Raw genomic sequence first — 56,854 nt, 5'->3', positions numbered from 1 at the left:
GATCGAGAGCACCCGGCCGTTGTAGTCACCGCGCTGCTGCTGGATGGCGCGGGCGTACCGGGCCACGTAGGCCAGCTCCTCCGACGCCTCGTCGTAGAGCCGCTCCAGATCCAGCACGATCTTGCTGGTCGGCTCGTGCCGTACGCCACTGCCGTCGGGCAGCAGCTCGGAGACGGGTACGCGGTAGAAGTCGGCCAGCTCCGCCAGGCGGGAAACGGTGACGGCCCGGTCGCCGCGCTCGTACGACCCGACCACGACGGCCTTCCACCGGCCGTTGGACTTCTCCTCCACGCCCTGCAGGGACAGGCCCTGCTGCTGGCGGATGGAGCGCAGGCGGGCGCCCAGCGACTTGGCGTATTCAGAGGGCATTCGGACACTCCCAGTGCTGCTCGGGGTTCTCCCAGCTATCGCTACGGAGCGTGACGGTACGGGGATTGCGACACGTGGTCAAGTGCTCGTGACACACCTGTTGGGAACGCCGGGTCGATCTATCCGCATTTCGGGACTGATTTGCGAATCAGCAGCCGCCCGACCGGGGCGGCGGTGACCACTGGTAACGTGGCTCGAAGCCCCCGGTCGGAGCCGTTCACGGCCGGTCCGGGGGAGTCAGACGTCCTTTAACGACCCGTCCCGTGAGGCGGGGAAGGAGGTCCGCCGTGGCCTACCCGTCGGCTGCCCGATCCCCGGTGCCGAGGCAACCCTCGGTAAAGGTGATCCTCGCCAGCGCTGACGTGCAGCGTGTGGTCGACCGCATCGCCCACCAGATCCTGGAGAAGACCCAGGGCGCCGCCGACACCGTCCTGCTCGGCATCCCGACCCGGGGCGCCCCGCTGGCCCGCCGGCTCGCCGCCCGGATCAGCGCCTTCGAGGACATCGCCGTACCGGTCGGCGTGCTCGACATCACGCTCTACCGCGACGACCTGCGCCGGCACGCCGTCCGGGCGGTCGGCCCGACCGAGGTGCCGCCCGGCGGGATCGACGGCAAGCGGGTCGTCCTCGTCGACGACGTGCTCTTCTCCGGGCGCACCGTCCGGGCCGCCCTGGACGCGCTCAACGACGTCGGCCGGCCCTCCTCGGTGCAGCTCGCCGTCCTGGTCGACCGGGGACACCGGGAACTGCCCATCCGGGCCGACTACGTCGGCAAGAACATCCCGACCGCGCTCGCCGAGAGCGTCAAGGTCACCCTCGCCGAGGTGGACGGCGTCGACGAGGTCAAGCTCTACGGGGGTGCTCCCGCATGATCCGTCACCTGCTCTCCGGGGCCGACCTGGACGCGGCCACCGCGACCCTGGTCCTGGACACCGCCGCCCAGATGGCCACCGTCGCCGGGCGGGAGGTCAAGAAGCTGCCGGCGCTACGCGGCCGGACCGTGGTCAACCTCTTCTACGAGGACTCCACCCGCACCCGGATCTCCTTCGAGGCGGCGGCGAAGCGACTCAGCGCCGACGTGATCAACTTCTCGGCGAAGGGCTCCAGCGTCGCCAAGGGCGAGAGCCTGAAGGACACCGCGCTCACCCTCCAGGCGATGGGGGCCGACGCGGTGGTGGTCCGCCACCCGGCCTCCGGCGCCCCGCACCGGCTGGCGAACTGGGTCGACGGCAGCGTGGTCAACGCCGGGGACGGCACCCACGAGCACCCGACCCAGGCGCTGCTGGACGCGTACACGATGCGCTCCCGGCTCGGCCGGATCGCCGGCCTGCACGTCGCCGTGGTCGGTGACGTGCTGCACAGCCGGGTGGCCCGCTCCAACGTGCTGCTGCTGTCCACCCTCGGGGCGAAGGTCACCCTGGTCGGGCCGCCCACCCTCATCCCGGTGGACATCGCGGCGGCCCTCGCGCCCGGCACCGACGTGTCCTACGACCTCGACGCCGTGCTGCCCGAGGCGGACGTGGTGATGATGCTGCGGGTGCAGCGGGAGCGGATGAGCGACTCCTACTTCCCCTCCGCCCGCGAGTACGCCCGCCGCTACGGCCTGGACGGCCCCCGGATGGGCCGCCTGCCGGAACACGCGATCGTCATGCACCCCGGCCCGATGAACCGGGGGATGGAGATCACGCCCGAGGTGGCCGACTCGCCCCGCTCCACCATCGTCGAACAGGTCACCAACGGAGTCTCCGTCCGGATGGCCGTCCTCTACCTGCTGCTCGGGGGGAACAACCAGTGACCGCGTACCTGATCAAGGGGGTCAGCGTCGTCGGCGGCGACCCCACCGACCTGCTCGTCCGCGACGGCGTCGTGGCGGAGAGCGGTCCGGGCCTGTCCGCGCCCGGCGCCACCGTGCTCGACGCCGACGGCCTGGTCGCCCTGCCCGGCCTGGTCGACCTGCACACCCACCTGCGCGAGCCGGGCCGGGAGGACGCCGAGACCGTCGAGACCGGTTCCCGGGCTGCCGCCCTCGGCGGCTACACGGCGGTCTGCGCGATGGCGAACACCTCCCCGGTCGCCGACACCGCCGGGGTGGTCGAACAGGTCTGGCGGCTCGGCCGGGAGGCCGGACTGGTCGACGTCCAGCCGATCGGCGCGGTCACCGTCGGACTGGCCGGCGAGCGGCTCGCCGAGCTGGGCGCGATGGCCGACTCGGCGGCCCGGGTGCGCATCTTCTCCGACGACGGGCACTGCGTCGCCGATCCGAAGCTGATGCGCCGGGCGCTGGAGTACGTCAAGGCGTTCGACGGGATCATCGCCCAGCACGCCGAGGAGCCCCGGTTGACCGAGGGCGCGCAGATGCACGAGGGCGAGGTCTCCACCCGGCTCGGGTTGACCGGCTGGCCAGCGGTCGCCGAGGAGGCGATCATCGCCCGGGACGTGCTGCTCGCCGAGCACGTCGGCAGCCGGCTGCACGTCTGCCACGTCTCCACCGCCGGCAGCGTCGAGGTGCTCCGGCAGGCCAAGGCGCGTGGGATCCGGGTCACCGCCGAGGTCACCCCGCACCACCTGCTGCTCACCGACGAGCGTGCCGAGACGTACGACCCGGTCTACAAGGTCAACCCGCCGCTGCGCACGGCCACCGACATCGCCGCCCTGCGGGCCGCGCTGGTCGAAGGCGTGATCGACATCGTGGCCACCGACCACGCTCCGCACGCGGTGGAGGACAAGGAGTGCGAGTGGGCGTACGCCCGGCCGGGCATGCTCGGGCTGGAGACGGCGCTGTCGATCGCCCTCGACGTGCTCGGCCCGGAGTGGGACCTCATCGCCGAGCGGATGTCGCGTGCCCCGGCCCGGATCGCCGGCCTGGACACCCACGGCCGGAACCCGGCCCCCGGCGTCCCGGCGAACCTCACCCTGGTCGACCCGTCCGCCCGACGCGTGATCGAGCCGGCGGACCTGGCCAGCCGTAGTCGCAACACCCCGTACGCCCGCATGACGCTGCCGGGTCGCATCGTGGCGACCTTCCTGCGCGGCGAGCCGACGGTCCTGGACGGAAAGGCTGTCAAGTGATCCGAGCGAGGAGTGCAGCGGAGCGGAGCCCCGCAGTCCGGATCGAAGGAGACGCAGCATGACCAAGCGCAGGCGAACGGCAATCCTGGTCCTGGAGGACGGGCGCACGTTCCACGGCGAGGCGTACGGCAGCGTCGGCGAGACCTTCGGCGAGGCGGTCTTCAACACCGGCATGACCGGCTACCAGGAGACCCTGACCGACCCCTCGTACCACCGGCAGGTGGTGGTGCAGACCGCCCCGCATATCGGCAACACCGGGGTCAACGGCGAGGACGACGAGTCGGGCCGGATCTGGGTGGCCGGGTACGTCGTCCGCGACCCGGCCCGGACCGCCTCGAACTGGCGGTCCACCGGCGGGCTGGAGGAGCGCCTGGAAGCCGAGGGCGTGGTCGGCATCAGCGGGGTGGACACCCGGGCGCTCACCCGGCACCTGCGGGAACGCGGCGCGATGCGGGTCGGTGTGTCCAGCGTCGAGTCCGACCCGCGTGCCCTGCTGGCCCGGGTCCGGCAGTCGCCGCCGATGGTCGGCGCGGACCTCTCCGCCGAGGTGACCACCCCCGAGCCGTACGTGGTCGCCGCCGAGGGCGAACACCGGTTCACCGTCGCCGCGCTCGACCTGGGCATCAAGCGCAACGTGCCGCGCCGGCTCGCCACGCGCGGGGTCACCACGCACGTGCTGCCCGCCTCCTCGACCATCGACGAGGTGCTGGCCACCGGGGCGGACGCGGTCTTCCTCTCGCCCGGTCCCGGCGACCCGGCCACCGCCGACGTACCGGTCGCCCTGGCCCGCGAGGTGCTGCGCCGCCGGGTGCCGCTGTTCGGCATCTGCTTCGGCAGCCAGCTGCTCGGTCGGGCCCTCGGGTTCGGCACCTACAAACTCGGGTACGGCCACCGGGGCATCAACCAGCCGGTGCTGGACCGGACCACCGGCAAGGTCGAGGTGACCAGCCACAACCACGGCTTCGCCGTCCAGTTCCCGGGGGCCGAGCCGGGGGCCGTGGTGCCCGACCGGATCGTCGACACCGAGTTCGGCGGGGTCGAGGTCAGTCATGTCTGCCTGAACGACAACGTGGTCGAGGGCCTGCGGGCGAAGGACGTGCCCGCGTTCACCGTCCAGTACCACCCCGAGGCGGCGGCCGGCCCGCACGACGCGGACTACCTCTTCGACCGCTTCGCCGAGCTGATCGAGGGTCGCGGCCTCGACCGGAACCACAGTGAAGGCGGAAAGAATGCCTAAGCGGACCGATCTCAAGCACATCCTGGTGATCGGCTCCGGGCCGATCGTCATCGGCCAGGCCTGCGAGTTCGACTACTCCGGCACGCAGGCCTGCCGGGTGCTGCGCAGCGAGGGGATCCGGGTCAGCCTGGTCAACTCCAACCCGGCGACGATCATGACCGACCCGGAGTTCGCCGACGCCACCTACGTCGAGCCGATCACGCCGGAGTTCGTCGAGCTGGTGATCGCCAAGGAGCGCCCCGACGCCCTGCTGCCCACCCTCGGTGGGCAGACCGCGCTGAACACCGCGGTGGCCCTGCACGAGGCCGGCGTGCTGGACAAGTACGGCGTCGAGCTGATCGGCGCGAACATCGACGCGATCCGGCGCGGTGAGGACCGGCAGCTGTTCAAGGACATCGTCGCCAAGGCCGGCGTCCGGCTGGGCTTCGACGACCCGGCCGCCCTGGTGCCCCGCTCCCGGGTCTGCCACTCGATGGACGAGGTCCGCGACACGGCCGCCGAGCTGGGCCTGCCGGTGGTGATCCGGCCGTCGTTCACCATGGGCGGCCTCGGCTCCGGCATGGCGCACACGCCGGAGGACCTGGAGCGCATCGCCGGGGCCGGACTGGCCGCCAGCCCGGTGCACGAGGTGCTCATCGAGGAGAGCGTGCTCGGCTGGAAGGAGTACGAGCTCGAGCTGATGCGGGACCGCAACGACAACGTCGTGGTGGTCTGCTCGATCGAGAACGTCGACCCGATGGGCGTGCACACCGGCGACAGCGTCACCGTCGCCCCCGCGATGACCCTGACCGACCGGGAGTACCAGCGTCTGCGCGACCTGGGCATCGCGGTGCTGCGCGAGGTGGGCGTGGACACCGGTGGCTGCAACATCCAGTTCGCGGTGAACCCGGCCGACGGCCGGATCGTGGTCATCGAGATGAACCCCCGGGTGTCCCGGTCGTCGGCGCTGGCCTCGAAGGCCACCGGCTTCCCGATCGCGAAGATCGCCGCGAAGCTCGCCATCGGTTACACCCTGGACGAGATCCCCAACGACATCACGCTGAAGACCCCGGCGGCGTTCGAGCCGACCCTCGACTACGTCGTGGTCAAGATCCCCCGCTTCGCGTTCGAGAAGTTCCCCGGCGCGGACCGGGAGCTGACCACCACGATGAAGTCGGTCGGCGAGGCGATGAGCCTGGGCCGGAACTTCACCGAGGCGCTGAACAAGGCGATGCGCTCGATGGAGACCAAGGGCGCCGGCTTCTGGACCGTTCCGGACGCGGCCGTCGCCGCCGCGACCGGCCTGGACCCGACCGACGTGACGAAGGAGACGACCCTCGCGGCGCTGCGCGTGCCGCACGACGGCCGGCTCTACACCGTCGAGCGGGCGCTGCGGCTCGGCGCGTCGGTCGGCGAGGTCGTGGCGGCCTCCGGGGGGATCGACCCCTGGTTCCTGGACCAGATCGCCGCCCTGGTCGAGCTGCGCGCCGAGATCGTCGCCGCTCCGGTGCTGGAGGGGGACCTGCTGCGCCGGGCCAAGCGGGCCGGGCTCTCCGACCGGCAGCTCGCCGCGCTCCGGCCGGAGCTGGCCGCCGAGGACGGCGTGCGTACCCTGCGGCACCGCCTCGGCGTCCGGCCGGTCTACAAGACGGTGGACACCTGCGCGGCCGAGTTCGCCGCCACCACGCCGTACCACTACTCGTCCTACGACTCCGAGACCGAGGTGGTCGGCTCGGACCGGCCGAAGGTGCTGATCCTGGGCTCCGGGCCGAACCGGATCGGCCAGGGCATCGAGTTCGACTACTCCTGCGTGCACGCGGTCATGGCGCTGCGGGCGGCCGGCTACGAGACGGTCATGGTCAACTGCAACCCGGAGACCGTCTCCACCGACTACGACACCGCCGACCGGCTCTACTTCGAGCCGCTCACCTTCGAGGACGTGCTGGAGGCGTGGCACGCCGAGGACACCTCCGGGAAGGCGGCCGGCGGGCCGGGCGTGGTCGGGGTGATCGTCCAGCTCGGTGGCCAGACCCCGCTCGGGCTGGCCCAGCGGCTCAAGGACGCCGGGGTGCCGGTGGTCGGCACCTCCCCGGAGTCGATCCACCTCGCCGAGGAGCGGGGCGCGTTCGGCGCGGTGCTGGCCCGCGCCGGCCTGCGCGCGCCCGCGCACGGCACCGCCACCTCGTACGAGGAGGCGAAGGCGATCGCCGACGAGATCGGCTACCCGGTGCTGGTCCGTCCGTCGTACGTGCTCGGCGGGCGGGGCATGGAGATCGTCTACGACGACCCGACGCTGCGCGACTACATCGGCCGGGCCACCGACATCTCCCCGAACCACCCGGTCCTGGTGGACCACTTCCTCGACGACGCGATCGAGATCGACGTGGACGCGCTCTGCGACGCCGACGGCGAGGTCTACCTCGGTGGCGTGATGGAGCACATCGAGGAGGCCGGCATCCACTCCGGTGACTCGTCCTGCGCGCTGCCGCCGATCACCCTGGCCGGCTCGCACGTGGCGCAGGTGCGCCGGTACACCGAGGCGATCGCCCGGGGCGTCGGGGTGCGGGGGCTGCTCAACGTGCAGTACGCCCTCAAGGACGACGTGCTCTACGTCCTGGAGGCGAACCCGCGCGCCTCGCGGACCGTGCCGTTCGTCTCCAAGGCCACGGCGGTGCCGCTGGCCAAGGCGGCGGCCCGGATCGCGCTCGGCGCGACCATCGCGGAGCTGCGCGCCGAGGGCCTGCTGCCGGCCTCCGGTGACGGGGGCACGCCGCCGCCGGACGCCCCGATCGCGGTGAAGGAGGCGGTGCTGCCGTTCAAGCGGTTCCGCACGCCCGCCGGCCAGGGCGTGGACTCGCTGCTCGGCCCGGAGATGAAGTCCACCGGTGAGGTGATGGGCATCGACACCTCGTTCGGGCACGCCTTCGCCAAGAGCCAGTCCGCGGCGTACGGCTCGCTGCCCATCTCCGGTCGGATCTTCGTCTCGGTGGCGAACCGGGACAAGCGCGCCATGATCTTCCCGGTGAAGCGCCTGGCCGACCTGGGCTTCGAGATCCTGGCGACCACCGGCACGGCCGAGGTGCTGCGCCGGTACGGCATCGCGTGCGAGCAGATCCGCAAGCACTACGAGGCCGGCGCGGGGGAGGACGCGGTGTCGCTGATCCTCGGTGGCGAGGTGGCGTTGGTGATCAACACGCCGCAGGGCTCCGGGGCGAGCGCCCGCTCCGACGGGTACGAGATCCGCAGCGCGGCGGTGACCGCCGACATCCCCTGCATCACCACCGTTCCCGGCGCGGCGGCGGCGGTCATGGGCATCGAGGCGCGGATCCGGGGCGACATGCAGGTCCGTCCGCTCCAGGAACTCCACGCCGCCCTGCGGGCCACCGCCGAATGACCGCGTACCGGTGGGAGGCGTGATGTTCGAGCGGCTGGTGCGGCCGGGGCTGTTCCGGATCGGGGGCGGCGACGCCGAGGCGGCGCACGAGTGGACGCTGCGACGGCTCGCCGCCCTCTCCGGACGGCCGGCGCTGCTCGCCGGGATGCGGGCGCGGTACGCGGTGTCCGCGCCGCGCACCGTCTTCGGCGTGCGGTTCCCGAACCCGGTCGGGCTGGCCGCCGGCATGGACAAGAACGGGGTGGCGTTGCCGGCCTGGCCGGCGCTGGGCTTCGGCTTCGTCGAGGTCGGCACGGTGACCGCCCGCCCGCAGCCGGGCAACCCCCGGCCCCGGTTGTTCCGGCTGCGTGACAGCGAGGCCGTGGTCAACCGGATGGGCTTCAACAACGCCGGAGCCGAGGCGCTCGCCGCCCGGCTGGCCGCGCTGCGCCGTCCGCTCGGTGTACCGCTGGGCATCTCGCTCGGCAAGTCCAAGGTGACCCCGCTGGAGGAGGCGGTGGAGGACTACCTCGCCTCCTACCGGGCGTTGCGGGACCACGGCGACTACTTCGCGGTCAACGTCTCCTCGCCGAACACCCCGGGCCTGCGGGCGCTACAGGACCGGGAGCACCTCGACGCGCTGCTCGCCGCGCTGGTGGGGGAGAAGCCCGTGCTGGTGAAGATCGCCCCGGACCTGACCGAGCCGGCCGTCGCCGAACTGCTGGAGGTCTGTCTGGACCGGGGCGCGGCCGGGGTGATCGCCACCAACACCACCCTGGCCCGCGACGGGCTCGCCCCGGGCGACCGGGCGCGGGGCGCGGAGACCGGGGGACTCTCCGGTCGTCCGCTCGCCGCCCGGGCCCGGGAGGTGGTCGCCTTCGTGCACCGGGAGACCGGCGGTCGGCTGCCGGTGATCGGGGTGGGCGGCATCGTCGACCCGGACGACGCGGCCCGGATGGTCGACGCGGGGGCGAGCCTGGTGCAGCTCTACACGGGTTTCATCTACCGGGGCCCGGCCCTGGTGCGGGCCGCGGTCCGGGCCGTCGCCCGCGCGGACCGCGCCACCGCCCCGGCGGTCTAGGTCGCGCGGGCGACCGCACGCCCGCCACGAGGAACCGGAGAGGCGGAGAGGTCCGTGACGCCGGAGGAGATCCTGGCCGGAGACCGGGAACACGTGTGGCACCCGTACGCGCCGCTGCCGCCGGCCGTGCCGCCGTACGTGGTCGAGAGCGCGCGGGGGGTACGGCTGCGCCTGGCCGACGGGCGCGAACTGGTCGACGGGATGTCGTCCTGGTGGGCGGCGATCCACGGCTACCGGCACCCGGTGCTCGACGCGGCGGTGGTCGACCAGCTCGGCCGGATGAGCCACGTGATGTTCGGCGGGCTGACCCACGAGCCGGCGGTCCGGCTGGCGGGCACCCTGGTCGAGCTGGCTCCGCCCGGCCTGGAGCGGGTGTTCCTCTGCGACTCCGGGTCGGTCGCCGTCGAGGTCGCGGTGAAGATGTGCCTGCAGTACCAGCGCGCCACCGGACGCCCGGAACGGCACCGGCTCGGCACGTGGCGGGGCGGCTACCACGGGGACACGTTCCACCCGATGAGCGTCTGCGATCCGGAGGGGGGCATGCACCACCTCTGGAGCGGGGTGCTGCCCCGCCAGGTCTTCGCCCCCGCCCCGCCGGGCGACTTCGACAGCCCGGTCGACCCGGCGTACGAGGCGGCGCTGGTCGACACGGTCGAACGGCACGCGCACGAACTGGCGGCGGTGATCGTCGAGCCGGTGGTGCAGGGGGCCGGCGGGATGCGGTTCCACAACCCGCACTACCTGCGGGTGCTGCGCGAGGTGACCCGTGCCCACGGGATCCTGCTCGTCTTCGACGAGATCGCCACCGGGTTCGGCCGGACCGGGACGATGTTCGCCGCCGAGCACGCCGGGGTCAGCCCGGATGTGCTCTGCGTCGGCAAGGCGCTCACCGGCGGCTACCTGACCCTGGCCGCCACGCTCTGCACCGCCGAGATCGCCCGGGGCGTCTCCGCCGACGGCGTGCTGGCGCACGGCCCGACGTTCATGGGCAACCCGCTCGCCTGTGCGGTCGCGAACGCCTCCATCGGGCTGCTGCGGGCCGGAGACTGGGCCGGCGAGGTGTCCAGGGTGGAGCGGGCGTTACGGACCGGACTGGCGCCGTTGCGGGGCGCTGCCGGGGTGCGTGACGTCCGGGTGCTCGGCGCGATCGGGGTGGTGCAACTCGACCACGAGGTGGACCTGCCGGCGGCGACCGCCGCCGCGGTCGCCGAGGGGGTCTGGCTGCGTCCGTTCCGCGACCTGGTCTACACCATGCCGCCGTACCTGACCGACGACGCGGACCTGGGCCGGATCACCGCGGGCATCGCCGCCGCGGTGGCGGCGGGCCGAACCCACCGTCCGTAGTGGACGCCAGGGGCCCTGACCGCCACGTGGACGGCCGAAGGTGGCACGGGGTGGGTGTACGGCTGCGTGACGCCGTCGCGGCGACGGTGGACCGACAGGCCGCCCGCAAAGGGCGGGACAGGAGAGGGAGAGGGACAGATGGAGAGCTTCGGAGCCCGGCTGCACCGGGCGATGCGGGAACGTGGGCCGCTCTGCGTGGGGATCGACCCGCACCCCGGACTGCTGGCCCGCTGGGGTCTGCCGGACGACGTATCCGGTCTCGACCGGTTCACCCGGACCGTCACGGAAGCCCTCGGTGACCGGGTTGCGGTGGTCAAGCCACAGTCGGCCTTCTTCGAGCGATACGGCTCCCGGGGAGTGGCCGTGCTTGAGTCAACTATCCGACAGTTGCGGGAAGCTGGCGCGCTCGTTCTTCTCGACGTCAAGCGGGGCGACATCGGGTCGACCGTCGCCGCGTACGCCGACGCGTACCTCGATCCATCCAGCCCGCTGTATGTCGACGCGGTCACGGCGAGCCCCTACCTGGGAGTAGGTTCACTGGCCCCGATGTTCGACACGGCGGCCCGGCACGGCGGCGGCGTCTTCGTGTTGGCGCTGACCTCCAACCCCGAGGGCGGTGCGGTGCAACGCGCGCGGAGCGCGGACGGGCGCACCGTCGCACAGACGGTCATCGACGAGATTGCGCAGCTCAATGCCGGTGCGGAGCCGCTCGGCAGCGTCGGGCTGGTGGTCGGGGCGACGATCGGCGACACCGGTCACGACCTCTCCCGGGTCCACGGTCCGCTGCTCGCTCCGGGGCTCGGCGCGCAGGGCGGCACGGCGGCGGATCTGCGTACCGTCTTCGGCTCCGCACTCTCTGCGGTGCTGCCGTCGTACTCCCGTCAGGTGCTCTCCGCCGGCCCCGATCCGGCCGCGCTGCGGGTGGCGGCCGAGCAGGTCCTGACCGACTGCCGGCGGGCCCTGGGCGCGGAAAAACTGACTGACGGGTCGGTCACCACGCGGTGACGAGCGCGCGTCCACGTTGCCGAAAGCTCCGCTGACCGCTAGTTTTCCCCGCGCTGGGAACCACGGACCCCTTTGGTTCCCAGCGACACCACGTTTCACAGAAGCGGCGGTGCGTCCCGCCCGCCGCGATAGGGACCTGAGGAGAACTGGTGCCGCTCCCGTCACTTACCCCTGAGCAGCGCGCGGCCGCGCTGGAGAAGGCCGCGGAGATCCGCAAGGCCCGTGCTGAGCTGAAGGAGCAGCTCAAGCAGGGCAAGACCACCCTCGCCTCCGTCCTTGAGCGGGCTGAGGCCGACGACGTCGTGGGCAAGCTGAAGGTCTCGGCCGTCCTCCAGGCCATGCCGGGCATCGGCAAGATCCGGGCGACCCAGATCATGGAGAAGCTCAAGATCGCCGACAGCCGCCGGCTGCGTGGCCTCGGTGACCAGCAGCGCAAGGCTCTGCTTGGAGAGTTCGCCGGGAACTGACCCGTGACAGCGGGTACAAACAAGCGGTGAGCACGGCTGACGAGACGCGCCCGGCGGCTCGGCTGACTGTCCTCGCCGGCCCCTCCGGGGCTGGCCGGGCCAGTGTGGTCGAGGCGGTCCGGGCGCGTTTCCCGGCGACGTGGACGCCCGTGCCGGCCACCACCCGGCCGCGACGCGGGCACGAGGTGCACGGGGTGGACCGGATCTTCCTCGACCCGGCCGGATTCGCCCGGTTGGTCGCCGAAGGGCGACTGATCGAGTGGAGCCGGGTCGGACCGTACCTGCGGGGGACACCGCACCGCCCGGTACGGGCCCGGCTCGTCGCCGGGCGTCCGGTCCTCCTCCCGCTCGACCCGGACGGCGCGCTGCGCGTGCGCGAGGTCGAACCGGACGCCCGTCTGGTGTTGCTCGTCCCGCCCGGTTTCCGTCCCGACGCGCGGACCGCCGCCGCGTTCGAGCTGACCCTCCGGCACGACCTGCTCGAACGGGTCACGGGCGAGCTGGTAGGATTGCTCGGTTCGTCCTTTCCGGCACCGGTCCAGCCGAGACCGCGCGGTTGACCGCCCGCCGCGCCCCGGCCGGTCCACTCAGACGCAGAGGTTCAAATTCGTGGGAACCATCGCCAACCCCGAGGGCATCACCAACCCGCCGATCGACGAGCTGCTGGAGAAGACCTCCTCGAAGTACGCGCTGGTCATCTTCGCCGCCAAGCGCGCCCGTCAGGTCAACGCCTACTACAGCCAGCTCGGTGAGGGCCTGCTGGAGTACGTCGGCCCGCTCGTGGAGACCACCCCCCAGGAGAAGCCGCTCTCGATCGCGATGCGCGAGATCAACGCCGGTCTGCTCACCGCCGAGCCGACCGACCAGCCCTAACCCGCCCCCGCGCCGATGTCCGCCGAGATCGTCCTCGGGGTCGGTGGCGGCATCGCCGCCTACAAGGCATGTGAGCTGCTGAGGCTCTTCACCGAGTCGGGCCACCGGGTCCGGGTCGTGCCGACCGCGTCGGCGCTCCGCTTCGTCGGGGCGCCGACCTGGGCGGCACTCTCCGGTCAACCGGTGGCCGACGACGTCTGGACGGACGTGCACGAGGTGCCGCACGTCCGTCTCGGTCAGCGGGCCGACCTGGTCGTGGTCGCGCCGACCACCGCCGACCTGCTGGCCAAGGCGGCCCACGGGCTCGCCGACGACCTGCTCACCAACACCCTGCTGACCGCGCGCTGCCCGGTGGTGCTCGCTCCGGCGATGCACACCGAGATGTGGGAGAACCCGGCCACCGTGGCGAACGTGGCCACCCTGCGTGCCCGGGGCGTCCTGGTGATCGAGCCGGCGGTCGGCCGGTTGACCGGTGCCGACAGTGGCAAGGGCCGCCTGCCCGACCCGGCCGAGATCTTCGCGGTGGCGCGGCGCGCGCTGCGCCGGGGTTCCGACGCCCCCGCCGACCTGGCCGGACGTCGGGTGGTGGTCACCGCCGGCGGCACCCGTGAGCCGCTCGACCCGGTGCGCTTCCTCGGCAACCGGTCCTCCGGCAAACAGGGGTACGCCTTCGCCCGCGCCGCCGTCGCCCGGGGCGCCCGGGTGACCCTGATCGCCGCCAACGTCTCGCTCCCCGACCCCGCCGGGGTGGACCTGGTCCGGGTCGGCACCACCGAGGAGCTGCGCACGGCCACCCTGGCGGCGGCCGAGACGGCCGACGTGGTGGTGATGGCGGCGGCTCCGGCCGATTTCCGTCCGGCGACCTACGCGCCTGGCAAAATCAAGAAGTCGGAGGACGGCGGCGCCCCCACCATCGAGCTGGTGACCAACCCGGACATCGCCGCGGAGTGGGGTGGGCGCCGTCGGGCGGGACAGGTGCTGGTGGTGTTCGCCGCCGAGACCGGCGACGCGGAGGCCAACGGCCGGGCGAAGCTCGCCCGCAAGCGCGCGGACCTCATCGTGATCAATGAGGTCGGCGTGGACAAGGTCTTCGGCGCCGAGACGAACGCGGCGACCGTCGTCGGTGCGGACGGTTCGACCCGGGTGATCCCGGAACGCACCAAGGAGGACCTGGCCGACGACGTCTGGGATCTCGTGGTGCCCCGGCTCACGACCCCTGTGTGATCCGGAGAGCACCCCACACGATGGGCGGTAATGACTACACTGCCGCGGAACGACCCCTTCACAACTTAGGAGTGCCGTGACACGCCGCCTGTTCACGTCCGAGTCGGTCACGGAGGGCCACCCGGACAAGATCGCTGATCAGATCAGTGATGGGATTCTGGATGCGTTGTTGAGTCAGGATCCGCGTTCGCGGGTCGCGGTGGAGACGTTGATCACGACGGGGCAGGTGCACGTCGCGGGTGAGGTGACCACGAAGGCGTACGCGGACATTCCGGCGATCGTGCGGGAGACGATCCTGGGGATCGGCTATGACTCGTCGCGGAAGGGGTTCGACGGGGCGTCGTGTGGGGTGAGTGTGTCGATCGGGGCGCAGTCGCCGGATATCGCGCAGGGTGTGGACAACGCGTTCGAGTTGCGGACGGGTTCGTCGGAGTCGGCGTTGGATGCGCAGGGCGCCGGGGATCAGGGCATGATGTTCGGGTTCGCGTGTGCGGAGACCCCGGAGTTGATGCCCCTGCCGATCGCTCTCGCGCATCGGTTGGCGCGGCGGTTGTCGGCGGTGCGGAAGGACGGGACGATTCCGTATCTGCGTCCGGACGGTAAGACGCAGGTGACCATCGAGTACGAGGGTTTGCGGCCGGTCCGTCTGAACACGGTGGTCGTCTCCTCGCAGCATGCGGCGGACATCAGTCTGGAGTCGTTGTTGACGCCGGACGTGCGGGACCATGTGATCGCCCCCGAGGTCGAGGGCCTGGGGTTGGACACTGACGGGTACCGGTTGTTGGTGAACCCGACGGGTCGGTTCGAGATCGGTGGGCCGATGGGTGACGCCGGCCTGACCGGTCGGAAGATCATCGTGGACACCTACGGTGGGTACGCCCGGCACGGTGGTGGGGCGTTCTCCGGTAAGGACCCCTCGAAGGTCGACCGGTCGGCGGCTTATGCGATGCGGTGGGTGGCGAAGAACGTGGTCGCCGCCGGGTTGGCGGAGCGCTGTGAGACGCAGGTCGCCTACGCGATCGGTAAGGCGCATCCGGTGAGTTTGTTCATCGAGACGTTCGGCACGGAGAACGTGCCGGTCGAGCGGATCGAGAAGGCCGTGAACGAGGTGTTCGACCTGCGTCCCGCGGCGATCATCCGGGACCTGGACCTGCTCCGGCCGATCTACCGGCAGACCGCCGCGTACGGCCACTTCGGCCGGGACCTACCCGAACTGACCTGGGAGAACACCGACCGCGCCGCCGACCTCAAGTCGGCCGCAGGAGCCTGACCCCCAGCAGGCACACCGACCGGCGACCCGCTGACGGGTCGCCGGTCGCTCGTGTCTGCGTGGACGTGCCCCTGGCCCACCTGGACCGGCCCTTCGACTACCTGGTCCCCGCCGAACTGGCCGCGACGGCGGTGCCCGGGACCCGGGTGAAGGTCCGCTTCGCCGGCCAACTCGTCGACGGCTGGCTGCTGGAGCGGACCGAGCGGTCCGGGCACGCCGGCCGGCTGGCGTACCTGGAGAAGCTCGTCTCGCCGGAACCGGTGCTGGCGCCCGAGATCGCCCGGCTGGCCCGGGCGGTCGCCGACCGGTACGCCGGCAGCCTCGCCGACGTGCTCCGCCTCGCGGTGCCGCCCCGGCACGCCCGGGTGGAGAAGGAGACCCCGCCCGAGGAGCCCACGCCCGCCGACGTCCCGCCCGCTGACGTCCCGGCCGACGAGGCCCGGACCCCGCGCATCCCGCGCAGCACGACCGGGCCCGCCGTGCCGGATCCGCCCACCGGTGCGGACGGCTGGGGCGCGTACCCGGCCGGGCCGGGCTTCCTGCGGGCGCTCGCCGACGGCCGGGCCCCCCGCGCGGTCTGGTCCGCGCTGCCGGGGGAGGACTGGCCGGCCCGCGTCGCCGAGGCGGCGGCGGCCACCGTACGCGGTGGCCGGGGCGTGGTCGCGGTGGTCGCCGACGCCCGCGACCTGGACCGGCTCGACGCGGCGCTGACCGGGGCGCTCGGCCCGGACCGGCACGTCCGGCTCTCCGCCGCCCTCGGTCCGGCCCGCCGCTACCGGGCCTTCCTCGCCGCCCGCCGGGGCCGGGTGCCGGTGGTCATCGGCACCCGCGCGGCGATGTTCGCCCCGGTGGAGCGACTCGGCCTGGTGGCGATCTGGGACGACGGCGACGACCTGCACGCCGAGCCCCGGTCACCGTACCCGCACGCCCGCGAGGTGCTGCTCACCCGCGCCCAGCTCGGTGGGGCCGCCGCCCTGGTCGGCGGGCACGCCCGGACCGCCGAGGCGCAACTGCTGGTGGAGACCGGCTGGGCGCGGGAGGTGGTCCCGGACCGGGCCACGGTACGGGCGCGTACCCCGGCCGTCGCGCCGACCGGCGACGACCCGCAACTGGCCCGTGACCCGGGCGCCGCCACCGCCCGGCTGCCCAGCCTGGCCTGGACCACCGCACGGGACGCGTTGCGCGCCGACGCGCCGGTGCTGGTCCAGGTGCCCCGCCGTGGTTACCTGCCCTCGGTCTCCTGCGCCGACTGCCGGGCCCCGGCCCGGTGCCCGCACTGCGCGGGGCCGCTCGCGCTGCCCTCCGCCCGGGGGACACCGGTCTGCCGCTGGTGCGGCCGGGTCAGCGCCGCGTACGCCTGCCCGGAGTGCGGCGGTCGACGGCTGCGGGCCGCGGTGGTCGGCGCCCGGCGGACCGCCGAGGAGCTGGGTCGGGCCTTCCCCGGGGTGCCGGTGCGCACCTCCGGGCGGGAGGAGGTGCTCACCCGGGTGCCCGGCGGCGCGGGCCTCGTGGTGGCCACCCCCGGCGCCGAGCCGGTCGCCGACGGTGGCTTCGGCGCGGTGCTGCTGCTGGACTCCTGGGCCCTGCTCACCCGGGCCGACCTGCGGGCCGGCGAGGAGGCGCTGCGGCGGTGGCTGGCCGCAGCGGCGCTGGCCCGGCCGGCGACCGCCGGCGGTCGGGTGGTGGTGGTCGCCGACGGCGGGCTCGCCCCGGTGCAGGCGCTGCTGCGCTGGGACCCGGCCTGGTTCGCCGCCCGGGAGCTGGCCGAGCGACGGGAGCTGGGGTTCCCGCCGGCGGTGCGGATGGCGAGCGTCACCGGTACGGCCCCGGCCGTGGCCGAGCTGCTCGCCGAGGCGCGCCTTCCCGAGCAGGCCGAGGTGCTCGGTCCGGTCCCGGCCGACGACGACCGGGAACGGATGCTGATCCGGGTGCCCCGGTCGCGGGCCGCCGCGCTCGCGGAGGCGCTGCACGTCGCGGCCGGGGTCCGCGCCGCCCGCAAGGCCGCCGACCCGGTCCGGGTACAGGTGGACCCGCTGGAGCTGTTCTGATCTCCTCCGGTGTGGGGTGTTCGCCGGGAAAGTCCTGGCGGGGCCGTGGTAGCATCGCCCCTCATTGCCTGCGCCGGTGCGGCGCGACGGTGGCCGGAGCGCGGCGGGGCGACGCCGCATCGATGATGTCAACCAGCCGGTGATCAGAGGTGGATCAGTCGTGACCGTCCGTCAATCGATCGTCTTCAACGGTGATCTCGGCAGCGGCAAGAGCACCGTCTCCGTCGAGATCGCCGAGCGGCTCGGCATGCGGCGGGTCAGCGTCGGCGACCTCTACCGGCAGATGGCCCAGGAACGGCAGATGACCGCGCTCCAGCTCAACCTGCACGCCGAGCTGGACCAGGCCGTCGACGGCTACGTCGACCAGCTCCAGCGGGACATCGCCGCCTCGGGCGAGCCGCTGGTGATGGACTCCCGGCTGGCCTGGCACTTCTTCACCGACGCGCTCAAGGTGCACATGATCACAGAGCCGGGGGAGGCGGCCCGACGCGTGCTGTTGCGCCCGTCCGGCCCGGCGGAGAGCTACACCTCCCTGGAGGAGGCGAAGGCCAAGCTCAAGGAGCGCAGCGACAGCGAACGGAACCGCTTCCTGGTCCGCTACGGCGTGGACAAGGCCCGGCTGCGCAACTACGACCTGGTCTGCGACACCACCCGGGCCGCCCCGGCCGAGGTGATCGCGCACATCGTCGACGCGTACGAGGGACGCCTCGCCGCCGACGTGCTCCGGGACGCCCCGCCGCTGCTGCTGCTCGACCCGGCCCGGGTCTACCCCACCGAGGACGTGCAGAACCTGCGCGGGCTCTGGGAGGGCGACTTCGTCGGCGCGGTCGGCGCCGCCGGCGACCGGGCGCTGGAGCCGCTGAGCATCGGGTACTCCGGGGAGTACTTCTTCGTCGTGGACGGCCACCGGCGGCTCAGCGCCGCACTCCAGAACGGCTTCACGCTGGTGCCCGCCCGGCTGGTCGCCGAGGCCGACGAGCCCGTCGTCGGTGGCCTCACCGCGACCGAGTACTTCACCCGGCAGTGCCGGGCCGGCACGGTGCACGACTGGGAGGCCGCCCACAAGATCGAGCTTCCGTTGCCGGAGCACGCCCTGCGGGCCCCCGACGCGGTGCTGGCCGGCGACCCGGTCGCCGGAGCCTGACCTCCGGCTTTTCGGCCCACATTCACGGCGCGTCATTGCATCGGCACCGTCGGTGACCGGGGCATGATGAGGTCCCGGACGCCGTCGATGGAGGTTCGCCGTGGACGTTGCCGAGGCGATGACGCTCCTGCTGTCACCGCAGGGACGCCTCGACCCCTATCCGGCGTACGAACGGCTCCGCGCCCACGGCCCGGTCGTCGAGGCGTGGCCGGGGCTGCACGTGGCCACCGGGTACGCGGTGATCGACGAGGTGCTCCGTGATCCCCGGTACGTGGTGAGTTACGAGCCACTGCCGCAGACCACGGTGGCCGGTTGGGCGGAGAGCCCGGCGGTCGCCTCGATCGCCCGGTCGATGCTGCGGGCCAATCCGCCCGACCACGGCCGGATGCGGCAGATCGTCGCCGGGGCGTTCACCCCGCGCCGGGTCGCCGCCCTGCGGGAGGTGGTCACCGCCCAGGCGGCGGCGTTGGTCGCGGCGATGGCGGAGCGGGGCCGCGACGGCACCACCGTCGACGTGCTGGACGCGTTCGCCTACCCGCTGCCGATCGGGGTGATCTGTGCCCTGCTCGGCGTGCCCGAGGCGGACCGGAGCGCGTTCCGGACGTGGACCGCCGACCTCACCGTCGTCCTGGAACCGGAGATCTCCGAGGCGGAGCTGGCCGTGGCCGACCGGGGCGCGGTGGCGCTGCGCGACTACTTCCGGGACCTGGTCGAGGCCCGTCGCCGGACCCCGGCCGACGACCTGACCACCGCCCTGGTCCAGGCGCACGACGCCGAGGTCGGCCGGCTGGACGCCGAGGAACTCCTGGCCAACCTGGTGGTCCTCCTGGTCGCCGGGTTCGAGACCACCACCAACCTGCTCGGCAACGGGCTGGTGGTGCTGCTGGGGCACCCGGCGCACGCCGCCGCGCTGCGCGACAACCCCGACCTCGCCGGGGCGTACGTGGAGGAACTGCTCCGGATCGACTCCCCGGTGCAGGTGACCAGCCGGATCAGCAGCGTCCCGGTCGCGCCGGGCGGGGTGCCGGTCCCGGCCGGCGGTGAGGTGCTGCTGCTCCTCGGCGCGGGCAACCGGGATCCGGAGCGGTTCGCCGACCCGACCCGGTTCGACCCGACCCGGCCGCAGAACCAGCCGCTCTCCTTCGGCGGAGGACCGCACTACTGCCTTGGCGCGGCGCTGGCCCGGCTGGAGGCGCGGATCGCCTTTCCGCTGCTGCTGCGGGCGCTGCCCGACCTGGCGTTGGCCGGCGAGCCCCGGCACCGGGCCCGGCTGACCCTGCGCGGCTACGCCACGCTGCCGGTGACCACCGTCACCCGCCCCCACCAGGCCACCGGCGTCGAGCCCCGGCGCACGGTGGCGACCACCAGCGCCGAACGCCGGCGGATCGCGCGTGTGTCGGCCGGGGAACGTGGTACGCCGACCGGGGCCGGCCCGGGGACTCCGTAGACTGGTACGGCACGAGTTCCGTCCCGTCGACGAAGGAGCCACCCCGCGTGACCGTCCAGCCCATCCGTCTGTTCGGGGATCCGGTGCTGCGCACGCCGGCCGATCCGGTGGTCGACTTCGACGTCGAGCTGCGCAAGCTCGTCGCCGACCTGACCGACACGATGCGGGAGCAGAACGGAGCCGGTCTGGCCGCCCCGCAGCTCGGCGTGGGCCTGCGCGTGTTCACCTTCGAGGTCGACGACGTGCTCGGGCACCTGGTCAACCCGGTGCTGGAGTTCCCCGACGAGGAGGAACAGGACGGCCCGGAGGGCTGCCTGTCCATCCCCGGCCTCTACTTCGACACGAAGCGCCGGCAGAACGTGATCGCCAAGGGGTTCAACGCGTACGGCGACCCGATGCAGATCGTCGGCACCGGCCTGATGGCACGCTGCGTGCAGCACGAGACCGACCACCTCGACGGGGTCCTCTTCATCGACCGGCTGGACGCCCCCGGCCGCAAGGAGGCGATGAAGGCGATCCGTCAGGCCGAGTGGTACGACGCCGCCGCCCCGCCGGTGGTCAAGGTAAACCCGCACGGCGTCGCCAGCCCCTTCGGTCTGGGGCGGTGACCATGCGTCTGGTCTTCGCCGGCACGCCGGCCGTCGCCGTCCCCGCCCTGGAAGCGGTCGCCGCCTCCCGCCACGAGCTGGTCGCCGTGGTCACCCGCCCGGACGCCCCGGCCGGACGCGGACGCGGGTTGTCCCGCTCCCCGGTCGGCGCGTGGGCCGACGCGCACGGCGTCGAGGTGCTCACCCCGGCCCGTCCGCGTGAGCCGGAGTTCCTCGACCGGCTGCGTGCGCTCGCCCCGGACTGTGTCCCGGTGGTCGCGTACGGTGCGCTGGTCCCCCCGGTCGCGCTGGAGATCCCCACCCACGGCTGGATCAACCTGCACTTCTCGCTGCTGCCCGCCTGGCGGGGGGCCGCCCCCGTGCAGCACGCCGTCCTGCACGGCGACGAGCTGACCGGGGCGAGCGTCTTCCAACTGGAGGAGGGGCTCGACACCGGTCCGGTCTACGGCACCCTCACCGACCGGATCGCGCCGCAGGACACCTCCGGCGACCTCCTGGAGCGGCTCGCCGTCTCCGGCGCGGGCCTGCTGGTGGCGGTCCTCGACGCGATCGCCGACGGCACCGCCCGGGCCGTCGGGCAACCGGCCGACGGGGTGTCCCTGGCGCCGAAGCTGACCGTCGAGGACGCCCAGGTCCGCTGGACCGAGCCGGCGTTCGCCGTGGACCGGCGGATCCGTGCCTGCACCCCGGCACCCGGCGCGTGGACGACCTTCCGGGGCGACCGGGTCAAGCTCGGTCCGGTGCGGCCGGCGGCCGACGCTCCGGAGCTGAAGCCCGGCGAGCTGCTCGTGGAGCGTCGGCGGGTGCTGGCCGGCACGGCCACCACCCCGGTGACGCTCGGCGAGGTACGCGCTGCCGGCAAGAAGCCGATGCCGGCCACCGACTGGGCGCGGGGCGTCCGGGTCGAGACCGGCGAGCAGTTCGCGTGACCGGGCCGGGGGAACGACAGTACCCACGTCCGGTCCGGTCCGGTCCGGGCTCCGAGCCGGGGCGCGGCGACCGCCGGCGTGACCCACGGGACGGCCGGGACGGTGCCCGTCCGGGCGGCGACCGGCGCGGCGGCGGGCGCACGGGCCGCACCGACGTGGTGGACCGGCCGCGCCGGGCCGCGTACGACGCGCTCGCGGCGGTGCACCGCGACGACGCGTACGCCAACCTGGTGTTGCCGGCGATCCTGCGGGACGCGGGACTGTACGGCCGGGACGCGGCCTTCGCCACCGAGCTGACCTACGGCACCCTGCGTGCGGTGGGCACCCTGGACGCCATCCTCACCGACGCCGCGGGCCGGGACGTGGAGCGCATCGACCCGCCGGTGCGGGACGCGCTGCGGCTCGGCGCGTACCAGCTCCTGCACACCCGGGTGCCGGCCCACGCGGCCGTCTCCGCCACGGTGGATCTGGTGAAGACGGTCGGTTACGGCGCGAGCGGGTTCGCGAACGCGGTGCTCCGCGAGGTCGCCGGCCGGGACGCCGACGCCTGGATCGACCGGATCGCCCCGTCGATGGCGGACGACCCGGTCGGGCACCTGGCCCTGGCCCACAGCCACCCGCAGTGGATCGTCCGGGCGTTCCGCGAGGCGCTCGGCGGTGACCTGGGCGAGACGACCCGCCTGCTCATCGAGGACAACCAGCCCCCGCCGGTGCACCTGTGCGCCCGTCCGGGGCTGGCCGACCCGGCGGAGTTGGCCGACGAGGTCGGTGGCGCGCCGGGGGCCTTCTCGCCGTACGCGGTGTACCTATCCGGTGGCGCGCCGGGTGACCTGCCGGCGCTGGCGCAGGGCCGGGCACACGTGCAGGACGAGGGCTCGCAGCTCGTGGCGGCGGCGCTGGCCGCCGGGCCGCTGGACGGGCCGGACGGCCGCTGGCTGGACCTCTGCGCCGGTCCCGGCGGCAAGACCGGTCTGCTCGGCGCGCTCGCGGTGCAGCGCGACGCCCGGGTCACCGCGGTCGAGGTGGCCGAACACCGGGCCCGCCTGGTCGAGCGGGCCACCCGGGGGCTGCCGGTGAACGTGCTGCACACCGACGGGCGGACGGTCGGCGCCGACCCGAAGCTGCCGGAGGAGCACTTCGACCGGGTGCTGGTGGACGCGCCGTGCACCGGCCTCGGTTCGCTGCGCCGTCGGCCGGAGTCGCGCTGGCGTCGCCAGCCGTCGGACCTGCCGCCACTGACCCGGCTCCAGCGGGAACTGCTCACCGCCGGCCTGCGCGCGACCCGCCCCGGCGGGCTGGTCGCCTACGTCACCTGCTCGCCGCACGTGGTGGAGACGCACGTGACGGTCACCGAGGCGGCCCGCCGCTGCGGGGCGCCGGTGGACTTCGTCGACGCCCGCCCGCTGCTGCCGGCGGGGATGCCGGGTCTCGGGGCCGGGCCGACGGTGCAGCTCTGGCCGCACCGGCACGGCACGGACGCGATGTTCCTCGCGGTGCTGCGGCGCGGCTGACCGGGTCTCCGGTTCCGGCGGGGTGGGGCCGGCGGTCCCACCCCGCGCTTCCACGACCGGCCCGGGCGGACGGGTCACGGAAGCGACGCGGGCGTGCCGATCCGCCGCTCCCCGGCGTCACGGGAACGGCGGACCGGCGCTGCCGGCTCAGGCGTAGCGGATGGGCAGCACCTTGGTGCCGCCGCCCTTGACCGAGCGCGTCAGGCTGCGGTCACTGAGCCACAGGAAGCACTGGACCCCACGGTTGCCGTCCTTCCACTCCTCCGCCGAGGGGTGGTAGTAGATCGTTCCGGTCCGGTACTTGAGGTTGCTGTCGTCGGGCACCTTCGCGTACGAGGCGACCATGGCCTGGCACCGCCGGTGGACGCGCGTACTGCCCTTGACCAGTTCGTCGTGGTCACCGGCGGTGTCCTTGTAGATGCCCACGAACTCGGCGTCGTGCCGGGTCGTGCAGGACACCTCGGCCATGTCGTCGACCTTGTCGTTGGCCAGCTTGACGTTGAAGCAACGGTGGGCGAGGGGCGCGGTGCCGGCCAGGGCGTCCTTCAGGGTGCCCGTCCGGCGCTTCACCTCCGGGCCGTCGAGGCGGTTGACCTCGGCGACGTCGCAGCGGAACCACCGCGCGCCGCCCTTCCAGCCGTACTCGGACGGGAGGATGGTGTACAGGGTCACCCGCCCGGAGCGCCAGTCCGCGCCGAGCGTCCGGTTCGCTGCCTTCTCGCACTCGGCGTACGCGGCCAGGCGGGCCGGCGAGCCGGCCGACGGGACCGTGGCGCCGTTGGTGTGCTCGGCGGGCAACGTGCCCACGTGCACCGTCTCGGTCTCGTGCGACTGGTCGCAGGGCACCGGGCCGTACGAGCTGAGGTACCCGACCTCCGTCTCGTCCGGGTGGCAGGTGTCGGCGGCCGGTTGGAAGATCTTCGGCGTGGCGAGGCCGGCCCAGTCGTCGACCAGGTCGCCGTCGGTGCCCTCCGGCACGCCGCAGCCGGCCAGAGCCAGCGCAGCCACCCCACCCAGAGCGCACGCCCTCAACCACCGTCGCATGACCCGACCTCCCGTGCCGTGGTGTCGACGCCGCCCCGGTGCGCGGGGCGGGCCACGGCGCAGGAGCATACGGCACCGGAACCGGCCGCGCGGGCACCGACCGTCCTGGTGGGACCGTCGGCGGTCCGCCCCGGGTGTTTGGTGACGAGCGCTACCACGCGGTGCGGCACGGTGGTGGACGGCGCCCCCACCACCGTCGCATCGTTCGGTCCTCCCGTGCCGGCCCTCGGCTCCGCTCCGCTGTCCGGGGCGGGCCACGGCGCGGGTGCCTACGGCACGGGTGTCGGGGGCGTTCGTACACTGGGCCGGTGACCGTACCGCCCCCGATCGTCGCGCCCAGCATCCTCGCCGCCGATTTCGCCCGCCTCGCCGACGAGGTGCGCGCCGTGGAAGACGCCGCGGACTGGCTGCACGTGGACGTGATGGACAACCACTTCGTGCCCAACCTGACCATCGGGCTGCCCGTGGTGCAGAGCCTGCGGGCGGTGACCGCGCTGCCGTTCGACGTGCACCTCATGATCGAGGATCCGCGACGCTGGGCTCCCGGATACGCCGACGCCGGGGCGTACAACGTCACCTTCCACGCCGAGGCCTGCGACAACCCGGTGGCTCTCGCGCGGGACCTGCGCTCGGCCGGGGCCAAGGCGGGACTGGCGATCGACCGGGACACCCCGATCGAGCCGTACCTGGAGATCCTGCCCAGCTTCGACACCCTGCTGATCATGACGATCAAGGCCGGGTTCGGCGGGCAGCGGTTCATCCCGAACCTGCTGGACAAGGTCCGCACCGCCCGCCGGCACGTCGCCGCCGGCCACCTGGAACTGCGCATCGAAGTGGACGGGGGGATCGCCGCGGACACCATCGCGCAGGCCGCCGAGGCCGGCGCGGACGCCTTCGTCGCCGGCACGGCCGTCTACGGCGCCGACGACCCGGCCGAGGCGGTACGCCACCTGCGTGCGCTGGCGGGACGCGCGGCGGCCGGGGTCTGATCGGTGGAGCCCGCCGGTGAGGGTCCGGACGTCATCCTGGTCGTCGACGACGACGAGGACATCGCCCGGTTCGTCGAGTTCAACCTCCGGCTGCACGGCTTCGAGGTGATCCACGCCGCCGACGGGCAGGAGGCGCTCGAGGTGATCGAGCGGCAGCGGCCGGACCTGGCCGTGGTCGACCTGATGATGCCCCGGATCGACGGCCTGGAACTGACCCGCCGGCTGCGCGCGAACCCGCTGACGTCCGCCCTGCCGGTGATCATGCTGACCGCCAAGGGGATGACCGTCGACAAGGTGCACGGGCTCAGCGCCGGGGCGGACGACTACCTGGTCAAGCCCTTCGACACCGCCGAACTGGTGGCCCGGGTCAGTTCCACCCTGCGCCGTAACAAGGAGTTCCGCGAGGTCTCCCCGCTGACCGGGCTGCCCGGCAACAGCCGGATCCGCCGGGAGATCAGCGACCGGGTGCGCAGCGGCACCGACTACGCCGTCGGCTACATCGACATCGACCGGTTCAAGAGCGTCAACGACCGGTACGGCTTCGTCCGGGGCGACGACTTCATCTCCGCGCTGGCCCGCAGCCTGCACCGGGCGGTGGTGTCGATCGGGCTCCCGCCGGCCTTCCTCGGGCACGTCGGCGGCGACGACTTCGTCATCGTCTGCACCCCCGAGCAGGTGCGCCCGCTCACCTCCCGCGCGGTGGTCGACTTCGAGAACGCCGCCGACAAGCTCTACGACCCCTCCGACGCCGAGCGCGGCTACGTCGAGCTGAAGGACCGGCGCGGCAACATCCGCCGGGCCGCCCTGGTCACCCTCTCCATCGGGGTCTCCCTCTCCGACAGCCGGAAGCGCTTCACCGACCCCCTGGAGGCCATCGCGGTCGCCTCCGAGATGAAGACGGTGGCCAAGAGCCAACCCGGCTCGTACGTTGCCGTGGACCGGCGGCGGGGAATTCCCTGACCGTGGGGGCCAGCCACCCCGCGAAGCTGTGAGGTAGCTCGCCGGGGTGGCGGACCCCCCGGGTCGGCGTGTAAGACTTCCCTCGTACCCACCACGCGCTGGCGGGACTCGGTGTAATTCCGAACCGGCGGTGATCCACGGCCCGAGCCGTGGTCAGCCCGCGACCCGGTCGGCCTCGGCCGCCCGGTGGACCTGGTGAGAATCCGGGGCCGACGGTTGGGGGCGGGCAAGCCCGCGCCCAGACAGTCCGGATGGGAGACAGCGCGCGGGACGGACAGGCCCGGGGCCGACGCTCGCTGTCGGCTGCCCTCCGGGCCCTGCCGGGTCGGCTCCGCCGTTCCCGGCTCCGCCGCCGCATGCCCGCTTCCGCCCCGCCCGCGCACCGACCGCGCGAGAGAGCAGGGGCAGGCGATGGCCGGCGTCTCCACCGACGAGGCGATGCGACGCGCGATCGCGCTGGCTGCCCGGGGCCTGGGCACCACCAGTCCCAACCCGGTGGTCGGATGCGTGCTGCTCGACCCGGACGGTGAGATCGTCGGGGAGGGCTTCCACGCCTACGCCGGGGGGCCGCACGCCGAGATCGTCGCGCTGGCGCAGGCCGGCAACCGGGCGAAGGGCGGCACCGCCGTGGTCACCCTGGAACCCTGCGACCACACCGGCCGCACCGGCCCCTGCACCCACGCCCTGATCCAGGCCGGCATCGGGCGGGTGGTGGTCGCCGTGCCGGACCCCAACCCGGTCGCCTCCGGCGGCGCGGGCACGCTGCGCGCCGCCGGTGTCGAGGTCGAGCTGGGGGTACGCGCCGACGAGGCCGAGGCCGGCAACATCGCCTGGCTCACCTCGATGCGCCGGGGCCGGCCGTACGTGATCTGGAAGTACGCCGCCACGCTCGACGGCCGGTCGGCGGCCGAGGACGGCACCAGCATGTGGATCACCTCCGAGGCGGCCCGGACGGACGTGCACGCGCTGCGCGCCACGGTGGACGCGATCGTCGTCGGGGTCGGCACCGTGCTCGCCGACGACCCCCGGTTGACCGTGCGCAACCTGCGCGACGGCACCCTCGCGATCCGGCAGCCGCTGCGGGTCGTGGTGGACAGCGCCGGTCGTACCCCAGGCGACGCCCGGGTCCGCGACGCCGCCGCCGACACCTGGATCGCCACCGCCGCCGAGGTCGGCACGGCCCCGGACGGCCGGGTCGACCTGTCGGCGCTGCTCACCGCGCTGCACCGGCGTGGGATCCGGGCGGTCCTGCTGGAAGGCGGGCCCCGCCTCGCCGGCGGATTCCTCGCCGCCGGCCTGGTCGACCGGGTCGTCGGCTACCTCGCGCCCCGGCTGCTCGGGGCCGGACCGACCGCCCTGCTCGACGCCGGCGTCCGCACCATCGGCGAGGCCATCGACCTGGAGATCGTCGACGTCACGCAGGTCGGACCCGACCTGCGCATCACCGCGCTGCCCCGGAAGAGGGAGAGCTGACATGTTCACCGGCATCGTCGAGGAACTGGGTGAGGTCGTCCGGGTGACCGAGACCGGGGACGACTCGGCGCTGGTCGCCGTGCGCGGCCCGCTGGTCGTCTCGGACGCCCGGCACGGCGACTCCATCGCGGTCAACGGGGTGTGCCTGACCGTGGTCGAGGTCGACGGGGAGGTCTTCACCGCCGATGTGATGGGGGAGACCCTGCGCCGCTCCGCGCTGGGCGCGCTGCGCCCCGGGGACCGGGTCAACCTGGAACGGGCCGCCGCGCTCGGCAGCCGGCTCGGCGGGCACCTGGTGCAGGGGCACGTCGACGGGGTCGGCGAGCTGCTCGACCGGGAACCGGCCGAGAAGTGGGAGACGGTCCGCTTCCGCCTCCCCGCCGGCCTGGCCCGGTACGTGGTGGAGAAGGGCTCCATCACCGTCGACGGTGTGTCGCTGACCGTCGCCGCGGTCGGCGACGACTGGTTCGCCGTCGGGCTGATCCCGACCACCCTCGCGCTGACCACCCTCGGCGTGCGACGTCCCGGCGACCCGGTCAACCTGGAGGTCGACGTGCTCGCCAAGTACGTCGAGCGGTTGCTCGGCGACCGGCTCACCGGCGGAGCCCGCTGATGGACCCGCTGGCGTGGCTGCTCACCGCCCAGGTCGACGTCGCGGGTTCCCCGGTGCTGGTCCGGGAGATCGTCGGCAACGGCTTCGGGCTGGCGTCGGCCCTGCTCGGGCTACGCCGGCTGGTCTGGGCCTGGCCGGTCGGCATGGTCGGCAACGCCCTGCTGCTGACCGTCTTCCTCGGCGGGGTCTTCGCCACCCCGCAGGCCCACGACCTGTACGGGCAGGCCGGGCGACAGGTGTTCTTCTTCGCGGTCAGCTGCTACGGCTGGTGGCGGTGGTCGCGGACCCGCCGGCTCGGCAGCGCGCCGGACCGGGCGGCGGTCGCCCCCCGCTGGGCCACCGGCCGGGAACGGCTGGGCATGCTCGCGGTCGCCGTGCTCGGCACCGCCGGGGCGTACCCGGTGCTCGCCGCGCTCGGCTCCTGGGGGCCGCTGCCGGACGCCTGGATCCTGGTCGGCAGCCTGCTCGCCACGTACGGCATGGCCCGGGGCTGGGTGGAGTTCTGGCTGGTCTGGATCGCGGTGGACGCGGTCGGCGTGCCCCTGCTCCTGCGCGGCGGCTTCTACCCCTCCGCCGCGATGTACCTGTTCTACGGACTCTTCTGCGCCTGGGGCTTCGCCAGCTGGTGGCGTACCTCGGCGCGGACCGCGCGGGCTGCCAGTGCCGTCCCGCACCGCTACCTGGAGGCTGCGACATGACCACGTTCGGAACCATCGAGCAGGCGGTGGCGGACATCGCCGCCGGCCGGCCGGTCGTCGTGGTGGACGACGCCGACCGGGAGAACGAGGGTGACCTGATCTTCGCGGCCGAGAAGGCCACCCCGGAGCTGGTCGCGTTCATGGTGCGCCACACATCCGGCTACATCTGCGTGCCGCTGACCGAGAGCGAGTGCGACCGGCTGGACCTGCCGCCGATGCACCACACCAACCAGGACCGGCGGGGCACCGCCTACACGGTGACCGTGGACGCCCGGGAGGGGGTCAGCACCGGCATCTCCGCGGCCGACCGCGCGCACACCATCCGCCTGCTCGCCGACGCCGCGACCAGCCCGGCCGACCTGGCCCGCCCCGGACACGTGGTGCCGCTGCGGGCCCGGGAGGGCGGGGTGCTGCGCCGGCCCGGGCACACCGAGGCCGCCGTCGACCTGACCCGGCTGGCCGGGTTGCGCCCGGCCGGAGTGCTCTGCGAGCTGGTCAACGACGACGGCACCATGATGCGCGTGCCGGACCTGGAGCGGTTCTGCGCGGAGCACTCCCTCACGCTGGTCACCATCGCCGACCTGATCGCCTACCGGCGACGGACGGAGAAGCAGGTGGAGCGGGTCGCCGAGGCGCGGATGCCGACCGCGCACGGGGTGTTCCGGGCGCTGGGCTACCGCAGCGAGCACGACGGCGCCGAGCACGTCGCCCTGGTCATGGGCGACATCGGCGACGGTCGGGACGTGCTGGTGCGGGTGCACTCGGAGTGCCTGACCGGGGACGTCTTCGGTTCGCTGCGCTGTGACTGCGGCCCTCAGCTCGACGCCGCCCTGGCCCGCGTCGCCACGGAGGGGCGGGGCGTGGTGCTCTACGTCCGGGGGCACGAGGGGCGCGGCATCGGCCTGCTGCACAAGCTCCAGGCGTACCAGCTCCAGGACTCGGGGCGGGACACCGTCGACGCGAACCTCGACCTGGGGCTGCCGGCCGACGCCCGCGACTACGGCACCGGCGCGCAGGTCCTCTACGACCTCGGGGTGCGCTCGATGCGGCTGCTCACCAACAACCCGGCCAAGCGGGCCGGACTGGAGGGCTACGGCCTGACCATCTCCGGTCGGGAGGGGCTGCCCATCCGTCCGCACCCGGAGAACGTGCGCTACCTGCGCACCAAGCGGGACCGGATGGGGCACCTCCTCGACGAACTGGACGAGGTCACCGAGACGCCGCTGCGCCGGGTGGCCGCGGCCGACGAGATCGGAGCGTGAGATGGCGGGATTCGGCGAACCCGGGGCGAGCGCGGTGGACGCGGCCGGCCTGACCGTGGGCGTGGTGGCGGCCCGCTGGCACGGCGACCTCACCGACCACATGTGCGACCGGGCGGTGGCCGCGGCCGAGGCGTGCGGGGCCCGGGCGGTGGTCGCCCGGGTGGCCGGTTCGGTCGAGCTGCCCGTGGTGGCGCAGGCGCTGGCCCGCCGCTGCGACGTGGTGGTCGCCCTCGGCGTCGTGGTGCGCGGGGCCACCGCCCACTTCGACTACGTCTGCCGGTCGGTCACCGACGGGCTGACCCGGGTCGCCCTGGACGAGGGGAAGCCGGTCGCCCACGGCGTGCTCACCGTCGACACCATCGAGCAGGCCCGCGACCGGGCCGGGCTGCCCGGCTCGGCGGAGGACAAGGGCTGGGCGTCCACCGTCGCGGCCCTCGACGCCGCCCTGGCCATCCGGGGACTGGGCGCCACCAACGGTCACCGTCTCGGCTTCGGCGGCTGACCCCCGAGCAGGGCGGGCCGGCGGTGACGGGGTTCCGGGCGACGCGGACGCGGGACGCCCGGGACCCGGGCCACCCGGCCGGCCGGCCCGGCTGGAAGAATCGCCTCCCGTGAAGACGTTCGAGGAGTTGTTCGCCGAGCTGCAGGCCAAGGCCGCCGCCGGCACCCCGGGGTCGGGCACGGTCGCCGCGCTCGAACGGGGTGTCCACTTCATCGGCAAGAAGGTCGTCGAGGAGGCGGCCGAGTCGTGGATGGCCGCCGAGCACGAGGGGCCGGAGCGGACCGCCGAGGAGATCTCCCAGCTGCTCTACCAGGTCCAGGTGCTGATGATCGCCAGCGGTCTCGATCTGAAGGACGTCTACCGACATCTGTGAGTGCCCCACCCGACCGGTTGCGACGATCGATTCAAGGAGCACTCCGTCATGCTGCGTGTCGCCGTTCCCAACAAGGGCACCCTGGCCGAGCCGGCCGCCCAGATGCTGCGCGAGGCGGGCTACCGCCAGCGTACCGACGCCAAGGACCTGGTCTGCCGGGACGAGGGCAACGACGTCGAATTCTTCTACCTGCGTCCCAAGGACATCGCCACCTACGTCGGGTCCGGCGACCTCGACCTGGGCATCACCGGCCGGGATCTGCTGATCGACTCCGGCGCGCCGGCCGAGGAGGTGGTCGACCTGAACTTCGGTCGGGCCACCTTCCGGTTCGCCGCCCGTGGCGAGGACATCGACTCCGTGCAGAAGCTGGGCGGGCACCGCATCGCCACCGCCTACCCGGGCCTGGTCGAGCGGTACCTCGCCGACCTGGGCGTGCGGGCCGACGTCATCCGCCTCGACGGGGCGGTGGAGAACGCCGTCCGCCTGGGGGTGGCCGACGTGGTCGCCGACGTCGTCTCCACCGGGGCCACCCTGCGCCAGGCCGGCCTGGTGGTCTTCGGCGAGCCGCTGCTGCGGTCGTCGGCGGTGCTGGTGCGCCGGACCGAGGCCCCCGCGTGCGCCCAGGCGGACCAGCTGCTGCACCGGCTGCACGGGGTGCTGGTCGCCCGCCGGTACGTCATGCTCGCCTACGACGTGCCGGCGAACCTGCTGGAGCGGGCCAGCGCCCTCACCCCGGGCATCGAGTCGCCGACCATCTCCCCGCTGCACCGGGAGGGCTGGGTCGCCGTGCAGGCCATGGTGGCCCGCGACGAGGTGCACCGGATCATGGACGAGCTCTACGAGGTGGGCGCGCGGGCCATCCTGGTCACCAACATCCACGCCTGCCGGCTGTGAGACCGCTGCCGCCGACGGCCGCCCTCGCCCTGGTCGCGCTGGGCGGGGTGGCCTCGGCGGCCCAGGGCGTGATCAACGCGGAGTTCGGGACGCGCGCCGGTGACCCGGTGCTCGCCGCGGTCGTCAACAACCTGGGCGGCAGCGTGCTCGTCCTGGTCGCCCTGCTCGCGTTGCCGTCGATGCGGGCCGGGTTGCGCGACCTGCGGTCCGCCCGGTTGCCCTGGTGGTCGTACCTCGGCGGGCTGGGTGGCGCGGCGATCGTGCTGGTCGCCGCGTACGTCGTACCGGTGCTCGGGGTGGCCGCCTTCACCATCGCCCAGGTCGCCGGCGGCAGCCTCGGCGGGCTCGCCGCCGACCGGGCCGGTCTCGCCCCGGTGGGACGGCTGCCGCTGACCGGCCCCCGGATCACCGGCGCGCTGCTCGGCCTGGCGGCGGTCACCCTGGCCCAGCTCGGCCGCCCGGTGGGGGAGCTGGCGGTCGGCCCGCTCCTGCTGGCCGTGGCCGGCGGCCTGGCCGTCGCCCTCCAGTCGGCGTTGAACGGACGGGTCTCCGCCGTCGTCGGCACCGGCGCCGGCACCGCGGTGAACTTCGTGGTGAGCACGGCGGCGGTGTTCGCCGCCGCGGTGGTCGCGGGCACCCTCACCCGACCCCCGGCGAGCTGGCCCGGCGACTGGTATCTCTGGACCGGCGGCCTGCTCGGGGTGACCATCGTGGTCACCCTGCTGGTCGGGGTCCGGTCGGTCGGGGTGCTGCGCACCGGTCTGGTGCTGGTCGGCGGGCAGCTCGGTGGTTCCCTGCTGCTCGACGCGCTGCTGCCCGGCGGCGCGGGGCTGCGACCGCCGGTGCTGGCCGGCGCGGTGCTCACCCTGGTCGCCGCCGTGGTGGCCGGTCGGGGTGGCCGGTGGCGCGGGGCGCGGGCGGTCCCGCCGGTGCCCCGGACCGGCGGGACGACCGCCGCGCACCGTCCTGCGGCGACGGACCGGCGGCCCTGAGGTCGGACGCCGCGCGAGGCGACGCGGAGGAATCCGGGGCCGGATGGCAGACTGGTGGGGTGAGCGATTCCGACCTGGTACGCCTGCGTCCCCGCCGGATCCGGGTGGTCTGCTGGTCCTCCGCCGTCGCGCTGGTGGTGGTCTTCAGCCTGGTGGCCACCTCGCTGCACGGCCCGACCGGCAACGGTTACGGCTCCTTCCAACGCGGCGACCAACTGGCCATGATCGGCCTGGGTGTGCTCGGCGCGCTCGGTGCCCTGCTCTTCACCCGCCCCCGGGTCGAGGCCGACGCGCGTGGCGTCCGGGTGCGCAACATCATCGGCTCGTACGAGCTGCCCTGGGACGTCGTCCGCAACGTGCGGTTCGACCGGGGGGCGCCCTGGGCGAGCCTGGAGCTGTACGACGACGACCTGCTGCCGATGGTGGCCCTCCAGGCGGCCGACAAGGAACTGGCGGTGGACGGGGTCCGCGCGCTGCGTCGGCTGCACCGGGCCCACCAGGCCACCCTGGCCCAGAGCTGAGCCCCGGCCGGGCGGGTCGATTTGGGCGGTGCCCGGCGGGGGTGTAATGTGACTCTGTCGACCAGGCTGCCCGTGTAACTGTGAGCAGCCCTGAAGTGGAGCGCCTGCTCCCACCCGAGTCGCCCGCGACGGCGGCCGGGTCCGGTCACCGGTTCCGGGCACGTCCCGGTGCCGGATGCGCGATCATTGATCGTGCCGACCGGTCGAGCGGGCCCTGGCATGCGCCGGGGCCTTCTGCTTTCCGGGTCGGTCCCCATTCGGGGACCACGGGGTCGGCCGCATAGGAGAACCGACTCGAGGAGGCCCCATCAGCGTCGAACCACGCGTGAACGAGCAGATCCGGGCACGTGAGGTCCGACTGGTCGGCCCTGAGGGTGAGCAGGTGGGCATCGTCCCGCTGGAGCGCGCCCTTCAGCTGGCCGCGGACGTCGACCTGGACCTGGTCGAGGTTGCGCCCATGGCGCGCCCGCCGGTGTGCAAGCTCATGGACTTCGGCAAGTTCAAGTACGAGAGCGCACTCAAGGCGCGCGAAGCGCGGCGTAACCAGCAGCAGACCGTCATCAAGGAGATGAAGCTCCGGCCCAAGATCGACCCGCACGACTACGAGACCAAGAAGGGTCACGTGGTGCGGTTCCTCAAGGCCGGCGACAAGGTCAAGGTGACGATCATGTTCCGTGGTCGCGAGCAGAGCCGTCCGGAGCTGGGTTACCGGCTCCTGCGCCGGCTCGAGTCGGAGATCTCGGAACTGGGGTACGTCGAGGCCGCTCCGAAGCAGGACGGTCGAAACATGATCATGGTTCTCGCGCCGCACCGTGCCACCAAGGCCGCCGCCACGGCAGCCCGGTCCGGCGCACCGCGGGAGCGGGAGGCCGGTGCCGCCGAGGCACCACCGGCCGAGGCGGCCGGGCCCGCCGGCGCGACCGGCGAGTAACAGGGGAGAGACGCATGCCGAAGATGAAGAGCCACACGGGTATGGGCAAGCGGGTCAAGGTGACCGGCAAGGGCAAGATCGTTGCCCAGCAGGCCGGGCTGCGCCACAACCTGGAGAAGAAGCCCTCCACCCAGACCCGTCGGCTGACCGGCACGGTCGAGCTGGCCAAGGCTGACGTCAAGCGAATCAAGAAGCTGCTCGGCCGCTGACGCGCGCCACGCGACCACTGAGTAAGGAGTAGTTGAATGGCACGCGTCAAGCGGGCTGTGAATGCCCAGAAGAAGCGTCGTACCCTGCTGGAGACCGCGAGTGGCTACCGCGGCCAGCGCTCCCGCCTGTACCGCAAGGCCAAGGAGCAGGTGCTGCACTCGATGCAGTACGCCTACCGGGACCGTCGTGACCGCAAGGGCGACTTCCGGCAGCTCTGGATCCAGCGGATCAACGCCGGCGCCCGGGCCAACGGGATGACCTACAACCGGCTGATCCAGGGTCTCCGGCTGGCCGGCGTCGAGGTCGACCGCAAGATCCTGGCCGACCTGGCCGTCAACGACGCGACGGCGTTCGCTGCCATCGTCGAGGTCGCCCGCGCCGCCGTGGCGGCCGAGGGCACCGGTGGCGCGGCGGCCCAGGCCGCCTGACCCACCGCATCCGGTCATCGAGGCGTCTCCCATGCCGTCACCAGCGCACGGGAGGCGCCTCGACGCCGTCCCGGGTCCGTTCACCCCACGTACGCCCCGGGTCGTCGCCGCCCGCCGGCTGCACCGCCGTCGCGACCGGGACGCCACCGGCCGCTTCCTCGCCGAGGGACCGCAGGCCGTCCGGGAGGCCCTGACCCGCCCCGGCCTGGTGGTCGAACTCTTCGGCACCCCGGCCGCCCTCGACCGGCACCGCGACCTGGCGGCCCGCGCCGCCACGGCCGACGTGCCGGTCTCCGAGGTCACCGACGAGGCGCTCGCCGCCCTCGCCGAGACCGTCGCCCCGCAGGGACTCGTGGCGGTCTGCCGGCACCTCGACGTCCCCCTCGACCGGGCGCTCGCCGCCGCCCCCCGGCTGGTCGCGGTGCTCGCCGGCATCCGTGATCCCGGCAACGCGGGCACCGTGCTGCGCACCGCCGACGCGGCCGGGGCACAGGTGGTGGTCTTCGCCGGGGACACCGTCGACCCGTACAACGGCAAGTGCGTGCGGGCCTCCGCCGGCAGCCTCTTCCACGTCGACGTGGTCCGCGCCGCCGACCCGGGCGCGGTGGTCGCCGCGTCCCGCGCCGCCGGGCTCACCGTCCTGGCCACCACCGGGTACGGCGACAGCGACCTCGACGACCTCGCCGACACCGACCGGCTGGCCGCCCCCACCGCCTGGCTCTTCGGCGCCGAGGCACAGGGCCTGCCCGCCGAGCTGACCGAGGCCGCCGACGCCCGGGTGCGGGTGCCGCTGCACGGGCGCGCGGAGAGCCTGAACCTGGCTGCGGCCGCCGCCGTCTGCCTGTACGCTTCAGCCAGAGCACAGCGGTCCCCCGCGCGGGGACCCTCCCCGAAGGAGAGCGTCCGCCCGTGAACGCGTCTCGGCGTTCCTTTAGCCAGCCCGCCGGTGTCGGCGGGCGGCGGGCCTGACCTGCTTCGCGCGTCCCTCCCACCGGCGGGCTGCGGCACAGCCGCGCGTCCGTAGACTCGCCTGGCCGTCCCGTGAGGGCGGCGCCGCCGTGAGGGAGTGCCCGTACGCCATGACCTATCGCAACGATCCGTACGACCCGAAGCAGGTCGCCCTGCTCGACCCGGCCGCCCTGGCCTCGGCCGTGGCCGACGCCGAGAAGGCGTTCGCCGACGCCGCCGACCCGGACGCGCTGACCGCGCTGCGCCCCGCGCACCTGGGCGACCGGTCCCCGGTCTCCCTCGCGCGCCGGGAGATCGGCGCGCTGCCGCCGGCCGCGAAGTCCGACGCCGGCAAGCGGGTCAACGAGGCCCGCCGGGGCATCGAGACGGCCTACGCCGCCCGGCTGGAGATCCTGGAGCGGGAGCGGGCCGCGCGGGTGCTCGTCGAGGAGCGGGTGGACGTCACCCTCCCGTACGACCGGCGGCCCCGGGGCGCGCGCCACCCGATCAGCACCCTGATGGAGCAGATCAGCGACCTGTTCGTCGGAATGGGCTACGAGGTGGCCGAGGGCCCCGAGGTCGAGTTGGAGTGGACCAACTTCGACGCGCTGAACATCGGCCCCGACCACCCGGCCCGGGGCCTGATGGACACCTTCCACGTCGCCCCCACCGGCGGCTCCGGTGGCGGGACGGGTTCCGGGCAGGTGCTGCGTACGCACACCTCGCCGGTGCAGGCCCGGTCCATGCTCACCCGCAAGCCCCCGATCTACGTGGTGGTGCCCGGCCGGGTGTACCGCACCGACGAACTCGACGCCACCCACTCGCCGGTCTTCCACCAGGTCGAGGGGCTCGTGGTCGACCGGGGCATCACCATGGCCCACCTGCGCGGCACCCTCGACCACTTCGCCCGGGCGATGTTCGGCGAAGGCGCGAAGACCCGCTTCCGGCCGCACTACTTCCCGTTCACCGAGCCGTCCGCCGAATTTGACGTCTGGTTCCCGGAGCACCGCGACGGGCCGCGCTGGGTGGAGTGGGGCGGCTGCGGCATGGTCAACCCACGGGTCCTGCGGGCCTGCGGCATCGACCCGGAGGTCTACTCCGGATTCGCCTTCGGCATGGGCATCGACCGGACCGTCATGTTCCGGCACGGGGTCAGCGATCTGCGGGACATGGCCGAGGGGGACGTGCGGTTCACCCGCGCGTTCGGCACCGGCGCGTGACGGGAATGCGGGAACGAGACACGGAGACGGTGGTCTAGAGGCATGCGAGTTTCAGTCAGTTGGCTGCGGGAGTACGTCGACCTGCCCGCCGACCTCGACCCGGCCGACCTGGAGCGGGCCCTGGTCGACCTCGGCATCGAGGTCGAGTCCCTGGTGGACCTGCGGGCCACCGTCACCGGGCCGCTGGTCGTCGGTGAGGTCCGCGAGATCGAGGAGCTCACCGGTTTCAAGAAGCCGATCCGGTTCTGCCGGGTGGACGTGGGCGACGCCAACGGCACCGGCGAGTTGCAGGAGATCGTCTGCGGGGCGCGCAACTTCGCCCCCGGCGACCGGGTCGTGGTGATCCTTCCCGGTGGGGTGCTCCCGGGCGACTTCCGGATCGGCGCGCGCAAGACGTACGGGCGCAACTCCCACGGCATGATCTGCTCGGCGAAGGAGCTGGGCCTCGGTGACGACCACTCGGGCATCATCGTGCTCGGCGGCGACAACCCGGCCAAGCCCGGTGACGACGCGCGCCCGGTAGTCGGGCTCGACGACGTGGTGGTCGAGGTGGAGATCACCCCCGACCGGGGCTACCAGATGTCGGTCCGGGGCATCGCCCGCGAGCTGGCGCACGCCTTCGGGGTGCCGTTCCGCGACCCGGGTCTGGTGCCCGCGCCCGGCGGGACGCCGCGTCCGGCGTACCCGGTGGAGGTGCGCGATCCGGTTGGCTGCGACCGGTTCGTCGCCCGGATGGTCCGGGGCGTCGACCCGACCGCCGGGACCCCCGAGTGGATGAGCCGCCGACTCACCGTCGCCGGCATCCGCAGCATCTCGCTGCCGGTCGACATCACCAACTACGTGATGATCGAGATGGGCCAGCCGATGCACGCCTTCGACGCCGACCGGCTCGTCGGCGGTCTGGTGGTGCGTCGGGCCGAGGCGGGGGAGAAGCTCACCACCCTCGACGGGGTCACCCGCAGCCTGGCCGCGGAGGACATGGTCATCTGCGACGAGACCGGTCCGATCTCCCTCGCCGCGGTGATGGGTGGCGAGACCAGCGAGGTGGTCGCCGGCACCACTACCGTGCTCTTCGAGGCGGCGCACTGGGACGCGGTGATGGTCGGGCGCACCGCCCGCCGGCACAAGCTGTTCAGCGAGGCGGCGAAGCGGTGGGAACGCGGCGTCGACCCGGCCCTGCCGCTGGTCGCCGTCGAGCGGGCGGTGCGGCTGCTCGCCGAGTACGGCGGCGGCGTCGCCGACGCGGAGATCCTCGACATCGACCACGTCCGGCCGTCCGCTCCGGTGAGCCTGCCGGCCGACCTGCCGGGTCGGCGGGTCGGCGTGGACTACCCGCCGGCCCGGGTGGTCGCCCTGCTGGAGCAGGTCGGCTGCACGGTGAGCCAGGGCGTCGACCGGCTCGCCGAGGACCCGGGCGCGGTCGGGGTGGCCGCCGGTGGCCAGGCGGTGCTGACCGTCGTCCCGCCGACCTGGCGCCCGGACCTGACCGACCCGGCCGACCTGGTCGAGGAGGTGGTCCGCCTCGACGGGTACGACCGGGTCCCGTCGGTGTTGCCGACCGCGCCGCCCGGCCGGGGGCTCACCGTGACCCAGCGGCGGCACCGGGCGGTCGCCCGGGCGCTGGCCGAGCAGGGGTACGTCGAGGTCCTCGCGCAGCCGTTCGTCGCCCCCGGCTTCGCCGACCAGCTCGGCCTGCCCGCCGACGACCCGCGTCGGGTCGCGGTACGGCTGGCCAACCCGCTGTCGGAGGAGGAGCCGCTGCTGCGCACCACGCTGCTCGGCCCGCTGCTGGGCATCCTGAAGCGCAACGTCGGCCGGGGGCACCGCGACCTCGCCCTCTACGAGACCGGCCTGGTGTTCCACCCGCGTCCGGACGCCGGGCCGGCCCCGACGATGGGGGTCGAGCAGCGGCCCTCCGACGCCGACTTCGCCGCGGCCGACGCGACCCTGCCGGCACAGCCCCGGCACGTGGCCGTGGTGCTGGCCGGGGACGTCGAACCGACCGGATGGTGGGGGCCCGGCCGCCCGGCGAGCTGGGCGGACGCCGTCGAGGCCGGGCGTACGGTGCTCGCCGCCGCCGGGATCGACGAGCACCGGATCGTCGTCCGCGCCGCCGAGTACGCCCCCTGGCACCCGGGGCGTTGCGCGCAGCTGCTGGTCGACGACACCGTCGTCGGGTACGCCGGTGAACTGCACCCGACGGTGCTGGCCACGCTGGAGCTGCCCCGGCGGACCGCCGCGATGGAACTGGACCTGGACGCGGTGCCGGCGGCCGGGATCGTCCCGGCGCCGTCGGTCTCCGGGTTCCCGCCCGCGCTGATCGACGTGGCGCTGGTGGTCGACGACGCCGTCCCGGCCGCCGAGGTGCGCCGGGCCCTCGTCGATGGGGCCGGCGAGCTGCTGGAGTCGGTCCGGCTGTTCGACGTGTACGCCTCCGCTCAGCTCGGCGAGGGACGTAAGTCCCTGGCGTACAAGCTCACCTTCCGCGCCCCCGAGCGCACCCTGACCGTCGAGGAGGCGGTGGCCGCCCGCGACGCGGCGGTCGCCACCGCGGCGTCCCGCTTCGGCGCGACCCTGCGCGGCGCCTGAGGTGGTAGCAGGGGTCCCTTGTTACCGCTTTTTGCGGAGCAGGGGCCCCTGCAGGCACCCGAACCGGCGGGGAGGCGGTCCGCCGACGGGCCCGCCCCCACCTGCGCGTTATCAAGTTCATGCAGTGCGCCGTATGAATTTGCATAGCGCCCGGCCGGTCGCTACGATCTCCGTATAGTCATGCGGAGGTGGGTATGGGTATCCGAATCGCGGTCGCGGGAGCGAGCGGCTACGCCGGCGGCGAGCTGCTGCGCCTGGTCGCCGGGCACCCGGAGTTCGACCTGGTCGCCGCCACCGCGCACTCCCAGGCAGGCCAGCCGGTCAGCGCCGTACACCCGCAGCTCGCCGGGCTGGACCTGACGCTCGCCGCCACCGACCCGGCCGCCCTGGCCGACGCGGACCTGGTCTTCCTGGCCCTGCCGCACGGCCAGTCGGCGGCGTTGGCCGCCAGCCTGCCTCCCGGGGTGAAGGTGGTCGACCTCGGGGCGGACCACCGGCTCGCCGACGCCGCCGCCTGGCAGCGGTACTACGGCGGCCCGCACGCCGGGGCGTGGACCTACGGCCTGCCGGAACTGCCCGGCCAGCGCGCGGCGATCGCCGCCGCCGACCGGGTCGCCGCCACCGGCTGCTACGCGGTGGCCACCACCCTCGCGCTCGCGCCGCTGGTCGCCGCCGGTGCGGTCGCACCCGCCGACGTGGTGGTGGTCGCCGCCTCCGGCACCTCCGGCGCCGGCCGGGCCGCCAAGGCGCACCTGCTGGGCAGCGAGGTGATGGGCGACCTCTCGCCCTACAAGGTCGGCGCGCACCAGCACGTGCCCGAGATCAAGCAGGCCACCGGCGCGACCGGGTTGAGCTTCACCCCGGTCCTCGCGCCGATGCCGCGCGGCATCCTCGCCACCGTCACCGCCGTACCGGCCACCACGAGCGTCGACCCGCGCGCGGTGCTCGCCGAGGCGTACGCGGACGCGCCCTTCGTGCACGTGCTGCCCGAGGGGAGCTGGCCGCACACCGCCGCCACGCTCGGTTCGAACTCCTGCCACCTCCAGGCCACCCGCGACGTCGACACCGGTCGGGTGATCGTGGTCAGCGCGATCGACAACCTCGGCAAGGGTGCCGCCGGCCAGGCGGTCCAGTGCGCCAACCTGATGCTCGGCCTGCCCGAGACCACCGGCCTGTCGACCTTCGGAGTGACACCATGACGGTTACCGTCCCCCGGGGATTCCGGGCCTCCGGCGTCGCCGCCGGCCTGAAGAGCGGCGGCGCCTCCGACGTGGCCCTGGTCGTCAACGACGGCCCGGACGCCACCGTGGCCGGGGTCTTCACCGCCAACCGGGTCAAGGCCGCTCCCGTGCTCTGGACCCAGCAGGTCGTCCGGGGCGGCGTGGTCCGCGCGGTGGTGCTCAACTCCGGCGGCGCGAACGCCTGCACCGGTCCGGCCGGCTTCCAGGACACCCATGCCACCGCCGAGCACACCGCCGCCGCGCTGACCTCGGCCAGCCCTCGGCTGCGCCTTGGCGCGGGCGACGTGGCGGTCTGCTCCACCGGGCTGATCGGCGAGCGGCTGCCCATGTCGAAGCTGCTGCCCGGCGTCCGTGCCGCGATCCGGGGACTCTCCCGCGACGGTGGGACCGCCGCCGCCGAGGCGATCATGACCACCGACACCCGACCGAAGACCACGGTCACCCGGGGCACCGGCTGGACCGTCGGGGGGATGGCCAAGGGCGCGGGCATGCTCGCCCCGGCCATGGCGACCATGCTCTGTGTGCTCACCACCGACGCGGTCGCCGGGCCCGACGCGCTCGACGCCGCGCTGCGCGCCGCCTGCCGGGTCACCTTCGACCGGATCGACTCCGACGGTTGCATGTCCACCAACGACACGGTGCTCCTGCTGGCCAGCGGCGCCTCCGGTATCGAGCCGACCGAGGCGGAGCTGACCGCCGCGGTCACCGCCGCCTGCCACGACCTGGCCCAGCAACTCCTCGCCGACGCCGAGGGCGCCACCAAGCAGATCGCCATCGAGGTCGTCGGCGCGGCCGGCGAGGACGACGCGGTCGAGGTGGGCCGCGCGGTGGCCCGCAACAACCTGGTCAAGACCGCGCTGTTCGGCAACGACCCGAACTGGGGACGGATCCTCGCCGCCGTCGGCACCACCACCGCCGCCTTCGAGCCGGACGGCATCGACGTCGCCGTCAACGGCGTCTGGGTGTGCCGAAGCGGGGCCGCCGCCGAGGACCGCGCGAAGGTCGACCTGACCGGCCGCGACGTCACCATCCGGATCGACCTGCACAGCGGGTCCGGCCGGGCCACCGTCTGGACCAACGACCTGTCCCACGCGTACGTCCACGAGAACTCGGCCTACTCCTCATGAGCCTCACCAACGACCTCGCCCACGCCCAGGCCAAGGCCGCCACGCTCATCGAGGCGCTGCCCTGGCTGGCCCGTTTCGCCGGGGCCACCGTGGTGGTCAAGTACGGCGGCAACGCCATGGTCGACCCGGCGCTGAAGCAGGCCTTCGCCACCGACATGGTCTTCCTGCGTCACGCCGGACTGAAGCCGGTGGTGGTGCACGGCGGCGGGCCGCAGATCTCCGCGATGCTCGGCCGGCTCGGCATCACCAGCGAGTTCCGGGGTGGCCTGCGGGTCACCACCCCCGAGGCGATGGACGTCGTCCGGATGGTCCTGGTCGGGCAGGTCGGCCGGGAACTGGTCGGTCTGATCAACGCGCACGGCCCGTTCGCGGTCGGTCTCTCCGGCGAGGACGCCCGACTCTTCACCGCCGTGCGCCGGCCGGCGTGGGTGGACGGGGAACCGGTCGACGTCGGCCTGGTGGGGGACGTGGCGTCGGTCGACGTCTCCGCGGTGACCGACCTGATCGCCGCCGGCCGGATCCCGGTGATCTCGACCGTCGCCCCGGACGTCGACGGGGTGCTGCACAACCTGAACGCCGACACCGCCGCCGCCGCGCTCGCCGTCGCGTTGCGGGCCCGCAAGCTGGTCGTCCTGACCGACGTGCCCGGCCTCTACACGGACTGGCCGGACACCACCAGCCTGGTCAGCGAGATCACCGTCGACGACCTGGCGGAGCTGCTGCCCCGGCTGGAGTCCGGCATGGCGCCGAAGATGGAGGCCTGCCTGCGAGCGGTACGCGGTGGCGTGCCCGCCGCGCACGTGGTGGACGGCCGGGTCGCCCACTCCACGCTGCTGGAGGTGTTCACCTCCGAGGGGTTCGGAACGATGGTCGTGAGCGGGGAGGGCGGAGCCCCCGGGTCCGCGCTCGGCCACCAGGAAGGAACAACCACTCCATGAGCACGCTCGTCGAACGCTGGACCCAGACCATGATGGACAACTACGGCACCCCGCCGCTGGCGCTGGTCGCCGGCAGGGGCGCCGTCGTGGTCGACGAGGCGGGCCGGGAGTACGTCGACCTGGTCGGCGGGATCGCGGTCAACGCGCTCGGGCACGCCCACCCGGCGGTGGTGGCGGCGGTGTCCAAGCAGGTCGCCACGCTGGGCCACGTCTCCAACCTGTTCGTCGCCGAACCGCCGGTGGCCCTGGCCGAGCTGCTGCTCGCCCTCGCCGGCCGGCCGGGCCGGGTCTTCTTCGCCAACTCCGGCGCGGAGGCCAACGAGGCCGCGTTCAAGCTCTCCCGGCTCACCGGCCGCACCCACGTGGTCGCCACCGAGGGCGGCTTCCACGGTCGCACCATGGGCGCGCTGGCGCTCACCGGTCAGCCCGCCAAGGCGGACCCGTTCCGCCCGCTGCCCGGCGACGTCACCCACGTCCCGTACGGCGACCCGGCGGCCCTGGCGGCGGCGGTCACCGACGCCACCGCGATGGTGATCCTGGAGCCGATCCAGGGCGAGAACGGCGTGGTCGTGCCCCCCGTCGGCTACCTCGCCGAGGCGCGGCGGATCACCGCCCGGCACGGCGCGCTGCTGGTGCTCGACGAGGTGCAGACCGGCATCGGCCGGACCGGCCACTGGTTCGCCCACCAGGCCGAGGGGGTCGAACCCGACCTGGTCACCCTGGCCAAGGGGCTCGGCGGTGGGCTGCCCCTCGGCGCCTGCCTGGCCTTCGGCCGGGCCGCCGACCTGCTCGGCCCCGGCTCCCACGGCACCACGTTCGGCGGGAACCCGGTCAGCTGCGCCGCCGCGCTCGCGGTGGTGTCCACCATCGCCAGCGAGGGGCTGCTCGACCACGTCAAGCGGGTCGGCGAACGGCTCCGCCGGGGCGTCGAGGCGCTCGGCCATCCCCTGGTCACCGAGGTACGCGGCGCGGGCCTGCTGCTCGGCGTGGTGCTCGCCGCACCGGTGTCGAAGCCGGTCACCGAGGCACTGCGGGCCGCCGGGTTCCTGGTCAACCCGGTGCAACCGGACGTGCTCCGGCTGGCCCCTCCGCTCATCCTCACCGCCGACCAGGCCGACGCCTTCCTCGCCGCCCTTCCCGCAGCCCTCGACGCGGCGGCGGTCCCGGCCGCCGCGTCGAGCCCCGCCACCGACCCGACCACCACCCCGGAGACGAGCGCATGACCCGGCACCTGTTGCGGGACGACGACCTGACCCCCGCCGAGCAGTCGGCCGTGCTGGACCTGGCCGCCCGGATGAAGGCCGACCGGTTCGGTTACCAGCCCCTCGCCGGACCGCGCTCGGTGGCGGTGCTCTTCGACAAGCAGAGCCTGCGCACCCGGTTCTCCTTCGACGTCGGCATCGCCGAGCTGGGCGGCCACCCGCTGGTGGTGGACACCCAGGTCACCCACTTCGGCCGGGGCGAGACCCTGGGCGACGCGGGCCGGGTGCTCTCCCGGTACGTGGCCGCGATCGTGCTGCGCACCCACGGCGACGACCGGATCGCCGAGGTCGCCGACGCGGCCACCGTGCCGGTGGTCAACGCGCTCACCGACGGCTTCCACCCCTGCCAGCTCCTGGCCGACCTGCTGACCGTCCGGGAGCGGTGCGGCGGCACCGCCGGGCGGACCCTGGCGTACGTGGGGGACGCGGCGAACAACCTCGCGCACTCGTACCTGCTGGCCGGCGCGACCGCCGGGATGCACGTCCGGGTCGCCGGGCCGGACGGGTTCGCCCCGGATCCGGCGGTGCTGGCCCGGGCCGCCGAGATCGCCGCCACCACCGGCGGGTCGGTACGGGCGCTCACCGACCCGGTCGCCGCGGTACGGGACGCCGACGTGGTCGCCACCGACACGTGGACCTCGATGGGGCAGGAGGACGACGGGCTGGACCGGATCACCCCGTTCCTGCCGTACCAGATCAACAAGGAGCTGCTCGGGCACGCCGCGCCGGACGCGATCGTGCTGCACTGCCTGCCAGCGCACCGGGGCGAGGAGATCACCGACGAGGTGCTCGACGGCCCGCAGAGCGCGGTCTTCGACCAGGCGGAGAATCGCCTGCACGCCCAGAAGGCGCTGCTGACGTTTCTCCTGGAGGCATCCCCGTCATGACCGCCCCGCTGACCCGCGCCGCCCGGCACGCCCGCATCGTCGAGCTGATCCGGGACACGGCCGTCCACTCGCAGACCGAACTGGCCGACCGGCTCGCCGCCGACGGCGTCCAGGTCACCCAGGCCACCCTCTCCCGGGACCTGAAGGAGTTGGGCGCGGTGACCGTGCGGGGCGGCGACGGCCGGGGCGTCTACCTGATCCCCGAGGACGGCCACCGGCCGCTGCGCGACGCCGAGAACGCGCCGGCGCGGCTGGTCCGCCTGCTGCGCGAACTGCTCAACGGCGTGGACGCCAGCGGCAACATCGCCGTCCTGCGCACCCCGCCGGGCGCGGCGCACTACCTGGCCAGCGCGCTCGACCGAGCGGGCCTGCCCGAGGTCGTCGGCACCATCGCCGGCGACGACACCATCCTCGTCGTGGCCCGCGAGGGCGTCGGCGGGGCCGCGCTGGGCGAGAAGCTCAGCGCCTGGTCCCGCCGGGAAGAGAACGTTGAAGGGAGCACCACATCATGACCGAGCGGGTCGTCCTGGCGTACTCCGGAGGGCTGGACACCTCCGTCGCCATTCCCTACCTGGCCGAGCAGACCGGCGCCGAGGTGATCGCGGTCGCGGTCGACGTCGGGCAGGGCGGCGAGGACCTCGACGCCATCCGGCAGCGGGCCCTGGACTGCGGCGCGGTGGAGTCCGAGGTGGTCGACGCGCGCGAGGAGTTCGCCGCCGAGTACTGCCTGCCCGCAATGCGGGCCAACGCCCTCTACATGGACCGCTACCCGCTGGTGTCGGCGCTGAGCCGGCCGCTGATCGTCAAGCACCTGGTCACGGCGGCCCGTAAGCACGGCGGCACGATCGTCTCGCACGGCTGCACCGGCAAGGGCAACGACCAGGTCCGTTTCGAGGTCGGCCTGGCCGCGCTCGCCCCGGAACTGAAGATCATCGCCCCGGCCCGGGACTTCGCCTGGACCCGGGACAAGGCGATCGCCTTCGCCGAGGAGAAGGGGCTGCCGATCGACGTGTCGGCGAAGTCGCCGTACTCCATCGACCAGAACCTGTGGGGTCGGGCGGTGGAGACCGGCTTCCTGGAGGACATCTGGAACGGCCCGATCGAGGACCTCTACTCCTACACCGCCGACCCGGCCGAGCCGCGCGACGCCGACGAGGTGGTCATCACCTTCGACGCGGGCGTGCCGGTGGCGATCGACGGCGAGACCGTCACCCCGTACCAGGCGATCAGCGAGCTGAACCGGCGGGCCGGCGCGCAGGGGGTCGGCCGGCTGGACATGGTCGAGGACCGGCTCGTCGGCATCAAGAGCCGCGAGGTGTACGAGGCTCCCGGCGCGATCGCCCTGATCGCCGCCCACCAGGAGCTGGAGGCGGTCACCGTCGAGCGGGACCTGGCCCGGTTCAAGCGCGGCGTCGACCAGCGCTGGGGCGAGCTGGTCTACGACGGCCTGTGGTTCTCGCCGCTCAAGCGGGCGCTGGACGCCTTCATCGACGACGCCCAGCAGCAGGTCTCCGGCGAGGTGCGGCTGACCCTGCACGGCGGTCGGGCCACCGTCACCGGCCGGCGTTCCGAGGCCAGCCTCTACGACTTCGGCCTGGCGACGTACGACACCGGGGACACCTTCGACCAGTCCCTGGCCAAGGGCTTCGTGCAGCTCTGGGGCCTGCCGAGCAAGATGGCCGCGGCCCGGGACGCCCGGCTGGGCGGCTGACGAGCGTGACCACCAGAATGGGCGGGGTGGACGACAAGAGTCTGACCGAGAACAGCGCCGCGACCAACCGGACGAGCCTCTGGGGCGGCCGGTTCGCCGGTGGCCCGTCGGAGGCGCTGGCCCGACTGTCGGTGAGCGTGCAGTTCGACTGGCGCCTCGCCCCGTACGACATCGCCGGCTCCCGGGCGCATGCCCGGGTCCTGGCCGGCGCCGGCCTGCTTGACCCGGACGAGCTGGGCCGGATCCTCGCCGCCCTGGACGACCTGGAGGCCGCCTGCGCCTCCGGGGCGTTCCGCCCCACCGTCGACGACGAGGACGTGCACACCGCGCTGGAGCGGGGCCTGCTGGAACGCCTGGGCACCCTGGGCGGCAAGCTGCGCGCCGGGCGGTCCCGCAACGACCAGGTCGCCACCGACCTGCGGCTCTACCTGCGTGACCACGCCCGGGGTGTGGCCGCGCGACTGGTCGAGCTGGCCGAGGCCCTGGTGGAGCAGGCCGGGCGGCACGTGGACACCGCAGCGCCGGGGATGACCCACCTCCAGCACGCCCAGCCGGTCACCTTCGGCCACTGGCTGCTGGCCCACGTGCATCCGTTGCTGCGGGACCTGGAGCGGCTGCGCGACTGGGACCACCGCACGGCGGTCAGCCCGCTCGGCGCGGGCGCGCTCGCCGGTTCCGGCCTGCCGCTGGACCCGGTGGCCGTCTCCAAGGAGCTGGGTTTCCGCACCTCGTTCGCGAACTCGATGGACGCGGTCGCCGACCGGGACTTCGTGGCCGAGTTCCTCTTCGTCACCGCGATGGTCGGGGTGCACCTGTCCCGCCTCGGCGAGGAGGTGGTGCTCTGGACGTCGCACGAGTTCGGCTGGGTCGAGCTGGACGACGCCTTCGCCACCGGGTCGTCGATCATGCCGCAGAAGAAGAACGCGGACGTCGCCGAGCTGGCCCGGGGCAAGTCGGGTCGGCTGGTCGGCGGGCTGATGAGCGTGCTGACCATGCTCAAGGGCCTGCCGATGACGTACGACCGGGACATGCAGGAGGACAAGGAGCCGGCCTTCGACGCGGTCGACACCCTGGAGCTGCTGCTGCCCGCCCTGGCCGGCATGGTTTCCACCATGACGGTGCGGGTGGACCGGCTGGTCGCCGCCGCGCCGGTGGGCTTCTCGCTGGCCACCGAGGTCGCCGACTGGCTGGTCCGGCGCAACGTGCCGTTCCGCGAGGCGCACGAGATCACCGGCCGGCTCGTCGCGCTCTGCGTGGCCCGGGACTGTGCCCTCGACGAGGTCTCCGACGCCGACCTGGCGGCGGTCAGCGAGCACCTCGACCCGTCGGTGCGGGACGTGCTGTCCGTCCGCTCGGCCCTCGCCGCCCGGACCACGCCCGGCTCGACCGGCCCCGGCCCGGTCGCCGACCAGCTCGTCGCCGCCGCCGACCAGCTCGCCGGCTGGCGGGAGTGGGCCGCCGAGACGGTCGTCCCCCGCTGAGCGAGTCCGTCGCGGCGCGTGGGTGACTCCACGCGCCGCGACGGCGGGGTCGGGCGGTCAGGACGCGGCCGGGCGCTCGCGTTTCGGCAGCTTCGCCACGATCGCGTCGTACGACGCGTCGACCGCCTCGCGCAGTTCGTCGTCGTCGATCGCGCCGTCGAGGCGCAGCGTGTTCCATCCGGACCGGCCGATGTAGGCGGAGGGACGGGCGTCGGCAGGGTACCGGTGCAGCCACTCGTCGGCGACGTCCCGGTCCGGACCGCACTTCACCCCGACGGTCGCGGCGTCCGGGCGGCCGAGAAAGGCGAAGATCCGGCTGCCGACCTTGACCACCACGTCGTCCTCCCAGGGGCGGTCCTCCCAGGCGCCCGGCTTCGCCAGGCAGTACGCCAGCATCCCGTCGCGGGTCATCGTGTCGCTCCCTTCCGACCCGTCCTCCGGCGGCACGGGCGTCAGGCCATGCCTACCACCCGGGGGCGACGGGTCGGGGCCGACCGCACCGGGTCGTCGCGCGGCGGTCAGTCGGCGGCGGGCGTGGTCCGGCCGGAGACCCGCTCGAAGCGCTGCCGGGCGGCCTGCGCGCTGCCCAGGCCGAGGCCGAAGGCGATCTCCTGCCAGGTCATCCCCCGGTCGCGGGCCAGCGAGAGCAGTCCGGCCTCCAGGGTGTCGACGTCGGCGCGGACCCGGGGGACGAGGGTCAGCGCGGCCATCAGGTCGGCGTGGTCGACCGGTTCCTCGCCGGGCGTCAACTCGGCCGCGCCGACGGCCAGCGCGAGCACCAGGCTGACCGCCTCGTAGGGCTCGGGCACGTACGCGTTGCCGTGCCGCCGTCGCCGCTCCTCGGTGTCGGCGTGCCGTTCGGTGACCCGGAACAGCGCGGCGTGGTCGCGGCGGGCGCGCTCGGCGCCGGGGTGCGGGGGAGTGAACGCGGACGACGTGTCGGTCATGCCGCCATTCCAGCAGCGCATCAGTTCGTTGTCAACAAAACGTTTAACCCTCGGGTCGCCGAGGTCGACCGGTGACGGGCGCGGCGCGGCCGGCGCCAGCGGCCGACGACCCGACCAGACTTCCCGCACCCACGGCGGTGCCCCGGCTTGCCGATCGCCGTCCGGCGGCGTTACCTGGTCCGGTGGACTACTCGTGGCTGCACGCCCCCGCCGCCCAGGTGGCCGAAACCGCGCGGGCACTGCTCGGCTGGGAGCTCTCCGCCGGCGGCGTCCGGCTCCGGCTGACCGAGGTCGAGGCGTACGCCGGGACGGGGGAGGACCCGGCGTCCCACGCCCACCGGGGCCCCACCCCCCGGACGAGGGTCATGTTCGGTCCGGCCGGCCGCGCCTACACGTACTTCGTGTTCGGCGTGCACTGGTGCCTGAACGTCGTCTGCGGCGCCGACGGGGAGGCGGCGGCGGTCCTGCTGCGGGCGGGCGAGGCGGTCGACGGGCTCGACCTGGCCCGTGAACGCCGGGGCGAGGTCCCCGACCGGGACCTCGCGCGGGGTCCGGCCCGACTCGTGGTCGCCCTGGGGATCACCGCCGAGGCGAACGGCACGTCGATGGTCGACGGGACCGGGCCGCTGCTGCTGACCCCGCCGACCCGTCCGGTCGCGCCGTCGGCGGTCTCCGCCGGCCCACGGGTCGGCGTGGCCGCCGCCCACGACGTCCCGTGGCGTTACTGGATCACCGGCGACCCGACGGTCAGCGCCTACCGCCGGCACGTGCCCCGCCGGCGCGGCGGGTCGCCCCAGCAGTCCCGCGTGGGCTGACCCGCCGCCCGGCTCAGCCGGTGTGGGCGTGCGGACGGGCGACCAGCACCGGGCAGCGCGCGTGCTGCACCAGCGCCTGGCTGACCGAGCCGAGCAGCAGCCCGGCGAAGCCGCCCCGACCCCGGGAACCGACCACCACCAGCGCCGCGTCCGCGCTCGCCTCGACCAGCGCCGACGCGGGTTCGGCCGACCGGAGGACACGTTCGGCGACGGCCAGTTCCGGATGCCGCTGCCGCACCGTCGCGGCGGTCTCCGCCAGCAGCCGGCCGGCCCCCTGCTCGCCGCCGGCAGTGTCCTCCGGGCGCGCGTCGACCGCGACGACGTGCGCCAGCACCAGGGGAACATCCCGGCGCGCGGCCTCCTCGGCGGCCTGTCCGACGGCCAGCTCGGCCAGCTCCGAGCCGTCCAGGCCGACCAGCACCGGCCCGTCGGCCGCGACCTGCCGGTCGGCGGGGCGGACCACCAGCACCGGGCCGTGCGCGTGCCCGGCGACCTGGGCGCTCACCGAGCCGAGCAGCAGCCCGGCGAAGCCGCCGAGCCCCCGACTGCCGACCACCACCAGCTCGGCGCGGCGGGACTCCTCGACCAGCGTGGCACCCGGACCGCCGGCCACCTGGCGTACCTCGACGGTCAGCTCCGGCCAGCGCCCCCGCAGGTCGGCGGCGGCCTTCTCGAGCATCGTCCGAGCTTCGTCGCTCGGCTCCGGCAACCCCAGGTCGTACGGGTTGACCGGCACGCCGTAGCCGAGCGGGTGCAGGTAGCCGTGCACCAGGTGCAGCGGGCGGGACCGCAGCGCCGCAGCCCGCGCGCCGTGTTCGGCGGCGACCAGACTCTCCGGCGATCCGTCCACGCCCACCACGACAGGTCGGTTCATCATGTTCCTTCCGTGGAGACCCCCGGCTTTGGCCGTGGGGAGGAAGCGGAACCCCTGCGGAGCAGGCCAGGGGTGGCCCATCCGCGGCGGAGGCGGGTGGGTGTCTGGTCAGACGTTGCGTTGGTCTTCGACATACCTTTGGATCGCTTCCAGGGCCGCGCCGCCGGTGGTGGCGACGAAGTAGGAGTTTGTCCACAGGGTCGGCATGCGGGACTTGAGATGCGGAAATTCCTGGCGGAGCAGCCGCGACGAGCGGCCCTTGATCTGCTTGACCAAGCGGTGGATGCCGTACTGCGGGTCGACGACCACGAGCAGGTGCACGTGGTCGGGCATCGTCTCGATCGCCTCGATCGGGGCGTCCCGCTCGGCGCACACCTCACGGATGATCTCTCTGAGTCGGTCGTCGACCTTGCCGTCGATGACCTTGCGGCGGTATTTCGGACACCAGACGACGTGGTAGCGGTACCTATAGTGTCCGGTGTGTCCGAGACGGTGCGTTACACCTACCGCCTGCGGCCCGGCCGCCAGGCTGAGGGCGCACTGCTGGCCGAGTGGGGCCGGTGCCGGTGGTTGTGGAATGAGGCCGTCCACCAGCAGCGGACCGGCCGCAAGCCGACGTTCGGGAAGCTGTCGAAGCTGCTGACCGAGGCCCGTGGCCGTAACGCCTGGCTGCGTGACGGTTCGCAGGTCGCCCAGCAGCAGACGTTGCGCACGTACGCGACCGCGCTGGACCACTCTTTCACGGTCAAGGGCCGGAGCCGTCCGAAGGTCAAACGCAAGAAGGACGCCCTGCCGAGTCTGGAGTACACCACCCGTGGTTTCCGGCTCAAGGACGGCCGGTTGTGCCTGCCCGGCAAGGTCACCGTCCCGGTCGTCTGGTCTCGCGACCTGCCCTCGGACCCGACAAGCGTGCGCGTCTACCGCGACAGCCTCGGCCACTGGTACGCCTCGTTCGTCGTGCGTCGCGAGCAGCCCGAGACGCCCGAAGCGGACCTGCCCGGTATCGGCGTGGACTGGGGCGTCAAGACCACCGCCACCACCACGAATCCCGTGTTCGACCTGCTGCACCTCGGGCACCGCAAGCGGTGCGCCGCCGAGCTGGCCAAGGCCCAGCGCCGGATGGCGCGCCGCCGCCGGCCGAAGGGCCACGCCCCTTCCAAGGGCTACCTCGATGCGAAGCGGCAGGCCGCCCGGATCGCGAAGAAGGCGGCACGGCAGAACACCCACGACGCCCGCGTCTGGGCGAAAAAGGTCACCAACCACCACGTGCTGATCGCCGTCGAGGACTTCAAACCGGGATTCCTCGGCAAAACCCGCATGGCCCGCAAGGCAGCCGACGCGGCGATCGGCGCCTGCAAACGAGAACTCATCGAGCGTGGTAGGCGGGTGGGCCGGAGGGTGGTGCTGGTGCCGCCCGCCTACACCACGATGACCTGCTCCGCGTGCGGTGAGAGAGCCAATCTCCGCCTCGGACTGGGCGTGCGCATCTTCGAGTGCGCGGCGTGCGGACATACCGCATGCCGCGACCGAAACGCCGCGAGGACGATCCTCGCCACGGCTGAACGCCGCCGTGCCAGCGCTGACGACGTGAGACATTTGATCGCCTCCTTCCGCGACGGTGGATCAGGTGCTGTCCGAGCTGGGAATCCCGGGCCTGGCCTGGGAGGGAAACCCCCCGGATTCATCCGTGGGAATCGTTAACGGTCCTCCCGTTCCGGGAGCCCCGATCCGTCACCTCGTCCTGGACGTACCCTCTCCTACCCGGCGGGCGGGTTCCCGTCACGCCACGCGCCAGTCCGTCCGGTGTCGTCCGGCGGCGGTCCTGCCCAGGACCGGTCACGGCGCGCGGTGGTGCCGGACGACGGCCACCGGGCACCGGCCGTGGTGCAGCACGGCGTGGCTGACCGAGCCGAGCAGCAGGCCGGCCAGCCCGCCCCGGCCCCGTGCCCCGACCACCACCAGCTGCGCCGACTCCGACTCCTCCACCAGCGCCCGCGCCGGGGCGCCCCGGACCAGCCGCCGCCGGATCGGCACGTCCGGGTACCGCTCCGCCCAGCCGGCGACCGCCTGGGCCAGCACCCGCTCCTCCTCGGCGGCCAGCGCGTCCAGGTCGTACACCAGCGGCAGGACGTCGCCGGGACCCAGCGGAGCCGGGTGCAGCCAGGCGTGCACCGCCACCAGTTCCGTCCCGCGTCGTGCGGCCTCCTCCACGGCGAACCCGACCGCCAGGTCGGACAGCTCGGAACCGTCGACGCCCACTACCACCGGACCGTCCGCCCGAGGCTCGCCCCGGACCACCAGCACCGGGCCGGTGGCGTGCGCGCTGACCTGCACGGCTGACGAGCCGATCAGCAGGCCGGCGAACCCGCCGAGGCCACGGCTGCCGAGCACCACCAGGGCGGCGTCCCGGCTCTCGGCCAGCAGCACCGCCGTCGGCGCGCCGTCGACCACCACCCCGGACACCGGCACCTCCGGGTCCACCTTGCCGGCCTCGGCCACCGCCTCGGTGACGATCCGCGCCGCCTGGTTCCGCAGCCCACCCTCCGGCGGGCCGTCCGGCGACGGACCCAGCGGTACGCCCAGCAGCGGCCAGACGAACGCGTGCACCACCCGCAACGAACGGTTCCGTGCCGCCGCCTCGCGGACCGCCACCCGAACCGCGTCCAGCGCCGAGGTCGACCCGTCGACGCCCACCACCACCGGGGCGCCTGGCCTGTCGCTCATGCTCTCCTCCTCCGTACGCTGTCCAGTCTGGCTGTTTGCACAGGTCAACGGGGAGAGGCCGACGTCCCGGCCCGGGGGCCGTTGGTCCCGCCGCCCGCGGCCGTCGGCGCGGTGGCCCCCGACCCGCCCGCCCCAGTTGACGCGGTGCCCCGGGTAGCGCGCGACAGCGCCGCCCCGCCCGACTACCCTCGCGGCGTGAACTGGCTGGACATGATCGGCTGGACCGGATCAGCGCTGCTGGTGTGGTCCCTACTCCAGGCGCGCATCCTGCGGCTGCGCGCGCTCAACCTCGTCGGCTGCCTGGTCCTGATCTGGTACAACGCCGCGCTGTCGGTCTGGCCCATGGTCGGGCTCAACGTCGTGCTCGCCGTGATCAACATCTGGTACCTGCGGAAACTCCTCGCCACCCGGCACGACGAGCAGACCTACCAGGTGGTACAGGTCGGCGTCCGGGACGAGTTCCTCGCCCACACGCTGCGGGTGCACGCCCGGGACATCGCCAAGTTCAACCCGGACTTCCACTGGGACGACCGCACCGCCCACGGCGACGCGTTCCTGGTGCTCCGCGCCGACGAGGTGGTCGGGGTGGTGCTCTCCCACGCCGAGGCGAACCACGTCGCCCAGATCGACCTGGACTACGTCACCCAGCGGTTCCGTGACCTGACACCGGGCGAGTTCGTCTTCCGGCGCAGCACCCTCTTCACCGACCGGGGATACCAGCAGGTGGTCAGCCCACCGGGCATGGTCGCCCCGTACTACCACCGCCTCGGCTTCCGCCCCGAGGGCGACTCGTACGTGCTCGACCTGCCGGCGCCGAGCGACGCCGGGCGATGATTCGCCGCCCCGGCGACGGGGCAAAGACACGCGTACGCGGGCCGGGACCACCGGTCCGCAGCGCCGCCGCGTCGGCGCGGGCTGCGTGAGGGGAATCTCGGCGTGCAGAGCTACTGGAGCCAACTGGCCCTGGTCGGAGTCCTGGTCGTGCTGAACGCGCTCTTCGCCGGCAGCGAGATGGCGCTGGTCTCGTTGCGGGAGAGCCAGGTGCAACGCCTGGAACGCAGCAGCCGCTCCGGCCGGGTGCTGGCAAAGCTCGCCCGGGACCCGAACCGGTTCCTGGCCACCATCCAGATCGGCATCACCCTGGCCGGCTTCCTCGCCTCCGCGGCGGCGGCCGTCTCGCTGGCCCGTCCCCTGGTGCCGCTGCTCGGCTTCCTCGGCGGCGCCGCCGAGACGGTGGCGATCGTGCTGGTCACCCTGGCGTTGACCTTCTTCACCCTGGTCTTCGGCGAACTGGCCCCGAAGCGGGTGGCCATGCAGCGGGCGGAACGGTGGGCGCTGCTGGTCGCCCGCCCGCTGGACCTCGTGGCCAGCTTCTCCCGCCCGGCGGTCTGGGCGCTCGGCGCCACCAGCGACCTGGTCGTCCGCCTCTTCGGCGTGGACCCGAAGCCGCAGCGCGACGAGATCAGCCCGGACGAGCTGCGCGACATCGTCGCCGGCAACCACGGTTTCACCAAGGAACAGCAGACCATCATCGCCGGCGCGGTCGAGATCGCCGACCGACGGCTGCGCGCGGTGCTCGTCCCCCGGTTGCAGGTCTTCTGCCTGGACAGCGGCACCACCGCGGAAGCGGCCCGGCTGGTGCTGGCGGCCTCCGGGCACTCCCGGGCACCGGTGGTCCGGCACGGCGGCCTGGACGACGCGGTCGGCGTGATCCACCTGCGTGACCTGGTGGGGGTACCGGACGACCGGCCGGTCGACGAGTGCGTCCGCCCTCCGATGCTGCTGCCGGACTCGCTGCCGGTGGTCGACGCGCTGCGCCAGTTCAAGGCGGAACGCCAGCACATCGCGCTGGTGGTGGACGAGCGGGGCGCGGTCGACGGGATCGTCACCCTGGAGGACATCCTGGAGGAGATCGTCGGCGAGATCTACGACGAGACCGACCGGGACGTGCGCGCCGTGCGTCCCGAACCGGACGGCACCCTCGTGCTCCCCGGGACCTTCCCGGTGCACGACCTGACGGACGTGGGGATCGAACTGCCCGGCCGACCCGACGGGGACTACACCACGGTCGCCGGGCTGGTGCTGGCCTGCCTCGGGCACATCCCCACCGAGGCCGGGGAGCACGTCACCATCGACGGCTGGCGGCTGGAGGTGGCCGACGTCGACGGCCACGCCATCTCCCGCGTCCGGGTACGCCCAGGCGAGCGGCCGAGCCGGCCCGCCGACGCCGAGCCGGCCCTGGAGCCGGTCGAGGGCTGAACCGCGTCCATCGACGTCCCCGGCCGGCGGTCGGCGCGTCCTCAGGCCGCGGCGAGGTTCTGCAACCGGACCTGCCCCCGGGCCACCAGACGCCCCGCGTCGTCGGTGACCTCCACCTGCCACAGTTGCTGGCTGCGACCCCGGTGCACCGGGGTGCCCACCGCCGTCAGCTCGCCCTCACGTACCGCGCGCAGGAAGTCCGTCTGGTTGGACACCCCGACCACCCGGCCCCGGTCACCGAACCACAGCGAACCGCCGACGCTCGCCGCCGTCTCCACCGCCGCGCAGTACACCCCGCCGTGCTGGATGCCGTACGGCTGGTACAGCTCCGGCCGGACCCGCCAGCGGACCACCACCCGGTCGCCGCTCATCTCGTCGAACTCCAACCCGAGCAGGCCGACCAGGCCACCGTTCAGGTCCAGCTGTTCCACGCCTGACTCCTCCACGATTGACGCGACGGCCAGCCTAGCCGGGCCGGTCGCGGAGGAATCCCGCTACGTGTCGGCCCCGGCGATGGGGGACAATCGGTGACCGTGACCGATAGCAGCCTCCCGTCGCCCAACCGGGAATCCCTGACCGACGACCTGCGGTGGCGGGGCATCATCCAGGACTCCACCGACCCCGACGAGCTGCGCGCTCTGCTCGACGGCGGAGCCGCCACGTACTATGTCGGTTTCGACCCGACCGCGCCGAGCCTGCACGTCGGCCACCTGATGCAGGTCGTCACCGCACGCCGGCTGCAACTCGCCGGGCACCGGCCGCTGCTGCTGGTCGGTGGCGCGACCGGGCAGATCGGTGACCCGAAGGAGAGCGCCGAGCGGACCCTCAACCCACCCGAGGTGGTCTCCGGCTGGGTGCGCCGCATCCACGACCAGCTCGCGCCGTTCGTCTCCTACACCGGCGAGAACGCGGCCCGCCTGGTGAACAACCTGGACTGGACCGGCGAGATGTCGGTGGTCGAGT

56 protein-coding genes and 1 pseudogene (2 of these 57 running past the window's edge) are annotated in these 56,854 nt (G+C 73.6%); 49 read left to right on the top strand and 8 right to left on the bottom strand.

Going from position 1 to position 56,854, the window contains the following annotated elements; translation table 11 throughout:
* Positions 1 to 369 carry the 5' portion of a transcriptional regulator BldD gene (gene bldD / locus GA0070618_RS31890; RefSeq protein ID WP_018253136.1) on the bottom strand. Its footprint begins 120 nt before the window's first position, so 369 of the gene's 489 nt are visible here — the first part of the coding sequence; the start codon lies at positions 367 to 369; its stop codon lies beyond the left edge, outside the window.
* 287 nt (positions 370 to 656) lie between these two features.
* On the opposite strand from bldD, the gene pyrR reads away from it, so the two are divergent.
* From pyrR to GA0070618_RS31795, 19 genes are all read left to right on the top strand, one after another.
* Positions 657 to 1,241, top strand: a complete 585-nt coding sequence (pyrR, locus tag GA0070618_RS31885) for a bifunctional pyr operon transcriptional regulator/uracil phosphoribosyltransferase PyrR (protein WP_088984951.1) — start codon at positions 657 to 659, stop codon at positions 1,239 to 1,241.
* Positions 1,238 to 2,164: an aspartate carbamoyltransferase catalytic subunit gene (locus tag GA0070618_RS31880; RefSeq protein WP_088984950.1), complete on the top strand. Its 927-nt coding sequence runs from the start codon at positions 1,238 to 1,240 to the stop codon at positions 2,162 to 2,164. Before pyrR ends, GA0070618_RS31880 begins: the two co-directional genes overlap by 4 nt.
* Positions 2,161 to 3,438: a dihydroorotase gene (locus GA0070618_RS31875; RefSeq protein ID WP_088984949.1), complete on the top strand. Its 1,278-nt coding sequence runs from the start codon at positions 2,161 to 2,163 to the stop codon at positions 3,436 to 3,438. The genes GA0070618_RS31880 and GA0070618_RS31875 overlap by 4 nt, the downstream gene beginning before the upstream one ends.
* A gap of 58 nt (positions 3,439 to 3,496) precedes the next feature.
* A complete protein-coding gene (gene carA, locus GA0070618_RS31870; protein WP_088984948.1) occupies positions 3,497 to 4,675 on the top strand; it encodes a glutamine-hydrolyzing carbamoyl-phosphate synthase small subunit in 1,179 nt (392 codons plus the stop codon).
* A complete protein-coding gene (carB, locus tag GA0070618_RS31865) occupies positions 4,668 to 8,048 on the top strand; it encodes a carbamoyl-phosphate synthase large subunit (RefSeq protein ID WP_088984947.1) in 3,381 nt (1,126 codons plus the stop codon). Before carA ends, carB begins: the two co-directional genes overlap by 8 nt.
* A 19-nt stretch (positions 8,049 to 8,067) precedes the next feature.
* Positions 8,068 to 9,108, top strand: a complete 1,041-nt coding sequence (locus GA0070618_RS31860) for a quinone-dependent dihydroorotate dehydrogenase (protein WP_088984946.1) — start codon at positions 8,068 to 8,070, stop codon at positions 9,106 to 9,108.
* A gap of 54 nt (positions 9,109 to 9,162) precedes the next feature.
* A complete protein-coding gene (locus GA0070618_RS31855) occupies positions 9,163 to 10,452 on the top strand; it encodes an adenosylmethionine--8-amino-7-oxononanoate transaminase (RefSeq protein ID WP_088984945.1) in 1,290 nt (429 codons plus the stop codon).
* 138 nt (positions 10,453 to 10,590) lie between these two features.
* On the top strand, positions 10,591 to 11,457 hold the full coding sequence (gene pyrF / locus GA0070618_RS31850) for an orotidine-5'-phosphate decarboxylase (protein WP_088984944.1): 867 nt from the start codon (positions 10,591 to 10,593) through the stop codon (positions 11,455 to 11,457).
* 149 nt (positions 11,458 to 11,606) lie between these two features.
* Entirely contained in the window at positions 11,607 to 11,924 is a 318-nt protein-coding gene (mihF, locus tag GA0070618_RS31845) for an integration host factor, actinobacterial type (RefSeq protein ID WP_088984943.1), read from the top strand.
* Positions 11,925 to 11,950: 26 nt separating this feature from the next.
* The gene (locus GA0070618_RS31840) at positions 11,951 to 12,484 is read left to right on the top strand and encodes a guanylate kinase (protein ID WP_088984942.1); all 534 of its coding nucleotides are present in this window, start codon (positions 11,951 to 11,953) and stop codon (positions 12,482 to 12,484) included.
* A gap of 49 nt (positions 12,485 to 12,533) precedes the next feature.
* A complete protein-coding gene (gene rpoZ / locus GA0070618_RS31835) occupies positions 12,534 to 12,797 on the top strand; it encodes a DNA-directed RNA polymerase subunit omega (RefSeq protein ID WP_088984941.1) in 264 nt (87 codons plus the stop codon).
* Between the two features lie 15 nt (positions 12,798 to 12,812).
* A complete protein-coding gene (coaBC, locus tag GA0070618_RS31830) occupies positions 12,813 to 14,021 on the top strand; it encodes a bifunctional phosphopantothenoylcysteine decarboxylase/phosphopantothenate--cysteine ligase CoaBC (protein ID WP_088984940.1) in 1,209 nt (402 codons plus the stop codon).
* 76 nt (positions 14,022 to 14,097) lie between these two features.
* Positions 14,098 to 15,291: a methionine adenosyltransferase gene (gene metK / locus GA0070618_RS31825; protein WP_088984939.1), complete on the top strand. Its 1,194-nt coding sequence runs from the start codon at positions 14,098 to 14,100 to the stop codon at positions 15,289 to 15,291.
* Positions 15,288 to 17,339, top strand: coding sequence for a primosomal protein N' (locus tag GA0070618_RS31820; RefSeq protein ID WP_088984938.1), 2,052 nt, complete (start codon positions 15,288 to 15,290; stop codon positions 17,337 to 17,339). Before metK ends, GA0070618_RS31820 begins: the two co-directional genes overlap by 4 nt.
* 160 nt (positions 17,340 to 17,499) lie before the next feature.
* Positions 17,500 to 18,483, top strand: a complete 984-nt coding sequence (locus GA0070618_RS31815; RefSeq protein WP_088984937.1) for an AAA family ATPase — start codon at positions 17,500 to 17,502, stop codon at positions 18,481 to 18,483.
* Between the two features lie 100 nt (positions 18,484 to 18,583).
* Positions 18,584 to 19,930: a cytochrome P450 gene (locus tag GA0070618_RS31810; protein ID WP_088984936.1), complete on the top strand. Its 1,347-nt coding sequence runs from the start codon at positions 18,584 to 18,586 to the stop codon at positions 19,928 to 19,930.
* 47 nt (positions 19,931 to 19,977) lie between these two features.
* Positions 19,978 to 20,538, top strand: a complete 561-nt coding sequence (gene def, locus GA0070618_RS31805) for a peptide deformylase (protein WP_088984935.1) — start codon at positions 19,978 to 19,980, stop codon at positions 20,536 to 20,538.
* 2 nt (positions 20,539 to 20,540) lie between these two features.
* A complete protein-coding gene (gene fmt / locus GA0070618_RS31800) occupies positions 20,541 to 21,467 on the top strand; it encodes a methionyl-tRNA formyltransferase (RefSeq protein ID WP_088984934.1) in 927 nt (308 codons plus the stop codon).
* Positions 21,464 to 22,978: an RsmB/NOP family class I SAM-dependent RNA methyltransferase gene (locus GA0070618_RS31795; RefSeq protein WP_088984933.1), complete on the top strand. Its 1,515-nt coding sequence runs from the start codon at positions 21,464 to 21,466 to the stop codon at positions 22,976 to 22,978. The genes fmt and GA0070618_RS31795 overlap by 4 nt, the downstream gene beginning before the upstream one ends.
* Positions 22,979 to 23,125: 147 nt before the next feature.
* Here GA0070618_RS31795 and GA0070618_RS31790 read toward each other — a convergent pair whose 3' ends face one another.
* On the bottom strand, positions 23,126 to 24,022 hold the full coding sequence (locus GA0070618_RS31790) for a septum formation family protein (RefSeq protein ID WP_088984932.1): 897 nt from the start codon (positions 24,020 to 24,022) through the stop codon (positions 23,126 to 23,128).
* Between the two features lie 308 nt (positions 24,023 to 24,330).
* Here GA0070618_RS31790 and rpe point away from each other — a divergent pair, with 308 nt between their 5' ends.
* The 25 genes and pseudogenes from rpe to argH all read left to right on the top strand — a co-directional run bounded on the left by rpe (position 24,331) and on the right by argH (position 48,272).
* Positions 24,331 to 25,011, top strand: coding sequence for a ribulose-phosphate 3-epimerase (gene rpe, locus GA0070618_RS31785; RefSeq protein ID WP_088984931.1), 681 nt, complete (start codon positions 24,331 to 24,333; stop codon positions 25,009 to 25,011).
* Positions 25,012 to 25,014: 3 nt separating this feature from the next.
* Complete coding sequence (locus tag GA0070618_RS31780) at positions 25,015 to 25,971, top strand: response regulator (RefSeq protein WP_088984930.1); 957 nt, start codon at positions 25,015 to 25,017, stop codon at positions 25,969 to 25,971.
* Between the two features lie 411 nt (positions 25,972 to 26,382).
* Complete coding sequence (gene ribD / locus GA0070618_RS31775) at positions 26,383 to 27,444, top strand: bifunctional diaminohydroxyphosphoribosylaminopyrimidine deaminase/5-amino-6-(5-phosphoribosylamino)uracil reductase RibD (protein ID WP_088984929.1); 1,062 nt, start codon at positions 26,383 to 26,385, stop codon at positions 27,442 to 27,444.
* A gap of 1 nt (position 27,445) precedes the next feature.
* Positions 27,446 to 28,121 (top strand): annotated as a pseudogene (locus GA0070618_RS31770) (riboflavin synthase); the annotation flags it as partial.
* Positions 28,057 to 28,755 carry a nicotinamide riboside transporter PnuC gene (gene pnuC, locus GA0070618_RS31765; RefSeq protein WP_088984927.1) on the top strand — a complete coding sequence of 233 codons (699 nt, stop codon included), beginning with the start codon at positions 28,057 to 28,059 and terminating at the stop codon, positions 28,753 to 28,755. The pseudogene GA0070618_RS31770 and the gene pnuC, both read left to right, overlap by 65 nt.
* Complete coding sequence (locus tag GA0070618_RS31760) at positions 28,752 to 30,017, top strand: bifunctional 3,4-dihydroxy-2-butanone-4-phosphate synthase/GTP cyclohydrolase II (RefSeq protein WP_088984926.1); 1,266 nt, start codon at positions 28,752 to 28,754, stop codon at positions 30,015 to 30,017. The genes pnuC and GA0070618_RS31760 overlap by 4 nt, the downstream gene beginning before the upstream one ends.
* Position 30,018: 1 nt before the next feature.
* Complete coding sequence (gene ribH, locus GA0070618_RS31755; RefSeq protein ID WP_088984925.1) at positions 30,019 to 30,519, top strand: 6,7-dimethyl-8-ribityllumazine synthase; 501 nt, start codon at positions 30,019 to 30,021, stop codon at positions 30,517 to 30,519.
* A 109-nt stretch (positions 30,520 to 30,628) separates the two neighbouring features.
* On the top strand, positions 30,629 to 30,892 hold the full coding sequence (locus tag GA0070618_RS31750) for a phosphoribosyl-ATP diphosphatase (protein ID WP_088984924.1): 264 nt from the start codon (positions 30,629 to 30,631) through the stop codon (positions 30,890 to 30,892).
* 48 nt (positions 30,893 to 30,940) lie between these two features.
* Positions 30,941 to 31,786 carry an ATP phosphoribosyltransferase gene (gene hisG / locus GA0070618_RS31745; RefSeq protein WP_088985986.1) on the top strand — a complete coding sequence of 282 codons (846 nt, stop codon included), beginning with the start codon at positions 30,941 to 30,943 and terminating at the stop codon, positions 31,784 to 31,786.
* Entirely contained in the window at positions 31,783 to 32,778 is a 996-nt protein-coding gene (locus GA0070618_RS31740) for a DMT family transporter (RefSeq protein ID WP_088984923.1), read from the top strand. Before hisG ends, GA0070618_RS31740 begins: the two co-directional genes overlap by 4 nt.
* A 59-nt stretch (positions 32,779 to 32,837) precedes the next feature.
* A complete protein-coding gene (locus GA0070618_RS31735) occupies positions 32,838 to 33,299 on the top strand; it encodes a PH domain-containing protein (RefSeq protein WP_172900352.1) in 462 nt (153 codons plus the stop codon).
* Positions 33,300 to 33,624: 325 nt separating this feature from the next.
* Positions 33,625 to 34,230, top strand: a complete 606-nt coding sequence (gene infC / locus GA0070618_RS31730) for a translation initiation factor IF-3 (protein ID WP_088984922.1) — start codon at positions 33,625 to 33,627, stop codon at positions 34,228 to 34,230.
* Between the two features lie 14 nt (positions 34,231 to 34,244).
* A complete protein-coding gene (gene rpmI, locus GA0070618_RS31725; RefSeq protein ID WP_026267805.1) occupies positions 34,245 to 34,439 on the top strand; it encodes a 50S ribosomal protein L35 in 195 nt (64 codons plus the stop codon).
* A 36-nt stretch (positions 34,440 to 34,475) separates the two neighbouring features.
* Positions 34,476 to 34,868 (top strand): 50S ribosomal protein L20, encoded by a 393-nt coding sequence (rplT, locus tag GA0070618_RS31720; RefSeq protein ID WP_088984921.1) that lies wholly within the window; start codon positions 34,476 to 34,478, stop codon positions 34,866 to 34,868.
* A gap of 31 nt (positions 34,869 to 34,899) precedes the next feature.
* A complete protein-coding gene (locus tag GA0070618_RS31715; RefSeq protein ID WP_088984920.1) occupies positions 34,900 to 35,781 on the top strand; it encodes a TrmH family RNA methyltransferase in 882 nt (293 codons plus the stop codon).
* A gap of 166 nt (positions 35,782 to 35,947) precedes the next feature.
* Positions 35,948 to 37,036, top strand: coding sequence for a phenylalanine--tRNA ligase subunit alpha (pheS, locus tag GA0070618_RS31710; protein ID WP_088984919.1), 1,089 nt, complete (start codon positions 35,948 to 35,950; stop codon positions 37,034 to 37,036).
* 42 nt (positions 37,037 to 37,078) lie between these two features.
* Positions 37,079 to 39,625 (top strand): phenylalanine--tRNA ligase subunit beta, encoded by a 2,547-nt coding sequence (gene pheT, locus GA0070618_RS31705; RefSeq protein WP_088984918.1) that lies wholly within the window; start codon positions 37,079 to 37,081, stop codon positions 39,623 to 39,625.
* Between the two features lie 194 nt (positions 39,626 to 39,819).
* The gene (gene argC, locus GA0070618_RS31700; protein WP_088984917.1) at positions 39,820 to 40,824 is read left to right on the top strand and encodes an N-acetyl-gamma-glutamyl-phosphate reductase; all 1,005 of its coding nucleotides are present in this window, start codon (positions 39,820 to 39,822) and stop codon (positions 40,822 to 40,824) included.
* A complete protein-coding gene (gene argJ / locus GA0070618_RS31695; RefSeq protein ID WP_088984916.1) occupies positions 40,821 to 41,993 on the top strand; it encodes a bifunctional glutamate N-acetyltransferase/amino-acid acetyltransferase ArgJ in 1,173 nt (390 codons plus the stop codon). Before argC ends, argJ begins: the two co-directional genes overlap by 4 nt.
* Complete coding sequence (argB, locus tag GA0070618_RS31690) at positions 41,990 to 42,931, top strand: acetylglutamate kinase (RefSeq protein ID WP_088984915.1); 942 nt, start codon at positions 41,990 to 41,992, stop codon at positions 42,929 to 42,931. Before argJ ends, argB begins: the two co-directional genes overlap by 4 nt.
* On the top strand, positions 42,928 to 44,154 hold the full coding sequence (locus GA0070618_RS31685) for an acetylornithine transaminase (protein WP_088984914.1): 1,227 nt from the start codon (positions 42,928 to 42,930) through the stop codon (positions 44,152 to 44,154). The genes argB and GA0070618_RS31685 overlap by 4 nt, the downstream gene beginning before the upstream one ends.
* Positions 44,151 to 45,080 carry an ornithine carbamoyltransferase gene (gene argF / locus GA0070618_RS31680; RefSeq protein ID WP_088984913.1) on the top strand — a complete coding sequence of 310 codons (930 nt, stop codon included), beginning with the start codon at positions 44,151 to 44,153 and terminating at the stop codon, positions 45,078 to 45,080. The genes GA0070618_RS31685 and argF overlap by 4 nt, the downstream gene beginning before the upstream one ends.
* A complete protein-coding gene (locus GA0070618_RS31675) occupies positions 45,077 to 45,592 on the top strand; it encodes an arginine repressor (RefSeq protein ID WP_088984912.1) in 516 nt (171 codons plus the stop codon). The genes argF and GA0070618_RS31675 overlap by 4 nt, the downstream gene beginning before the upstream one ends.
* Positions 45,589 to 46,791, top strand: coding sequence for an argininosuccinate synthase (locus tag GA0070618_RS31670; RefSeq protein ID WP_088984911.1), 1,203 nt, complete (start codon positions 45,589 to 45,591; stop codon positions 46,789 to 46,791). Before GA0070618_RS31675 ends, GA0070618_RS31670 begins: the two co-directional genes overlap by 4 nt.
* A 17-nt stretch (positions 46,792 to 46,808) precedes the next feature.
* On the top strand, positions 46,809 to 48,272 hold the full coding sequence (gene argH / locus GA0070618_RS31665) for an argininosuccinate lyase (protein ID WP_088984910.1): 1,464 nt from the start codon (positions 46,809 to 46,811) through the stop codon (positions 48,270 to 48,272).
* Between the two features lie 57 nt (positions 48,273 to 48,329).
* On the opposite strand, the gene GA0070618_RS31660 is transcribed toward argH, so the two are convergent.
* Positions 48,330 to 48,683 carry an MmcQ/YjbR family DNA-binding protein gene (locus GA0070618_RS31660; protein WP_088984909.1) on the bottom strand — a complete coding sequence of 118 codons (354 nt, stop codon included), beginning with the start codon at positions 48,681 to 48,683 and terminating at the stop codon, positions 48,330 to 48,332.
* 107 nt (positions 48,684 to 48,790) lie between these two features.
* A complete protein-coding gene (locus tag GA0070618_RS31655; RefSeq protein ID WP_088984908.1) occupies positions 48,791 to 49,219 on the bottom strand; it encodes a DNA-binding protein in 429 nt (142 codons plus the stop codon).
* Positions 49,220 to 49,401: 182 nt separating this feature from the next.
* On the opposite strand from GA0070618_RS31655, the gene GA0070618_RS31650 reads away from it, so the two are divergent.
* The gene (locus GA0070618_RS31650; protein ID WP_088984907.1) at positions 49,402 to 50,034 is read left to right on the top strand and encodes a DNA-3-methyladenine glycosylase; all 633 of its coding nucleotides are present in this window, start codon (positions 49,402 to 49,404) and stop codon (positions 50,032 to 50,034) included.
* 13 nt (positions 50,035 to 50,047) lie between these two features.
* Here the strand turns inward: GA0070618_RS31650 and GA0070618_RS31645 are convergent, their stop codons facing one another.
* The gene (locus tag GA0070618_RS31645) at positions 50,048 to 50,908 is read right to left on the bottom strand and encodes a universal stress protein (RefSeq protein ID WP_088985984.1); all 861 of its coding nucleotides are present in this window, start codon (positions 50,906 to 50,908) and stop codon (positions 50,048 to 50,050) included.
* A gap of 108 nt (positions 50,909 to 51,016) precedes the next feature.
* Positions 51,017 to 51,436 (bottom strand): IS200/IS605 family transposase, encoded by a 420-nt coding sequence (gene tnpA / locus GA0070618_RS31640; RefSeq protein ID WP_088985983.1) that lies wholly within the window; start codon positions 51,434 to 51,436, stop codon positions 51,017 to 51,019.
* Here tnpA and GA0070618_RS31635 point away from each other — a divergent pair.
* The gene (locus tag GA0070618_RS31635; RefSeq protein WP_088985982.1) at positions 51,389 to 52,609 is read left to right on the top strand and encodes an RNA-guided endonuclease InsQ/TnpB family protein; all 1,221 of its coding nucleotides are present in this window, start codon (positions 51,389 to 51,391) and stop codon (positions 52,607 to 52,609) included. The two genes, tnpA and GA0070618_RS31635, sit on opposite strands and share 48 nt — an antisense overlap.
* Positions 52,610 to 52,744: 135 nt before the next feature.
* On the opposite strand, the gene GA0070618_RS31630 is transcribed toward GA0070618_RS31635, so the two are convergent.
* Positions 52,745 to 53,632 carry a universal stress protein gene (locus tag GA0070618_RS31630; protein WP_088984906.1) on the bottom strand — a complete coding sequence of 296 codons (888 nt, stop codon included), beginning with the start codon at positions 53,630 to 53,632 and terminating at the stop codon, positions 52,745 to 52,747.
* Positions 53,633 to 53,827: 195 nt separating this feature from the next.
* On the opposite strand from GA0070618_RS31630, the gene GA0070618_RS31625 reads away from it, so the two are divergent.
* Both GA0070618_RS31625 and GA0070618_RS31620 read left to right on the top strand, forming a co-directional pair.
* On the top strand, positions 53,828 to 54,466 hold the full coding sequence (locus GA0070618_RS31625) for a hypothetical protein (protein WP_088984905.1): 639 nt from the start codon (positions 53,828 to 53,830) through the stop codon (positions 54,464 to 54,466).
* Positions 54,467 to 54,568: 102 nt separating this feature from the next.
* A complete protein-coding gene (locus tag GA0070618_RS31620) occupies positions 54,569 to 55,891 on the top strand; it encodes a hemolysin family protein (RefSeq protein WP_088984904.1) in 1,323 nt (440 codons plus the stop codon).
* A gap of 41 nt (positions 55,892 to 55,932) precedes the next feature.
* Here GA0070618_RS31620 and GA0070618_RS31615 read toward each other — a convergent pair whose 3' ends face one another.
* Positions 55,933 to 56,322, bottom strand: coding sequence for a PaaI family thioesterase (locus GA0070618_RS31615; protein ID WP_088984903.1), 390 nt, complete (start codon positions 56,320 to 56,322; stop codon positions 55,933 to 55,935).
* Between the two features lie 102 nt (positions 56,323 to 56,424).
* Here GA0070618_RS31615 and tyrS point away from each other — a divergent pair, with 102 nt between their 5' ends.
* Positions 56,425 to 56,854, top strand: the beginning of a protein-coding gene (gene tyrS, locus GA0070618_RS31610; RefSeq protein ID WP_088985981.1) for a tyrosine--tRNA ligase. It continues 857 nt past the right edge of the window; only the first 430 of its 1,287 coding nucleotides appear in the window; its start codon is at positions 56,425 to 56,427; its stop codon lies off the right edge, out of view.

Origin of the sequence: Micromonospora echinospora (assembly GCF_900091495.1) — a bacterium.
Lineage (GTDB): Bacteria > Actinomycetota > Actinomycetes > Mycobacteriales > Micromonosporaceae > Micromonospora > Micromonospora echinospora.
This window is presented reverse-complemented; position numbering and strand designations above follow the sequence as displayed.

What these genes read in the sequence shown, in the direction of transcription:
- GA0070618_RS31880 (WP_088984950.1), top strand. Translation starts at nt 1,238, where the DNA reads ATGATCCGTCACCTGCTCTCCGGGGCCGACCTGGACGCGGCCACCGCG.
- carA (WP_088984948.1), top strand. Translation starts at nt 3,497, where the DNA reads ATGACCAAGCGCAGGCGAACGGCAATCCTGGTCCTGGAGGACGGGCGC.
- carB (WP_088984947.1), top strand. Translation starts at nt 4,668, where the DNA reads ATGCCTAAGCGGACCGATCTCAAGCACATCCTGGTGATCGGCTCCGGG.
- pyrF (WP_088984944.1), top strand. Translation starts at nt 10,591, where the DNA reads ATGGAGAGCTTCGGAGCCCGGCTGCACCGGGCGATGCGGGAACGTGGG.
- coaBC (WP_088984940.1), top strand. Translation starts at nt 12,813, where the DNA reads ATGTCCGCCGAGATCGTCCTCGGGGTCGGTGGCGGCATCGCCGCCTAC.
- fmt (WP_088984934.1), top strand. Translation starts at nt 20,541, where the DNA reads ATGCGTCTGGTCTTCGCCGGCACGCCGGCCGTCGCCGTCCCCGCCCTG.
- GA0070618_RS31790 (WP_088984932.1), bottom strand. Translation starts at nt 24,022, where the DNA reads ATGCGACGGTGGTTGAGGGCGTGCGCTCTGGGTGGGGTGGCTGCGCTG.
- ribD (WP_088984929.1), top strand. Translation starts at nt 26,383, where the DNA reads ATGGCCGGCGTCTCCACCGACGAGGCGATGCGACGCGCGATCGCGCTG.
- pnuC (WP_088984927.1), top strand. Translation starts at nt 28,057, where the DNA reads ATGGACCCGCTGGCGTGGCTGCTCACCGCCCAGGTCGACGTCGCGGGT.
- GA0070618_RS31760 (WP_088984926.1), top strand. Translation starts at nt 28,752, where the DNA reads ATGACCACGTTCGGAACCATCGAGCAGGCGGTGGCGGACATCGCCGCC.
- ribH (WP_088984925.1), top strand. Translation starts at nt 30,019, where the DNA reads ATGGCGGGATTCGGCGAACCCGGGGCGAGCGCGGTGGACGCGGCCGGC.
- hisG (WP_088985986.1), top strand. Translation starts at nt 30,941, where the DNA reads ATGCTGCGTGTCGCCGTTCCCAACAAGGGCACCCTGGCCGAGCCGGCC.
- rpmI (WP_026267805.1), top strand. Translation starts at nt 34,245, where the DNA reads ATGCCGAAGATGAAGAGCCACACGGGTATGGGCAAGCGGGTCAAGGTG.
- rplT (WP_088984921.1), top strand. Translation starts at nt 34,476, where the DNA reads ATGGCACGCGTCAAGCGGGCTGTGAATGCCCAGAAGAAGCGTCGTACC.
- GA0070618_RS31715 (WP_088984920.1), top strand. Translation starts at nt 34,900, where the DNA reads ATGCCGTCACCAGCGCACGGGAGGCGCCTCGACGCCGTCCCGGGTCCG.
- pheS (WP_088984919.1), top strand. Translation starts at nt 35,948, where the DNA reads ATGACCTATCGCAACGATCCGTACGACCCGAAGCAGGTCGCCCTGCTC.
- pheT (WP_088984918.1), top strand. Translation starts at nt 37,079, where the DNA reads ATGCGAGTTTCAGTCAGTTGGCTGCGGGAGTACGTCGACCTGCCCGCC.
- argC (WP_088984917.1), top strand. Translation starts at nt 39,820, where the DNA reads ATGGGTATCCGAATCGCGGTCGCGGGAGCGAGCGGCTACGCCGGCGGC.
- argJ (WP_088984916.1), top strand. Translation starts at nt 40,821, where the DNA reads ATGACGGTTACCGTCCCCCGGGGATTCCGGGCCTCCGGCGTCGCCGCC.
- argB (WP_088984915.1), top strand. Translation starts at nt 41,990, where the DNA reads ATGAGCCTCACCAACGACCTCGCCCACGCCCAGGCCAAGGCCGCCACG.
- GA0070618_RS31685 (WP_088984914.1), top strand. Translation starts at nt 42,928, where the DNA reads ATGAGCACGCTCGTCGAACGCTGGACCCAGACCATGATGGACAACTAC.
- argF (WP_088984913.1), top strand. Translation starts at nt 44,151, where the DNA reads ATGACCCGGCACCTGTTGCGGGACGACGACCTGACCCCCGCCGAGCAG.
- GA0070618_RS31675 (WP_088984912.1), top strand. Translation starts at nt 45,077, where the DNA reads ATGACCGCCCCGCTGACCCGCGCCGCCCGGCACGCCCGCATCGTCGAG.
- GA0070618_RS31670 (WP_088984911.1), top strand. Translation starts at nt 45,589, where the DNA reads ATGACCGAGCGGGTCGTCCTGGCGTACTCCGGAGGGCTGGACACCTCC.
- argH (WP_088984910.1), top strand. Translation starts at nt 46,809, where the DNA reads ATGGGCGGGGTGGACGACAAGAGTCTGACCGAGAACAGCGCCGCGACC.
- GA0070618_RS31660 (WP_088984909.1), bottom strand. Translation starts at nt 48,683, where the DNA reads ATGACCCGCGACGGGATGCTGGCGTACTGCCTGGCGAAGCCGGGCGCC.
- GA0070618_RS31655 (WP_088984908.1), bottom strand. Translation starts at nt 49,219, where the DNA reads ATGACCGACACGTCGTCCGCGTTCACTCCCCCGCACCCCGGCGCCGAG.
- GA0070618_RS31645 (WP_088985984.1), bottom strand. Translation starts at nt 50,908, where the DNA reads ATGAACCGACCTGTCGTGGTGGGCGTGGACGGATCGCCGGAGAGTCTG.
- GA0070618_RS31630 (WP_088984906.1), bottom strand. Translation starts at nt 53,632, where the DNA reads ATGAGCGACAGGCCAGGCGCCCCGGTGGTGGTGGGCGTCGACGGGTCG.